At 46.7% G+C, this 57,671-nt stretch carries 52 protein-coding genes (1 of these 52 running past the window's edge); 41 read left to right on the plus strand and 11 right to left on the minus strand.

Annotated elements, in window-relative coordinates:
• Positions 1 to 697: 697 nt before the first annotated feature.
• Together Q6A92_RS03090 and Q6A92_RS03095 are read right to left on the minus strand one after the other, a co-directional pair.
• Positions 698 to 1,387 carry a VIT1/CCC1 transporter family protein gene (locus Q6A92_RS03090; RefSeq protein WP_274401914.1) on the minus strand — a complete coding sequence of 230 codons (690 nt, stop codon included), beginning with the start codon at positions 1,385 to 1,387 and terminating at the stop codon, positions 698 to 700.
• Between the two features lie 17 nt (positions 1,388 to 1,404).
• A complete protein-coding gene (locus Q6A92_RS03095) occupies positions 1,405 to 2,178 on the minus strand; it encodes a VIT1/CCC1 transporter family protein (protein ID WP_332236993.1) in 774 nt (257 codons plus the stop codon).
• 393 nt (positions 2,179 to 2,571) lie between these two features.
• Between Q6A92_RS03095 and Q6A92_RS03100 the strand changes: the two genes are divergently transcribed.
• The 11 genes from Q6A92_RS03100 to Q6A92_RS03150 all read left to right on the plus strand — a co-directional run bounded on the left by Q6A92_RS03100 (position 2,572) and on the right by Q6A92_RS03150 (position 12,986).
• On the plus strand, positions 2,572 to 3,225 hold the full coding sequence (locus Q6A92_RS03100) for a GNAT family N-acetyltransferase (RefSeq protein WP_332236994.1): 654 nt from the start codon (positions 2,572 to 2,574) through the stop codon (positions 3,223 to 3,225).
• Positions 3,226 to 3,325: 100 nt separating this feature from the next.
• Positions 3,326 to 3,784, plus strand: coding sequence for an HIT family protein (locus tag Q6A92_RS03105; RefSeq protein ID WP_332236995.1), 459 nt, complete (start codon positions 3,326 to 3,328; stop codon positions 3,782 to 3,784).
• A 536-nt stretch (positions 3,785 to 4,320) separates the two neighbouring features.
• Positions 4,321 to 5,382, plus strand: coding sequence for an alkene reductase (locus Q6A92_RS03110; protein ID WP_274401912.1), 1,062 nt, complete (start codon positions 4,321 to 4,323; stop codon positions 5,380 to 5,382).
• Positions 5,383 to 5,413: 31 nt separating this feature from the next.
• The gene (locus Q6A92_RS03115) at positions 5,414 to 5,971 is read left to right on the plus strand and encodes a MarR family winged helix-turn-helix transcriptional regulator (RefSeq protein ID WP_332236996.1); all 558 of its coding nucleotides are present in this window, start codon (positions 5,414 to 5,416) and stop codon (positions 5,969 to 5,971) included.
• Positions 5,934 to 6,080 carry a hypothetical protein gene (locus tag Q6A92_RS03120; protein WP_274401910.1) on the plus strand — a complete coding sequence of 49 codons (147 nt, stop codon included), beginning with the start codon at positions 5,934 to 5,936 and terminating at the stop codon, positions 6,078 to 6,080. The genes Q6A92_RS03115 and Q6A92_RS03120 overlap by 38 nt, the downstream gene beginning before the upstream one ends.
• A gap of 18 nt (positions 6,081 to 6,098) precedes the next feature.
• A complete protein-coding gene (locus Q6A92_RS03125; RefSeq protein WP_443029676.1) occupies positions 6,099 to 6,737 on the plus strand; it encodes an NADP-dependent oxidoreductase in 639 nt (212 codons plus the stop codon).
• A gap of 577 nt (positions 6,738 to 7,314) precedes the next feature.
• A complete protein-coding gene (locus Q6A92_RS03130) occupies positions 7,315 to 7,872 on the plus strand; it encodes a helix-turn-helix domain-containing protein (protein ID WP_332236998.1) in 558 nt (185 codons plus the stop codon).
• A gap of 77 nt (positions 7,873 to 7,949) precedes the next feature.
• A complete protein-coding gene (locus tag Q6A92_RS03135; RefSeq protein ID WP_274401907.1) occupies positions 7,950 to 8,462 on the plus strand; it encodes a GNAT family N-acetyltransferase in 513 nt (170 codons plus the stop codon).
• A gap of 1,109 nt (positions 8,463 to 9,571) precedes the next feature.
• Positions 9,572 to 10,279: an ABC transporter ATP-binding protein gene (locus Q6A92_RS03140; RefSeq protein WP_274401906.1), complete on the plus strand. Its 708-nt coding sequence runs from the start codon at positions 9,572 to 9,574 to the stop codon at positions 10,277 to 10,279.
• Positions 10,266 to 11,399 carry an ABC transporter permease gene (locus Q6A92_RS03145; protein WP_332236999.1) on the plus strand — a complete coding sequence of 378 codons (1,134 nt, stop codon included), beginning with the start codon at positions 10,266 to 10,268 and terminating at the stop codon, positions 11,397 to 11,399. The genes Q6A92_RS03140 and Q6A92_RS03145 overlap by 14 nt, the downstream gene beginning before the upstream one ends.
• A gap of 375 nt (positions 11,400 to 11,774) precedes the next feature.
• Positions 11,775 to 12,986, plus strand: a complete 1,212-nt coding sequence (locus Q6A92_RS03150) for a GNAT family N-acetyltransferase (RefSeq protein ID WP_274401904.1) — start codon at positions 11,775 to 11,777, stop codon at positions 12,984 to 12,986.
• Between the two features lie 447 nt (positions 12,987 to 13,433).
• Here the strand turns inward: Q6A92_RS03150 and Q6A92_RS03155 are convergent, their stop codons facing one another.
• Positions 13,434 to 14,039 (minus strand): hypothetical protein, encoded by a 606-nt coding sequence (locus Q6A92_RS03155; RefSeq protein ID WP_274401903.1) that lies wholly within the window; start codon positions 14,037 to 14,039, stop codon positions 13,434 to 13,436.
• Positions 14,040 to 14,551: 512 nt separating this feature from the next.
• Between Q6A92_RS03155 and Q6A92_RS03160 the strand changes: the two genes are divergently transcribed.
• Positions 14,552 to 14,992, plus strand: coding sequence for a LytTR family DNA-binding domain-containing protein (locus Q6A92_RS03160; RefSeq protein ID WP_274401902.1), 441 nt, complete (start codon positions 14,552 to 14,554; stop codon positions 14,990 to 14,992).
• Entirely contained in the window at positions 14,992 to 15,438 is a 447-nt protein-coding gene (locus tag Q6A92_RS03165) for a DUF3021 domain-containing protein (RefSeq protein WP_332237061.1), read from the plus strand. The genes Q6A92_RS03160 and Q6A92_RS03165 overlap by 1 nt, the downstream gene beginning before the upstream one ends.
• Before the next feature lie 419 nt (positions 15,439 to 15,857).
• Here Q6A92_RS03165 and Q6A92_RS03170 read toward each other — a convergent pair whose 3' ends face one another.
• Together Q6A92_RS03170 and Q6A92_RS03175 are read right to left on the minus strand one after the other, a co-directional pair.
• Positions 15,858 to 17,816: a hypothetical protein gene (locus tag Q6A92_RS03170; RefSeq protein WP_332237000.1), complete on the minus strand. Its 1,959-nt coding sequence runs from the start codon at positions 17,814 to 17,816 to the stop codon at positions 15,858 to 15,860.
• 9 nt (positions 17,817 to 17,825) lie between these two features.
• On the minus strand, positions 17,826 to 18,746 hold the full coding sequence (locus tag Q6A92_RS03175) for a DUF1672 family protein (RefSeq protein ID WP_332237001.1): 921 nt from the start codon (positions 18,744 to 18,746) through the stop codon (positions 17,826 to 17,828).
• 338 nt (positions 18,747 to 19,084) lie between these two features.
• On the opposite strand from Q6A92_RS03175, the gene Q6A92_RS03180 reads away from it, so the two are divergent.
• The 7 genes from Q6A92_RS03180 to Q6A92_RS03210 all read left to right on the plus strand — a co-directional run bounded on the left by Q6A92_RS03180 (position 19,085) and on the right by Q6A92_RS03210 (position 25,676).
• Positions 19,085 to 19,735 carry an HAD family hydrolase gene (locus Q6A92_RS03180; protein WP_274401899.1) on the plus strand — a complete coding sequence of 217 codons (651 nt, stop codon included), beginning with the start codon at positions 19,085 to 19,087 and terminating at the stop codon, positions 19,733 to 19,735.
• Positions 19,736 to 20,088: 353 nt separating this feature from the next.
• Positions 20,089 to 21,015: a helix-turn-helix transcriptional regulator gene (locus Q6A92_RS03185; protein ID WP_332237002.1), complete on the plus strand. Its 927-nt coding sequence runs from the start codon at positions 20,089 to 20,091 to the stop codon at positions 21,013 to 21,015.
• A gap of 56 nt (positions 21,016 to 21,071) precedes the next feature.
• Complete coding sequence (locus Q6A92_RS03190) at positions 21,072 to 21,608, plus strand: GNAT family N-acetyltransferase (RefSeq protein ID WP_274401897.1); 537 nt, start codon at positions 21,072 to 21,074, stop codon at positions 21,606 to 21,608.
• A gap of 54 nt (positions 21,609 to 21,662) precedes the next feature.
• Positions 21,663 to 21,869 carry a hypothetical protein gene (locus Q6A92_RS03195; protein WP_332237003.1) on the plus strand — a complete coding sequence of 69 codons (207 nt, stop codon included), beginning with the start codon at positions 21,663 to 21,665 and terminating at the stop codon, positions 21,867 to 21,869.
• A 131-nt stretch (positions 21,870 to 22,000) separates the two neighbouring features.
• Positions 22,001 to 23,281, plus strand: a complete 1,281-nt coding sequence (locus tag Q6A92_RS03200; protein WP_332237004.1) for an MFS transporter — start codon at positions 22,001 to 22,003, stop codon at positions 23,279 to 23,281.
• Complete coding sequence (locus Q6A92_RS03205) at positions 23,262 to 23,864, plus strand: TetR family transcriptional regulator (RefSeq protein ID WP_274401943.1); 603 nt, start codon at positions 23,262 to 23,264, stop codon at positions 23,862 to 23,864. Before Q6A92_RS03200 ends, Q6A92_RS03205 begins: the two co-directional genes overlap by 20 nt.
• A 327-nt stretch (positions 23,865 to 24,191) precedes the next feature.
• On the plus strand, positions 24,192 to 25,676 hold the full coding sequence (locus Q6A92_RS03210; RefSeq protein ID WP_332237062.1) for a malate:quinone oxidoreductase: 1,485 nt from the start codon (positions 24,192 to 24,194) through the stop codon (positions 25,674 to 25,676).
• 532 nt (positions 25,677 to 26,208) lie between these two features.
• Here Q6A92_RS03210 and Q6A92_RS03215 read toward each other — a convergent pair.
• Together Q6A92_RS03215 and Q6A92_RS03220 are read right to left on the minus strand one after the other, a co-directional pair.
• Positions 26,209 to 27,420, minus strand: coding sequence for an acetate/propionate family kinase (locus Q6A92_RS03215; protein WP_332237005.1), 1,212 nt, complete (start codon positions 27,418 to 27,420; stop codon positions 26,209 to 26,211).
• A 439-nt stretch (positions 27,421 to 27,859) separates the two neighbouring features.
• A complete protein-coding gene (locus tag Q6A92_RS03220; RefSeq protein ID WP_332237006.1) occupies positions 27,860 to 30,262 on the minus strand; it encodes a phosphoketolase family protein in 2,403 nt (800 codons plus the stop codon).
• Between the two features lie 430 nt (positions 30,263 to 30,692).
• On the opposite strand from Q6A92_RS03220, the gene adhE reads away from it, so the two are divergent.
• Positions 30,693 to 33,356 (plus strand): bifunctional acetaldehyde-CoA/alcohol dehydrogenase, encoded by a 2,664-nt coding sequence (gene adhE, locus Q6A92_RS03225; protein ID WP_332237007.1) that lies wholly within the window; start codon positions 30,693 to 30,695, stop codon positions 33,354 to 33,356.
• Positions 33,357 to 33,604: 248 nt separating this feature from the next.
• Here the strand turns inward: adhE and Q6A92_RS03230 are convergent, their stop codons facing one another.
• Complete coding sequence (locus Q6A92_RS03230) at positions 33,605 to 34,726, minus strand: ROK family protein (RefSeq protein ID WP_332237008.1); 1,122 nt, start codon at positions 34,724 to 34,726, stop codon at positions 33,605 to 33,607.
• Positions 34,727 to 35,084: 358 nt separating this feature from the next.
• On the minus strand, positions 35,085 to 35,735 hold the full coding sequence (rpe, locus tag Q6A92_RS03235; RefSeq protein WP_274402192.1) for a ribulose-phosphate 3-epimerase: 651 nt from the start codon (positions 35,733 to 35,735) through the stop codon (positions 35,085 to 35,087).
• Positions 35,736 to 36,282: 547 nt separating this feature from the next.
• Between rpe (Q6A92_RS03235) and Q6A92_RS03240 the strand changes: the two genes are divergently transcribed.
• The 14 genes from Q6A92_RS03240 to Q6A92_RS03305 all read left to right on the plus strand — a co-directional run bounded on the left by Q6A92_RS03240 (position 36,283) and on the right by Q6A92_RS03305 (position 50,122).
• Complete coding sequence (locus Q6A92_RS03240; protein ID WP_332237009.1) at positions 36,283 to 38,400, plus strand: BglG family transcription antiterminator; 2,118 nt, start codon at positions 36,283 to 36,285, stop codon at positions 38,398 to 38,400.
• 15 nt (positions 38,401 to 38,415) lie between these two features.
• Positions 38,416 to 38,886 (plus strand): PTS sugar transporter subunit IIA, encoded by a 471-nt coding sequence (locus Q6A92_RS03245; protein ID WP_274402194.1) that lies wholly within the window; start codon positions 38,416 to 38,418, stop codon positions 38,884 to 38,886.
• A gap of 26 nt (positions 38,887 to 38,912) precedes the next feature.
• Positions 38,913 to 39,194, plus strand: coding sequence for a PTS sugar transporter subunit IIB (locus tag Q6A92_RS03250; protein WP_274402195.1), 282 nt, complete (start codon positions 38,913 to 38,915; stop codon positions 39,192 to 39,194).
• A gap of 31 nt (positions 39,195 to 39,225) precedes the next feature.
• Positions 39,226 to 40,497 carry a PTS galactitol transporter subunit IIC gene (locus tag Q6A92_RS03255; RefSeq protein WP_274402196.1) on the plus strand — a complete coding sequence of 424 codons (1,272 nt, stop codon included), beginning with the start codon at positions 39,226 to 39,228 and terminating at the stop codon, positions 40,495 to 40,497.
• A gap of 27 nt (positions 40,498 to 40,524) precedes the next feature.
• Positions 40,525 to 41,580, plus strand: coding sequence for a galactitol-1-phosphate 5-dehydrogenase (locus Q6A92_RS03260; RefSeq protein WP_274402197.1), 1,056 nt, complete (start codon positions 40,525 to 40,527; stop codon positions 41,578 to 41,580).
• Positions 41,580 to 42,611 (plus strand): zinc-binding dehydrogenase, encoded by a 1,032-nt coding sequence (locus Q6A92_RS03265; RefSeq protein ID WP_274402203.1) that lies wholly within the window; start codon positions 41,580 to 41,582, stop codon positions 42,609 to 42,611. The genes Q6A92_RS03260 and Q6A92_RS03265 overlap by 1 nt, the downstream gene beginning before the upstream one ends.
• A 70-nt stretch (positions 42,612 to 42,681) precedes the next feature.
• Complete coding sequence (locus Q6A92_RS03270) at positions 42,682 to 43,392, plus strand: transaldolase (protein ID WP_332237012.1); 711 nt, start codon at positions 42,682 to 42,684, stop codon at positions 43,390 to 43,392.
• Positions 43,393 to 43,415: 23 nt separating this feature from the next.
• On the plus strand, positions 43,416 to 45,422 hold the full coding sequence (gene tkt / locus Q6A92_RS03275; protein WP_332237013.1) for a transketolase: 2,007 nt from the start codon (positions 43,416 to 43,418) through the stop codon (positions 45,420 to 45,422).
• Between the two features lie 93 nt (positions 45,423 to 45,515).
• Complete coding sequence (rpe, locus tag Q6A92_RS03280) at positions 45,516 to 46,184, plus strand: ribulose-phosphate 3-epimerase (protein ID WP_332237014.1); 669 nt, start codon at positions 45,516 to 45,518, stop codon at positions 46,182 to 46,184.
• 100 nt (positions 46,185 to 46,284) lie between these two features.
• A complete protein-coding gene (rpiB, locus tag Q6A92_RS03285; protein WP_274402201.1) occupies positions 46,285 to 46,737 on the plus strand; it encodes a ribose 5-phosphate isomerase B in 453 nt (150 codons plus the stop codon).
• Positions 46,718 to 46,957, plus strand: a complete 240-nt coding sequence (locus tag Q6A92_RS03290) for a hypothetical protein (RefSeq protein ID WP_332237015.1) — start codon at positions 46,718 to 46,720, stop codon at positions 46,955 to 46,957. Before rpiB ends, Q6A92_RS03290 begins: the two co-directional genes overlap by 20 nt.
• A 411-nt stretch (positions 46,958 to 47,368) precedes the next feature.
• Positions 47,369 to 48,238 (plus strand): DUF4405 domain-containing protein, encoded by an 870-nt coding sequence (locus Q6A92_RS03295; RefSeq protein ID WP_332237017.1) that lies wholly within the window; start codon positions 47,369 to 47,371, stop codon positions 48,236 to 48,238.
• Between the two features lie 360 nt (positions 48,239 to 48,598).
• Entirely contained in the window at positions 48,599 to 48,952 is a 354-nt protein-coding gene (locus tag Q6A92_RS03300; RefSeq protein ID WP_332237018.1) for a hypothetical protein, read from the plus strand.
• 150 nt (positions 48,953 to 49,102) lie between these two features.
• Positions 49,103 to 50,122: an NERD domain-containing protein gene (locus Q6A92_RS03305; protein ID WP_332237020.1), complete on the plus strand. Its 1,020-nt coding sequence runs from the start codon at positions 49,103 to 49,105 to the stop codon at positions 50,120 to 50,122.
• 601 nt (positions 50,123 to 50,723) lie between these two features.
• Here Q6A92_RS03305 and tlp read toward each other — a convergent pair.
• Positions 50,724 to 50,960, minus strand: a complete 237-nt coding sequence (gene tlp / locus Q6A92_RS03310; protein WP_332237063.1) for a small acid-soluble spore protein Tlp — start codon at positions 50,958 to 50,960, stop codon at positions 50,724 to 50,726.
• 763 nt (positions 50,961 to 51,723) lie between these two features.
• Here tlp and Q6A92_RS03315 point away from each other — a divergent pair.
• Genes Q6A92_RS03315 through Q6A92_RS03325 form a run of 3 tightly spaced genes read left to right on the plus strand, consistent with a single transcriptional unit; the run spans position 51,724 to position 54,044 of the window.
• Positions 51,724 to 52,623 (plus strand): ABC transporter ATP-binding protein, encoded by a 900-nt coding sequence (locus Q6A92_RS03315; RefSeq protein WP_274400965.1) that lies wholly within the window; start codon positions 51,724 to 51,726, stop codon positions 52,621 to 52,623.
• Positions 52,620 to 53,426 (plus strand): ABC transporter permease subunit, encoded by an 807-nt coding sequence (locus Q6A92_RS03320; RefSeq protein ID WP_274400966.1) that lies wholly within the window; start codon positions 52,620 to 52,622, stop codon positions 53,424 to 53,426. The genes Q6A92_RS03315 and Q6A92_RS03320 overlap by 4 nt, the downstream gene beginning before the upstream one ends.
• Positions 53,427 to 54,044, plus strand: coding sequence for a TetR/AcrR family transcriptional regulator (locus Q6A92_RS03325; protein WP_274400967.1), 618 nt, complete (start codon positions 53,427 to 53,429; stop codon positions 54,042 to 54,044). It begins immediately after the preceding gene.
• A 113-nt stretch (positions 54,045 to 54,157) separates the two neighbouring features.
• Here Q6A92_RS03325 and Q6A92_RS03330 read toward each other — a convergent pair whose 3' ends face one another.
• Positions 54,158 to 54,481 (minus strand): hypothetical protein, encoded by a 324-nt coding sequence (locus Q6A92_RS03330; protein ID WP_274400968.1) that lies wholly within the window; start codon positions 54,479 to 54,481, stop codon positions 54,158 to 54,160.
• Between the two features lie 524 nt (positions 54,482 to 55,005).
• Between Q6A92_RS03330 and Q6A92_RS03335 the strand changes: the two genes are divergently transcribed.
• The 3 genes in view from Q6A92_RS03335 to Q6A92_RS03345 are tightly spaced (at most 32 nt apart) and all read left to right on the plus strand, a layout consistent with a single transcriptional unit that may run on beyond the window.
• Positions 55,006 to 57,108, plus strand: a complete 2,103-nt coding sequence (locus Q6A92_RS03335) for a BglG family transcription antiterminator (RefSeq protein WP_332237022.1) — start codon at positions 55,006 to 55,008, stop codon at positions 57,106 to 57,108.
• A 32-nt stretch (positions 57,109 to 57,140) separates the two neighbouring features.
• Positions 57,141 to 57,443 (plus strand): PTS sugar transporter subunit IIB, encoded by a 303-nt coding sequence (locus tag Q6A92_RS03340; protein WP_274400972.1) that lies wholly within the window; start codon positions 57,141 to 57,143, stop codon positions 57,441 to 57,443.
• Positions 57,440 to 57,671: the beginning of a PTS ascorbate transporter subunit IIC gene (locus Q6A92_RS03345; protein WP_332237023.1), read on the plus strand. Its footprint extends 1,160 nt past the window's final position; 232 of the gene's 1,392 nt are visible here — the first part of the coding sequence; the start codon lies at positions 57,440 to 57,442; its stop codon lies off the right edge, out of view. The genes Q6A92_RS03340 and Q6A92_RS03345 overlap by 4 nt, the downstream gene beginning before the upstream one ends.

Consider the following 57,671-nt stretch of genomic DNA (forward strand, 5'->3'; position numbering starts at 1 on the left):
AGAAAGAATCGCCCTAAAACAGTGAACAATCGCCCGAAAATGGCCTCGAATCGCCCTGTTCCGGCGGAGTATCGCCCTGTCAAGGGTTTATCGCCCCGAAAAAAGGATGAATCGCCCTAAAACAGCGAACAATCGCCCGAAAATGGTTGCGAATCGCCCTGTTCCGGCGAAGTATCGCCCCGCCAAGAGTTTATCGCCCCGAAAAAAGGATGAATCGCCCTGAAACAGTGAACAATCGCCCTATTCCGGCGAAGTATCGCCCTGTTCCGGCGGAGTATCGCCCCGTCAAGAGTTTATCGCCCCAAAAAAGGATGAATCGTCGTTCGCATGAACATTCAGAGCCATAGACTGCCGCTCTTGCAAACCGGCCGTGTTTCAGAAAAATCGACAGCGTTTTCACGCTGCGGCCCGACTGGATACATGAGTTGGGGGGATAATCATTAATATTAAAAATACATGATCCCGCTTGCTTATAAGATTGTCACCGTCCAAACCTTATTTGCCCTGTTTCAGCGCCCTTAACTTGTTCGATATGCCGGCAATCAGCGGGCTATTACTTCTGATAAACTCAAATTTTTGTACCTACCAATTACCGGGCCGAATTAAAGTGTTAAAAAAGAAGCTGAGTCATTCAGCTTCCAAGGGTGTTGCTGCTCCATTTAGTTATCTGGCGAATAAGCCGGGAGAAACATTCGGATCAGATTAAAATTCCGACATAATAGTGAATAAACATCGTGATAATGCCTATGATGACATTGCGAATAATGGCTTTCTTTATAAAACCGCGTCCGAGCCTGGCACTCATATAACCTGTCAGCGCCACAGAGAGAACGACGGCTATTATCGTTCCCGGCCATTGCTCATTCGCCGGCAGAAAGGTGACGGCCAGCAGAGGCAGGCAGCCGCCTAGTCCCGCGGAAAACAGAGAAGCCAGGGCGGCAAACCACGGATTCACGTAATGTCCTAAATGAATATTGTGTTTTACGTTTACGACGGTTTGCAATGGGTTCTGTTTCATCAATTGCCGGGCGATGGCCGTCGCCGTCGCCGGAGTGACGCCTTTGTCCTGGTAATAATTGGTCACATGCTGCAATTGATATTCATAATTTGTACCGATCAAAGCCTGTTCATGGGTTACGACCGCTTTTTCCGTGTCTTTCTGTGTGCTGACCGATGCATACTCGCCGGCGGCCATGGAAAAGGCACAGGCGATCAGATCGGACAGGCCGGCAATAAAAAGCGTAAAGTGATTGGTCGTTGCTGCTCCCACGCTGAACAGCACGCCGACGACGGTCAGGATGCCGTCATTGGAGCCGAGTACTCCCGCTCTCAAGGTGTTCAGTTTTTCTTCCATTGTCTGTGTTTTTCCTGTTTTTTTAAATATCATTAACCGATCCTCCCGTCTTAAGCAAACAGACTTCCGATAAAATAGGTGGCCAGCATCGTCAATAATCCTGCAAAGGTGTTGCGGATGATACCCCGGGTTTTGTTTGCGTTCCCTAAAGCTGCGGCGCTGTAACCGGTCAGGATCAGGGCAAAAACAACGGTCAATACCGTTCCGGCAATTCTCCATTGGGCCGGAAACAGGGTGATCGCGGCCAGCGGCAGTAAGGCACCTGAGGTAAAAGAGAGCATGGAGGCCAGTGCGGCTGCGAAAGGACTTGTAAATTCATTCGGATCAAAGCCGTACTTTTCGCGAACAACGGTAACTAACGGATCTTTAGCCATCATCTCCTGAGCTGCTTTTTCGGATAGTTCGGAAGAGATGCCGGATGCCATTAATTTGTTTGAGATAAATTGATATTGTTGATCGTAATCTGTTTTCAATAATTGAGTTTCTTCAATCGTCGCCTTTTGCTGTGCATCTTTCTGCGAATGAACGGAAACGTATTCGCCCATGGCCATCGAAATATTTCCCGCAAGCAGCCCGCCGATACCGGAAATAAAAATAGCGAAATGATTGCTTGTCGCACCGGCAACTCCTAAGACGATTCCTGCTACTGAAATAATTCCATCGTTTGCTCCCATCACGCTTGCCCGGAGCACATTGATTTTCTGTGCCAGCGAAAACTTTTTAGTTATTTTGTTTATATGAAAGATGTTTTTTATTTTCTGTAACCAGTTTTTTTTAGGTTCAACAGTTGATTCATAAGGTTCATTAGCGGAAATAACAGTCATTTGCACTTTCTCCCTCCCAAAGATATATAGATACTTGGAATCTATCAATAAACAAGTTTCCACAGCATGCAGAAACCCGTAATTTGCGTCAGAATCAATAGTTGCATTAATCATGATTTGAATTGATTTTAAGCATCGAATTATTATAAATGATAATGATAATCAAATACATTTGGATGCTTATTGAATAGTAAAAACCAAAATTAGTGCTTTGATATAGCTTTATTACAACGAAATGATGATCCTTTGAATCTAAGATATTATGTGATAGTCATTGTTACAAATTATATTAATATCTATTTGATAAATATAATAATATAATATTAATTATAAAAAAGCAAGTCTGAATTCATCCTGAAATTAGTTATATAATGGGGAAAGAGTTCCGTTGCATTGCTGACGGACTATGAAAGAGACTCGGCGGGAAAAACATTATTAGGGTGGGTTGCCATGCTTAACTTTAAGGGAAAACAAATTGTCATTCGCGATTGGGAACTTAAAGATGCAGAAGATTACATTTTCTGGAGACAGCCGGGGCGGGCATGGCAAAAATTTGATGGGCCCTATTATTCTAGAATGTCTAAAGATAAGATCATTAAACTTGTCGACACGTTATGTACAAAAGTAAAAACAAATACGTTAGAGATTCCGCGAAACGATCTGGCGGTTGCTGATTTGGTAACGGATAAGCTCCTTGGCCGAGTGAGCTGGTACTGGGAAAGCAAGGAGACGAACTGGCTTTGTGCTGGTATTGCAATCTTCAGCCCTGAATATTGGGGAAATGGACGAGGCTTTGAAGCGCTAGGCTTATGGACCGACTATCTTTTCAAAGCGATGCCGCAGATTGAGCGAGTAGATTTAAGAACATGGTCTGGAAATTTCGGCATGATGAGATTGGCTGAAAAACTTAGATATACTAAAGAAGCTTGTTTTAGGAAGGCAAGAATTGTTGACGGCCAATACTATGATTCTATTGGCTATGGTGTTCTAAGAGAAGAATGGAATCAGTGGCATCCAAAAGGGTTTCAAAAAGATATTTTTAAATAATGGATCTTGTTGCCTAATTTAGGTTTCACTTTGCATCTGACGGATCATGAGAAATGAAATTTTATATGAGCAGTAAACGAAAGCAACGGGGGGTATACTTATGGACTGGAGAGAGAACAGGATTCAATCGGCTAAAAACGGCACAAATCCAATGGTTTTAGCAGAAATGAAAAGTGGATATGCGGTTATCGGAGATATTCAATTTTTGCCTGGGTACTGTGTTCTTCTCCCTAAAAGGGAAGTGTCTCGTCTGAATGATTTAACAATTTTCGAGCGTTCACTGTTTTTAACGGATATGAGCTTAATCGGTGATGCAATCATTCATGTCTGTCATCCGCTTCGTGTCAATTATGATATATTGGGCAATACCGATGATGCGTTTTTACATGCACATATTTTTCCCAGGTATGATTGGGAAAAGGAAGAAAGAAGAAAAATGCCGGTCTGGCAATATGATCCGTCAAACTGGTTTGATGAGCAAAAACTTTTTAGTCCTGAAAAACATGGGGAGCTTAAAGAGAACCTGTCCCACTATTTATCTAAGATCTATCAGAAATAATGGCTTCCGTTTTTTAATTGACAATGAAATGAAGCTCTGTTTTAAATTGGCTAAAAGGGAAACTCGGGAAATTATTCCGAACTGAACCGCCCATCAGGAAAATATTAAAGGATATTTAAACTAGCTTTCAGTCACTCAAACTTGGGAAGAGGGAACCGCGTCAGCCGAAATTGCTCTCTGCCAAGTAACTTTCCGAACAATCATCATCGAATTAAATCAATTTTTAAGGAACCGTTTCATACGGCTGAACCGACTGAAAAATGATCTGCGGCCACGCTTAGAACAGTACAAATCTGTGTCCTTCCGTTGAATTTGAAAAAATAATTTGTCTGCGGATATGGCAGCCCCTCCAGTCTAATATCTGAACACTCCGGAGGGCCGACCATAAAATTGTAAATAAGGTCATGAGAAAGGCATATCCTTGCTGCTCAAATTATTTTTATAAGCATTTCTGTTGCCGGCCACCTATAAACAGGGTAAACTCAATTACGCAGTCGACCGCAAACCACAATTATATTCCGAAGGAGATGTTAGGAGTGACTGAGTTATGGAGCCCGATAACTGTTGGGAAACTGAAATTATCCCATCGCTTGGCAATGGCACCGATGGCGCGGAGCCGGGCGTTTCCTGATGGTACACCGGGAGATCTGAGCGCTGAATATTACGGACAGCGCGCTTCACTGGGGTTGCTGATTAGTGAAGGGACCCAGCCCTCCGATGATGGTCAGGGCTATCCGAACACCCCGGGGATTTATACGGAAAAGCATGTGGACGGATGGCGCAGGGTCACCGATCGGGTACATGCTGATGGCGGACACTTGTTCATTCAGTTAATGCATGCGGGAAGAATGGCCCACAATACGCCGCATCATCGGCAGCCGGTTGCTCCGTCAGCTATTGCTCCCGGCGTTAAAATGTTTACATCTCATGGGATGGCCGATATCCCGGCCCCCAGGGCATTGGGTCGGGAAGAAATAGAAAAAACGGTCGGCGATTTTAGAATCGCGGCACGGGCGGCAATTAAAGCAGGTGCCGACGGCGTAGAGATACATGGAGCGAACGGATATCTCATTCATCAGTTCTTTGGTGTAAACTCTAATCTGCGCAGCGATGAGTATGGCGGTTCCTTTGAAAACCGTGCAAGGTTTGCGATTGAAGTCGCCGACGCAGTGGCGGATGAGATCGGAGCAGACCGTACGGGATTCCGTATTTCTCCGGGCGTGCCGCTCGGAGGAATTAATGACGGGCAGAGCGGGCCGAAACTGTATCGTTATCTTGCAGCAGAGTTAGGAAAGTTGAATCTGGCTTATATTCATATGGTGCACGCCGGAAACGATGAATTGCTCCGGGATATCCGCACCATCTGGCCGAATGCCCTTTTGGTAAACCGTCCAGGCCGTCCATTGAAAAATATTGCAGCGGACATTGACGCCGGACTTGCCGACGTAGCCCCTGTAGGTACGTGGGCTCTAGCCAATCCGGATCTGATCGATCGGCTGAAGCGCAATGCCCCGCTGAACGAACCGGACAAAACGACATTTTATGGCGGCGGCAGTCACGGTTATACAGATTATCCGACATTGAAAGGAAAAAGTTGAAAATAAAAAAATTGAAAAGTCGGGAATGATTATGAAAAAGGATCGAAAAACTTCGAATACGAATGATTATGAAGAACATTTAAGCGTTGCGGACAAATATCCTGTCAGTTTCGCAATTTTCGCGCTTTCCCGGTCGCATCGGGCCCTGGCTGCCCGGATGATCCGGAAAGCAGGCCTATTCCCCGGGCAGGAAATCATGCTCATGCAGTTGTGGGATCGGGATGGGCAGTCCCAGAACTGTCTGGGCCGGACTTTATGCCTCGACCACTCAACCGTTGCAAAATCCGTCTGCAGACTGGAAGCCGCCGGACTTGTTGTCCGTCATCGTTCGGAGAAAGACGGCCGGGTGACTCTTGTATCACTGACCCGGGCCGGACGCGATTTGAAAGAAAAGGTTCTGGGCTTTTGGAGCGATCTGGAAAGCATAACAACGGAAGGCCTGACTGAACGGGAAAAGACGGTGCTTGTCGATCTGTCACGGAAGATTGGGTCCAGGATAGAGCGTTCACTCGGGTGCAATCATGACGATAATAAGCAAAGGAGCGAATCAGATGCCGGAATTATCGATGCAGGCCGTTCAGGTACATGAATACGGCGGTGATGAAGTCCTGCAGCTGGAGAAAATCAAACGTCCGCAGCCGTCAGCCGAAGAGATTCTTGTCAAAATCCATTATGCATCGGTACTGCCTCTTGACTGAAAAATCCGCAATGGATGGTTGCATGATTTTTTTCCAAAGACGTTTCCTTATACACCCGGTTCCGCAATATCCGGCATTGTTGAGGCGGCAGGTGCCGATGCTGCCGATTTCCGTAAGGGAGACCGGGTATTGGGGAGCGTTGACGGCGCTTTTGCCGAATATGGTCTGACGAAAGCGAATGAATGGGTTCCAATTCCGGAAAATCTGAGCTTTGAAGCCGCCGCATCCGTTAAAGGAGGCGCCGATTCAGCCTGGAAGGCCTTGTTTTCGGAGGGCGAATTGAAATCCGGGCAGACCGTGCTCATTCATGCTGCGGCAGGCGGATCGGGCCAATATGCGGCCCGGTTAGCAAAATGGAAGGGCGCCGAAGTGATCGGTACGGCCTCTGCCGCTCATCTGGATTTCGTAAAGGAGTTAGGCGCCGATCAGGTCATCGATGATACAACGACGTCTTTCGAAACATCCGTTAAAGATGTTGATCTGGTCATTGATCTGGCTGGCGGAGACACGGAAAGCCGATCATGGCCTGTTCTGAAAAGAGGCGGGACGCTGGTTTCTTTGGTCCGGCCGCCGAAAGTGCTGAAAAATACGGAGTTACAGCAAAATTCAATACCGGCGTTCCGATTCGCAGCAATCTGGAAACCATCGTCCGCTTAATTGCCGACGGGGACGTTAAAGCCCGCCATCGATTCCGTGGTTTATCTCTTCAATAAAGTAAAAGAGGCTTTTGCTAAAAACGAGGAACGTCATAACCGCGGAAGAAGATTATTACGTATCGATTCCCTTTAAATATCTTCTGTAACTTCTCATTAGATAAAAACGCGATCCGATATATATTATATGTCGGGATCGTGTTTTTTTTTATGATCCGAGAATTGCAACCATGGCTTGAGCCGGGGTATGTTACTTGAATCGAGAAATGGTTAACCACAGAAATTGAATCAAAAGGCTTTACTCTGCAGGCACAACCTGTGTATCCAGAGCGATCACGGACAAGACTAAGCGAGTATTCCCTTAATGGCAGCTGGTTTTTTTGTCTTTTTCGTATAAAATATAATCTTCGCGGGATTGGCTAAGCGGATGAGCGAACGCCGAAAAATTTCAGACGGCGGGGGAAACGGAACAGCGGTTCCTCCGGCGCCGCAACCGGCAGTTGCGGGCCGGCGCTCCGGTAAGTGTCTTTACTTTCGGGCTTATGATCGGTCATACTGGCAAACGAAGGGGGGCGGACAATATGGAACTTTCAAAGCGGATAAAAAGTGAACGTGAAAAACAGAGGATCTCACAGGACCGATTAGCCGAGCAGCTGCACGTATCAAGACAAGCGGTTTCTAAGTGGGAGACGGGTCAAAGCTATCCGGATCTGGAAAAATTAGTTCAGCTGTCCGAAATTTTTAAAATCACACTGGATGAATTGGTAAAAGGAGACAAGAATCTTGAAAAAAAACTGATAAAGGATGGGAAAAATAAAATGTCCGGTTTAGCGATTCTCGGTTTTGTTCTAGTTGCTTCAGCGGTTCTTACTATTATTTGGGGCGGATCCTTGTACCCGGTCAATTTGCTGAACAGTGATTTTATGTCTTTTCTAGTAGGCGGGCTCGTTTTATTGTTTCTCGGCACGATATCGATTCACATCGCGCCGATCTGGCTGCCGCTGGGGACCCTGTGGCTGATGGCTGCCGCTATTATTATCTACCTGATTGGTTTCGCGATGCCGCCGGCCGTGACGCTGATCGGCATTATAGTCACGCTGGGATTCGGCTGGTGGCTGACCACATTGATCCTCAAATGAACAGTAACGAATAAGAAAGATTATAATAAAACTCAAAACTCAGTGTGAAGTTCCAATCTTATCGAGAAGGTGATCGAATGCTCAAACTAATCGAATTAACTCCCGATCTTGAAGCGGCTTATGAGGATTACGTGTCGGAATGGAAAGATTGCGATGAAGAAATCATCCCGAGAGGATCGGCGAAAGGAACGATCCCCTATAAACATTTTTTAAGAGAACTGAATGAAGCAAAAACGGATCATGTTCGTAAACAAGGCTGGGTTCCGGCAACTTTATATTTTTTAACGGACGAAAAAAATCGCTTATACGGTGCTCTGCAGCTGCGTCATGAATTGAATCCGTTTTTATCCGGCTTCGGAGGCCACATCGGTTACGGCATTCGTCCCTCGGAACGCCGCAAAGGATACGCCGCGAAGATGCTGGCTTTGGCACTTGATAAGGCACGTGCGCTCCATTTAAAGCGTGTGCTCCTTACTTGTGACAAGAACAATACAGGCTCCGCCAAGACAATTATCAATAATGGCGGCGTTCTTGAAAATGAGGTCGATCACTCGGAACGGACGACTCAGCGTTATTGGATTGATCTTTAATCCTTCAATCATGTAGGCCTGCTTTAATGCAGTATTCTTTATCCGCAATGATTCACTTTGGCTGCACAGGGCTTGTTTTACCGCGCCATCCTGAAATAACCGATAAAAGAAGACGGCCCGGATGTATGATTTCTGGACCGTCCCATCAATATTATTGGGAAGTATAAAAATTTAAAAGATCACTGTGTAAGCGGCGACTATGAATGCCGCGCCCTGCGGTTTGTTTGCCAGGAGCCTGCCCCGGTTGTCCTTCCGGCTTCGTCTAAAACTTTGCCGATTGGGCGGTGCTTTTTAATAAAATCAGGGCCAATGTGGCCGTGTTTAACTTAGCAGGACATGTTTTGAGATTCATTTCTGAGATGCCGGGCCGGTTTGTGACGATTTTCTTTCGCATCCCATTTTCCTCCGATCGCCGGAATTATATAGAGAAACCCATTCAGGTGCCCCGTAATGAGGTATAATGAGAGAAATCATTTGCGAAGCGACGACTGTTTCGCATAGACCCGGGCCCCGGGGGGCGCATTGATGATAAGAATACTTTTACTTAGAGACGACTGCTGGGAATCGTTGAACAATGGTCAGCCGGCCGGATGGCCTCTTCTAACGCCATAGATAGAGTCTCCGTTTATCAGGAGAACATGCTTTTTCTATTAATTACACCCTCGCCCTGAAGCTTCCTCATCGGCTTTGGCGAACAGCCGTCGCATGATCATCATCTTGTTCCGCTATTATTTTTAAAAAATATAATTCCGATGTATGCCGTTTGTGAAATAGAAACAGCACAGCAGAGGGTTGATCATGCCTTATGGGGAAAATTATGGAATGAAATTATTTTTAGAAATCCCGGCTTAAGAGGATCGAAAGGATGGCTCGAGCAGAGATTTGCCAAGTAAAATAATCAATGTTCAGTTGCTCACTGCAAAGCCGGCGGATACTTAACTCCTGAATCTCCTGATTTCCGCAGCCCTGTTTCAAAAGTTCTTTATCCAATTTCCTTGCTTGATATACATGAGGTCAGTGAAAATACATAGACAAGTGTCAGGCAGAATCAGCAGTCATGAATATTGGCCGGCTGATTTTAATGATTGATGATGAGAGAAGGGATCCCGGTGCTTCTATCGGTCGCAATTCATGAGGCGGGGTACGATGTCGGCAGTCCCATATTAAAAGATATCCATTTTTCGGTCAATGAAGGCGAGCTGGTCGGACTGATCGGTCCGAACGGCGCGGGCAAAAGCACAACCATCAAATCGATTCTCGGCACCGTCAAAAACATTAAGGGAAGCTGTCAGGCCGCTGATTACGCCTACATTCCGGAGCGCCCGCTGCTCTATGAACGGATGACGCTCTGGGAGTACATTGAATTTTTGCTGACGACGCTGGATACCGATGAGAAAACCTATATGGATCTCGCCCATAAGCTTCTGGAACGTTTCCAGCTGTCTCATGTCATTCATCAGTATCCGGAAAATTTTTCGAAAGGCATGCAGCAAAAGGTAATGCTGATTCTGGCATTTCTGCGGCAGGCCAGACTGTACATCGTGGATGAACCTTTTATGGGCCTTGATCCGAGGGCGGTGAAACGGCTGCTTCAGTCGCTCCGGCTGGCAAAAGACGGCGGGGCAGGCATCCTGATGTCGACTCATGTTCTCGATACGGCGGAAAGAATCTGCGACCGCTTCGTCCTCATTTCCCGGGGACAGGTGATTTTTCAAGGGACATTGGCAGAAATCAGAACACGCAGCGGTTTAAAGGACGGATCGCTGCTCGACTGTTTTGATGTGCTGACGGAGGAAGAATCCGATGTCGGGAAATAGGCTGTTTTGGCGCAGATTTATCAGCGAATGCCGGTATCAGCGGCAAGTGATCCACACGGTTCTGGACTGGTCGGTCATGCTTTATATCGCGATTCCGGCTGCGGCCATCATTCCGTTCGTATACGCCGATGTCTGGCGAAACATTCACATCTACTGGGATGCCCGCATCCCATTTTCGATCGTGCTGATTCTTCTCCTGGTTCTTTCGGGTTTCGGAAACATCAGAACCTATCTTCTGGATGCCGATCTGCTCTTCCTGATTCAGAGAAGGAAGGTGATCGCTCAGTTAAAACGCGACGGCTTTTTAAACTCGCTGTTCTTTCTTCTTCTGACTGAATCCATTTTGATGCTTGCTGCTCTGCCGGTGCTCGTCGGCATTGACCGGTTTACGATGCTGCAAATACTCGGCATGTTTTTAATGCTCAGTGCGTTTAAACTGACCGTCATGACCATCAAAAAATCAGTCGATCACGTTGTCATCCGCTGGCTGCTTCGCTTCATCAGTTTTAGTGCGGCAGGGCTGGTGCTGATTCATGTGTCTTTTTTATTATCGGCCGTTTTCGGCGCAATCGTCTGGGTGCTGATGCTCTGGCTGAATGTGCGCCGGTTTTCAAGAATAAATCTCTGGATACAGGATCTTGATACGGAGTATGACGCGCATACACGCCTGATCCGGCTGATCTTACGCTACAGCAATGAGGTCCCGAAACAGCGGCCGGAGAACAGCAGGAAGCCGGTATTGTTTTTTCGCAAGTCGGGAAGAATTTTTAAACAGCGCAGCGAAGAAAACGGTTTGCTCGAGTTTCTTCTTAAATCGGTGCTGCGCAGTAAAAACCGCCTTTCTCTGTACTATAAACTGATCGGTGCCACCTGCCTGGCGGTACTGCTTCTTCCGCTCTGGCTAAAATGGGCGGTCTATGTTCTGTTTATCTGGTTTATTAATAAATGGCTGGGTATCTTGTTCCGTGATATGGCGGTGAATGATTTTTTCGTTCTGGTGCCTTATCAGCCTGAAAGTGCGGAACAGGCCTGCCTCCGCTTTCAACGATGGCTGTCCATTCCGCCGGACATTTTGGTCGGTTTGATCACCGTCATTTTAACGATGGTTGCTCTCGGGTAGCTGAAATGCGGATCAGATGACGGGATCCGGCATGCTGCGTAAGCAGTCAAGACCATGCACCATGACCTCCTGATGCTCTATAATAAAGGAAAATGTTCTGTGCAGAGACAATGCCGCCGTTATTCATAGCTTCGTTCTCAATGGATTCCCGTTTTGTCTGGAAGCCCGCTTAAAGAGGCTGGAGCCTAACCAGATAGATTGAAAAATCGTGCAGGAAAACATAGGTTCAGAAAACAAGTTTATTAAGAATAGATACTGCCGAAGCGAATTTAATGATCAGGTCATGGGCTTTAATTGTTTGTGTCTCTGTTGCCTGTTTTGATCGCAGGTTAGAAACACTTGCAATTGCTGGAGCGCCCAGAAGGGGAGATTGGCATGCGCAGAAAAAAGCAATTGAAAATGCATAAAGTCGGGCCGGAATACCTTGAACAGTATAATCAACTGCTGAGGTATGTTTTTCAAGTCACTGACCAGGAGCTGCATCAGATTGGATGGGAGGAAAAAGAGATCATCCGGGCAAAGTCGCCGGTTTTGGAGCAGGCAGATGTCTTTGGATGGTTTGACGGCGACAAGCTGATCTCGCAGGCAGCGATTTATCCATTGCAAGTGCGTATCTTCAACCGGACCTACGATATGGGAGGCCTTACCGGCGTCGGCACTTATCCCGAGTATTCCAACCAGGGTTTAATGCACAAGTTGTTGTATCAAGCTCTGGAACACATGAGAAAACGGAATCAGTCAATATCTTATTTGTATCCGTATTCCATCCCTTACTATCGCAGAAAAGGCTGGGAAATCATTTCCGATAAAATTTCCTACGAAATTAATGATTATCAACTGCCGAAGAACAGGCAGGTGCCCGGCGAAGTCGAACGTGTCGATGCAGAAAGCGAGCAAGTGAAAAAAACTTATGAGCGGTTCGCCATGCAGACCCATGGTGCGATGCTGCGCAATGATCTAGCCTGGAATGAGTATTGGCTGTGGGACTCGGACGACCTGATGGCAGCTGTATATTACAATGATAACGGACTGCCGGACGGCTACGTCCTTTATTGGATTGCCGATGAGGTCTTTCATATTAAAGACATGATCTTCATCAATGAACAAGCCCGCAGCGGACTCTGGAATTTTATCAGCGCGCATTTTTCAATGATTTCAAAGGTCGTCGGCAATACCTATACGGATGAACCTTTGTCATTTTTATTGGAGGATGCGGACATTAAGGAAACGATCTCTCCTTATTACATGGCACGCATTGTCGATCTGAAGCAGTTTATTGCCCAATATCCCTTTAAACCGGATACGGCAGACCGGGAATGGACGTTCACGCTGGATGATCCGCTGCTTTCATGGAACCAGGGCGTTTTCACATTGCGTATCACCGCTGAAGGGAAGGGCGAAGTTGTTCGTTCGTCGGAGCACAATCAGGATAAAATCGATATTCAGACCTTGACGACGATGCTGCTGGGCTACAAACGGCCCGACTATCTGCATAAGATCGGCCGTATTTCGTGCCGCCCTGAGACCGTGGATATGCTGGAGGATGCGATTGAGCAACAGACATCCTATTTCTCAGATTATTTTTAAACAGCAGGAGAGTGAAAAGCCCTCCGTAAAAAGGAACGGAGGATAACCTTTTTATGGCCGCTAGGAAAAAACGGAGAAATTAAAAAGGCTATTGTGTTTCCGGTTAAAATTTTTCCATTATGGTGTTGAAATTTATTGATTCTCTTTTTTTGCTCGTTCGTTCTGTTTTTATTCCATACAAAAAGCAGCGGCGCTCAATTGCCGGAGATCGGGGCAAGCAAGGCATCCGCTGAATAATCATTGCTTTTTTGATCGGGCCGCAGACGGACATTCAGCGGGGAAAGCGGTCTTTCAATATCCTTTCATCATTAAATCCCCCAATATTTGTTCTTCAGCCAGTGAATGATTTTGAAACATAACTCTGAAATTAGAGAGGGCGTCTCAAAGTCGAAACGTCGACTTATGAAACGCCTTCTTCTCCGGTAAGCTTATTAAGAGATTGCGAATTTAGCGCATCCATGGATGTTTTTTTACGAAAGACAGATTCGACCACCAGCGACCGAGCGGACCGCCTGCCCAGGAAATACAGCTCATGATGACAATAAGTCCGAATAGTCCTAAGGTATGATCATCCAGCAGGGGGTTCGTGGAGCCCGTAGGCTGGCCGCCGCCCATGGTTGCCAGCGGCCAGGTTGCGAGCCACATTAAGAAGTATTGTGCTACTCCGCAGACGACGGCCGGCCGGATGGCGATGCCTAAGATCAGGGCGACTCCGATGCCCAACAGACCGAGCATAAACAACCAGTCGACCCATGTCTGGCCCGCTATAGCGTGATAGATTCCCTGCATCGGCCCGACATTTATTCCCGACAGATAGCCCTTCGTCGGAGAACCGCCCCTGATCCAGGCCTTGGCCGGGGCAGTGTGATATCCAAAGCCGAATACCTTATCAATGAATGCCCAAAAAAAGTAAAATCCAATATCAAGACGTAAAAGTAAAAATGCTATTCGCTGGAATCGGTGATCCTTTCTGGTCGCAAGAGGCGGCAGATCGTCGTTATCTACAGCAACGGGATCGTGAAGATTATTGTTTGATGTTCTTTCGGCTGACATTTACTTTACCCCCAGTTTCGTTTTTGTTTTCGTAATACAAAATCGAAATCAGCAAAAGAGTTCCACTCTGAACGCATTGCTCTGGTTAAATGAGTAAAAGTAAAATCATCGACAACATCATGATCAATTACATCGTCATTCTTTACCCCCTTTCTCATTGTTAATAGAGCGCTTACAAAAAGCGATTAACAAATAATTCCGACTACACTTACATAATACATCTTATTTGCTGAAAATAAGATAAAAAATACACCTATTCTCAGAATGTTCAGATATTGGTATGCAAGTATACTGGGAGCTGCTTCAAATAGTCTGTGGATGGATCGACCGTTGTCAGACGTCTATCGATCGCCGGTTTATCGATATTCGTGTCTTTAATTATTTGATCGCCCCGCCGATAAGCGGGATGTATTGATTACATAACCATCTATCTTTCAGGACGCGCCATTTATCGTGAATAGGGTACTTATTTAGAAAAGAATGTTAAATTGATACTGAAAGGAGGGGATCTTTTGCGAGTCGATGTCAGAATCGATCATCATGCCCGATTCCCATATGCAGTGATACACGCGCGGTCGGTCACCGACGAAGTGAACCAGGCAGTCAGAGCCTTGTCTGCCAATCATAATGAGTACATTATGGGGTATGCCGGCGATAGACTGAAACCATTGAATCCTGCTGAAATTATTCGCTTCTTTACGGAAAGTAAAGGCGTTCGGGCTCAGACGGCAGAACAGGTCTGTGAAGTGCGTGAACGATTGTATCAACTAGAAGAATTACTGGATCCGGGCCTATTTATTCGCATTTCCAACAGTGAAATAGTAAATCTGCATATGATCCGGGATCTGGAATTAACTTTTAACGGCACTTATAAAATCAACTTGCAGCATAGTGTCAGCACCTATACTTCACGGCGGTACGTGAACCATTTAAGAAGGAGGCTGGAGCTTTGATGAAGCGAGTGAGTAAGCTGGTTATCAGCGGAATCGTTATCGGCGACTTTATCGGATTTTGGAGCTCACTATTTTTTTCTTTAGTAAACGGAGGTACGCGTTATTATCCATCATCTCCGCACTTTGTCGCACAATTTTCTAATGTTTTGACAGCAACATGGGTATCTGCCTTGTACTGGGCTGCAATCGGTATTGTTTTTAGTGTTGCAAGTATTATTTTTATGAAAGATACGTGGAGCATTACCAGAATGACGGGAACACATTTTCTTGTTACCTTGATTTGTTTTACCCCTCTGGCTGTGCTGTGCGGCTGGTTTCCGTTGCAGTGGCAGTTTTTACTTGGATTCTTATTTATTTTTATCTGCATTTACATCGTCATGTGGATTATCTTTTTCACTGCTGCCAAAAGAACCGTTAAAGCTATTAACATAAAGCTGAAAAAATAAAAAACGGTCGTCTTAGGGTTGAATGGGCGGGGCGGGAGGATTATGAGAAAATCTCTGTTTAAAACTTCTGCGGTACGGCGGCAGGCCTTGGATTTATACGTCATCATAAATAGAACGTTCAAAAATAACATACAGATGGAGATGATTCAGGAGCATTCCGCTTTATTGCCCGTTATAAAGCCAAATTGGGATGATGGGTTAGTTATGAAACGATCGGCTAAGAGAGCTTGCTATTATTTTAGGCAGCATGGCCTTAAAATTTTCATCATTTAGCCCACTGTATACACGGAAAATGCCGGATTAACGGTGAATGATGACGATCCTCCGATTTAACGGTGTGTAAAAATTAGCGGCACCTATAAATGGGGACCCAATATCCGAGATTTTCCGATTGATTTTTAGGACTCTGCCGATCTGCTTCAGATGACCGTTTCCCGCCGGACCTGCTCGATCAGAAAGATGAGATTTTTCTGGATCGCTTTTGAACGATCTTCCAGCTGCAGGATAGCCGCCGATTCGTTTTCCGACAGCTGATAGGCGATCTCCGTGAACTGCAGCTGGATATCCTGAAGAATCCCCAGCGCCGCGTGGTGATAGGCGATCACCGCCTGGTACTGCGTTCCGTTGAATAAAGCGGCTTCGATGTAAGGCTTGAACGCGAGTATCAGGTCGGAGAAATGGCCCTGGACATGATGCAGCAGGCCAAGGACATGCTCCGCGGCGTCCGTCGATCGGCCGAGCGTTTGTTTCGTCCGCAAAAGAAATTCTCTCAGCTGATTGTCCCAGGACAGGAAGGGAATCCGGATCAGATCTGTTTCCCAGGAAAAAGCGGTTAGGCAGGCGTGCGCCGTCTGCAGCTGGTCCAGCACCTCACCGGCCAGCCCGGAGCAGCCGATCAGAATCGGCCGGATCTCTTCGTCTGCCCTTCGGGAAAAAACCTGAAAATTTTGCTCAAACTGCTGCCGGCGAAGGGCCATCCCGTTTCTCAAGTAATTGGACGGTTCCATGGCCCCCTGAAAAGAGGCGTCCGCGTTCGCCGCTGTCTGCGGGATACTGCTGCCGCTGTCAAGCGCCCGGGCAACCGACCGGTCCGCCTGGTCCATGATTTTTCGGACCTGATCCGTCTGATCGCGGAAATTGGGGAGTTGATGGATGAGCTGGGCCGTATTTTTCCCGACCACGCGGTCATGCGCCTTCAATTCATCGACAATCCCGTCAAGAAAGTGCGAGGTCAATCCACGAAAAAGCAGGGGAACGGCCCTTACGCGGAGATTAACCACACGCACCGTCAGATCCTCCGTTTTTAAGGCGAGATCGGCGATCAGGGCCGGAATCCCGATCAGCGGCACGGTGATTTTCTCCAGCCCGGCAGAGATCGTTTCGAGCATTTTCTCGGTCAGCGGAAGGTTGGCGATCCAGTCCATTTCTTCGAGAATCGCGGCCAGCCGCGGATTGATTTTTTTCGGTTCATCGGCGGCCCGAAAGACCGGTCCGATGCCCCGAACCGAGTAAAGCAGCTGGTTGAACTGATTCTGCAGCGAAACCTGCCGGTCATCCAGACTGCCCGTATCGATTTTGATCCGCTGCCTTTTGCCCGCCGTCTCCGCCGTCAGCGCTTTCCCCGTCCACAGGTCCGTGACCAGCTGATGATCGGCCGTGAACTCAATCTGTCCGAAAGACGGGGTGCCCCGGACGCCGACGGGAACATTTTCCTGCGGGGCGGATGGATCGATGACGCCCACGTAGCCTGTATGATTGTTTGTTAAAAAAGTCAGCCAGCTGATGCCGAAATCCACGTTGACCTTTGTCCCGGGAATCCGGCTGCCGTACCCGCCGGCCACCTCGCCGAGAGTCAGCGGATCGTAGCCTCCGTCATAATTGGTGATCCGTTTCGCTGCGGCCGAATCCGCCGCCGGCACGGCCACCTTTTCCGGAAGGATCGATGGATCGAGCGTGACCGAACGGACATTGTTTCGGACAGCGACATAATTGGCCAGCCCGCCGCCCAGAGAATTGCCGGCCACGAAATCCACATGGCCGTAGGTCGTTTTCATGCTTTTGTAATAGGCTTCGGCATCCTTGAATTGTTGCGGGGTCCCGCTGCTGAGCACGAGGCCGGCATCGGTGCCGATGTCGGCTGATTGTTGCGGATCGGTGCCCGCGTAGATGATGGAGATGTTGCCGGTCTGGAGATCTTTAACTGTCATGGCATCAAGGCCGGATGGAAGAGAACTGTAGTTTGTGGCCATTATTAGAAAGTGATGATTATTGATTTTAATTTTTCTCTTTTCTTCAGGGTGAAGATAAACGGCATATCCACTAAGCTGTACCAAATCCTGATCATTGGTTCTTATAAAATTGGAATTTACAGTTGTCATTTAGTCACCTTATTTCTCGGGCTCATGAATAATATCTGTCTTCCCCGTTATTGTTCCTTTATGACTTTTCGCAGTTCCTGTTCTTTTTAAAATTTCGTTACTTTGGATGAAAACTCCATAATTTCCGGGGACAATTCCTTTTAATGTCTTAAATTGTCTAATCGTTTCATCGGCAATTCTCTGATCGGGAGAAGCATATTTTTTCCCCATATAGAAAGTCAGTGCAATCTGTACTCCCTCACGATCAAATGGTTGTTGTTGTATTAGTTGCCGAAGTTTCTGTTTTGAGATCTTATGATCATTCATAAAGGCACTATAAGCTTTGGGAAAATCTGAGTCCAGTGTACTTATGTAATAAAAAGGGGTTACATATCCGGAATCCCATGTATTATCAATTGCCTTTTGATTATTTCCGATGACCGGATACTTTTTCACGACAGATTCCGCAAAACGATCCAGATTTTTAAACTCCTTTTCGTAGGCCATCTCATACAGACCGCTTGTAATAGCGCCTTCGACTGACCCCTCATAGGCCTCTACTTCTTCCGTCACCTTTTGACTGGCCAGATCCACACCGACAATCACTGACGTATGGAAATGCGGCTCTCCTTTTGATTCAACATAAGCAACAACTGCGTTGGTCGCACCGACTAAATTGTGCGTCGTGACTTCCAGATGATATTTCTCTTTGAAAAATTTATTAACTTGATCGACGATCTCTTTCTTATGGGTCTTCGCAAACGCTCCTGTCTTCTCGCCGTTCGGCAAAGAATAGCCCTGACCGGCGTAATCCTGAACGGGTGTGTATGGAGAAGTGTTTTCGTTTTGTGCCTGTTTCGGATCATTCGCTGTCAATCCGCAGCCCTCCAGCGTTAAACTGATGCCTAAAGCACAGGCCATGCATAACAGCCTGAATCGTTTCCGGTGCATGGGTCCACGCTCCTTGTCTATTTTCCAATATGAAAATTCGATTTTTCTTCACAAATTCCTTCCCATTTATGTTAAGTCAATGCGCGTGATCTTTAAATTGGAATAAAGGCCCAATTATTATGTATGACGGATTAATATTATGAACGTTTTAATCCTGCCAAAAGCGTCGGAATCATTTAATGTCTCTGTCGATTTATGGCATGTTTGACGAGTTGATAGAAGGATCAGTCCTCCGTCAAGGAAAATCATACGCACACGGCGCAAATAATTTATAATATATGAAACTGAGTTTTGCTGCGCAGCAAGCGCGACAGTAACCTGAATTGGAGAGAGATAAAATGGCCGATATATTAACCTTTGATTGTTATGGAACCTTAATTGATACATCTGCTTTTTGGAAAGAAATTAAGAAAATTGCTGCGGAATATGGAATTGATCAAACTTTAATGGTCACTACATATGGCAATTTTGAAGAGCGGCTGATGTATGGCGAGGGAATTTTTACCGTTTACAGTGATATTATTTATAAGACTCTGCAATATTGCGAAATGGAACTAGGTGTGGAAAAGTTAACCGGTCAATATGATCGATTAATGACGGTCCATAAAGAACTTTCTCCATTCCCTGAAGTCGCGGATACATTGAAAACTTTGAAATCCAGGGGTTATCAAACATCTATCATGTCAAACTCAGATTGGAATATTATGAGAGATAATTTAAAATCCCTCGATCACAGATTTGATGATGTCTATCTTGCCGAAGATTTACATGCATACAAGCCCCAATTAAATTTTTTTGAACAGGTCCAGAATAAACTATTGAATAATCACCACGTACATATAGCGGCCGGCTTTTGGTGGGATATGGTTCCCGCACAGAGAATGAATTGGAGAAGAATTTGGGTCAATCGTCAGTCTAAAAGGGGGCTTCAAAATTGCATGCCGTACAGGGAAGTCAAGAAGTTGAACGAAATATTAAATTATTTATGAGCATGCAGTCACTTCGCAGTAGGGTTACTGTAATACGTAAATAACCGATGCTCTAACGCTTTCATGACAACTTAAGAAAATTACAATTTAAGTTCTATCATCAGAATTGTCTTTTTGATCTTGTCCAACTAAAAGCGATTAGAAAAGGTTTTCGGCAATGAATTTAAGATGTGTATAAATGGACTAAATAATAGATCTGAGAAATTGTGATGTACTGATTAAGAAGATCAGCCCTCTGCCGGGTAAAATCATATGAACGACATACAAAAATTTTATAATAATATATGAAACAGAGTTTTGCTGTATGCTGGGAAAATTAACTATTCCCATGCTTTTGTCAGGTGGTTTTGTTTATGAAAACAGACAGACTGTTAGGCATGACCGTATATTTGCTGAATCATGGCAAGACAAATGCAAAAAGTCTTTCTCAAAAATTCAGCGTCTCCGTCAGGACAGTCCAGCGTGATATTGATTGTCTGTGTGCGGCGGGAATACCCATTTGCTCGACATATGGAGCAAACGGCGGATATGAGATTTTAGACAGTTTCCGAATGACGCGCCAGGTGGCCGGACAGCAGGACTATTCCTTCATTATGACTGCGCTGAAAGGATTGGCAACAGCCTTTGATGACCCGGGAATCCGTACCACGCTTGAAAAAATAACTGCGACGTCTCCATTTATCAATCTGGAGAGCGGCCTTCTGCTGGATTTTGGCACGCTAAGAGGGAATGAAGAGGTTGTCCGGCGTTTGAAAATATTGAATGAAGCGATTAGAAAGAAGCGCGTGGTCCGTTTTAATTATGCGAATGCCTCCGGCGGGGCATCAATCCCGGAAGTTGAACCGATAGCACTAGCCTATAAATGGTATTCATGGTATCTGCTCGGCTATTCTTCCGATCGAAAGGATTACAGACTTTATAAGGTGATCCGAATGGATCAGGTTCATCTGACGGAACTGCCGGTCGTCCATCGTCATCCATCGGCAAATCGTATTTTGAATCGTCATGATCAAAATGACGGAAGAAAATATATTGACATTCGTATTCGATGCAAGTCCGAGGTACGAACGCGTGCAATTGAATATCTCAACGGCATTGTCGAAAAGGAGCTTGAAAACGGGGATTTTATTATGAAGCTGCATCTGCCGGAAAACGAACAGCTATGGTTCGGCACCCTGCTTTCGCTTGGGAAACTTGTGCAAGTGATTGAGCCTGCATTTTTGAAAGAGCGGCTCTGCCGGTGTTGTAAAGAAATATTGAATCTCTATGAGCATCTATGACACTCTGGTGTCGTCATTGTTCTGTTATCCTGTTTTACGGGGGAGATGAACAAACAATGAAAAGCGTTTATGAGGTATGTCCTGTATATCGGACAGAGAGAATGACATTAAGACAAACCATGCCTGAAGATGCTGAAGAACTGCTCAAATGTTACTCTGATGAACAATCACTGCCTTTTTTCAACGCAGATAACTGTCCGGACAACTTTTACTATACGTCCATTGAGCAGATGAAAAGTGAAATTAAATTCTGGAGAGATGCCTACGCGAATAAAGGCTGGGTGCGCTGGACAGTCATTCTGAACGATACCTGTGATAAAGTCGGCACGGTAGAGATGTTTCATCGGCCTGTTCCTTCAAGAATCGGCTCACACGGTGTGCTGCGCATTGACTTAAGAAGTGACTGCGAAAACCGGGAAATCATCCGGAATGTATTAGCGATTGCGCAGGCCCATTTTTATCGGGATTTCGATGTCAATTCTATCGTTACAAAGGCTTTTCCAAACGCCGATGAACGGAATGATGTGTTAAAACAGTCGGGCTATAAGCCGCTTCCCTTTGAAATTGAAAATTATCTTGGGAGAAAGGAATAAACAAGTTCTGCCTGTGCGGATTCGATCCCGGCCGCTGATTTATCGATCGGGTAGATGCAGCTTATCGGTCACGTCGGTTTATCGACCGTTGCCGAGGGTTTATCGGTCATTATCGCAGCTTTATCGATCGTTAGACACGGTTTATCGGTCGTTACCGCTGATTTATCGGTCGCCAGACGCAGCTTATCGGTCGTCGCCAGGGCTTTATCGGTCTATCCTAGCGAATTTGGTAATGGCCGCCGGCCGCCGGCTGATTTTTAAACTGAACCTGAGCAAATCCTGCCAGAATGGCCCTTTTCATTATTATGTTATATCAAATAAAAGTGACACTCGTGTCACTTTTATTTATACTAAATATAACGCCTTTTATTTATGAAAGGGGAGTGAAAATATTGCCGAAAAATATCCTGCATCATTTTCCGTTCAATCATCGTCCCTATATTTTTTTGCTGTCCGCACAGGCGATATCCAATCTCGGGGATTTTTTATACCTCATCGCTTTGTATACGGTTATTGGTGAAAGATGGAGCCTAACGCCTGCGGTCGCGACGGTGACTCTGCTTTGTATGGTCGTTCCGAATATCATTTTCGGCTTTTTTGCCGGAAATGTATCCGACAAGTTGATCGAACGAAAAAAAGTGATGGTGGCCGCCGATATTGTCCGTTGTTTTATTGTTTTCAGTGTTATATTGACGAGCGAACTGTGGCAGTTATTTTCTCTGATCATCTTAGAGAACGTGGCTGCGTCTTTTTTCGAACCGGCAAAAAGCGGAAAGTTAAAAGAAATCGTCGATAATACATCGATACAGCAGGCTGTTTCCTACAGTGAAATGGTCAATAATGCGGCCAAAATAGTCGGGCCGATTCTTGGCGGGATATTGGTTTCGTGGATCGGTTCCGCGTGGATTTTTATATTGGATGCGCTGTCTTTTATTTTGTCCGCTCTTTTGCTGACAGGGCTTCCAAAGCAGGTCTCAAATGACGTCAGAACGTCCTTAAGAAAAACAGACAAAAAGGATATTGCTGCCGTTTTAAGAAACTTTTTTTCCGGATTATCGTTGATTAGACGATCCAAACATATTTTTATGGGGTTATTGATCGTGAGTGCCGTCATGCTCGTCCTGCAGATTTCCGATTCCCAGGCGATCATCTTACTGAGCCGTATACCGAGCTATTCAGCGAATCTATTTGGACTGTGTCTGGCCGGAAGCGGTTTTGGAATGCTTATTTCTTCATTTATTCTGGGCTGTAAAAAATCCGGCGAAAAATTCATCACATTGTTAGTAAGCCCGATCCTGTTGGGCGGCGGCTTGATCTTATCAGGCCTGCTGCTGCATCTGCCCGGCGTCCTCATTTATCTGCTCTATCCCGTTATTTTTTTTATTTGCGGTTTTTCATTTAGTATGGCGGTGATCCCATTTAATGTGTTGACGCAGAAAAATATAACCGTTGACCATACCGGCACTGTTTTTGGTACCATTAACAGTGTGGTGAATGCGGCGATCATTACAGGGATTGCGATCGGAGGGATCATGGCTCAATTTCTCGGGGTCGTTCCTACTTTTTTGACGTCCGGGATCGCCCTGATTGTCATGAGTATGGTGAACATTGCGTTAAAGAAATTGATATTTGGAGGCGTCGGCATTGCCCAAAGTGACAAGAGAACATTTTGATCGTCGAAAAGACGAGATTTTGCATGCCGCTTTAACGATTTTTAAAGAAAAAGGTTTTGAATTAACGACTATGACGGATATAATTAATGCAACACAATTAAGCAGGGGCGGAGTCTATCGTTATTTTTCGAGCACGGAGGAGATCATGCGCGAATATTTGAGGAGAGATATGGCCTCTGAAATCAATGATGTTAAAGATTTAGCGGCGAAGCATGACACGGCCTGGGATGCGGTGATGGAATACATAAAGGATATAGAACAAAATCTTGATGACAGGACAGGAATGGTCATCTATGAATATTTTTTATCAGGATGGAGAAATAGCAGAAGAAAAAAGTTTTTAATCGACCGCTATCAAAAAGGCAAAGCATCATTGCTCTATCTGTTTGAAGCAGGAACAAAAACCGGGGAGTTTACCCCGCTTCAACCATTGGATACGATCGTAAGTTTTTCAATCAATGTTTTTGACGGCCTGTTCCTCGAGGCACAGCTTTCCGGGAAAAGCAGTGTGGATGCGACGGGGCAGCTGAAGGCTTTAATTTTTTATTTTCAGCATGTTCTGAGGGTCAGGCCAAGAAACTAGCCGCAATACTTTTTGAAGTATCGGGTATTTTCGGAGAACGGATTTAGTACGCCCTGAAAGCTGAGATGGCAAAATGTAAAAGAATGTCCTTCTGCGGCTTACAAAAAGGTGATCTAAAGCCTTGCTTTCTTATAATCAATGGTATTCATACTCAGGCTTTTCACTTTTTTACAGGCTTTAAATGGTTTATAATTATTAGCTGATAGCAGTAAGATTGTGACAGGCTTATCATTGGGAAAGGTGTATCCACGGGTGGCGTCTTGTTTTTCGCGGCGTCTAAGGAGAAGCACCTGCTCTTTTTGGCAAATATTGGGGATAAGGAAGGTAATCATGAGCAGCGAACAGAAAAAAACAGACGTCATCTTAATCGGAGCCGGAATCATGAGCGCGACTTTGGGATCATTGCTGAAAGAGTTGGCTCCTGAGTGGAAAATCAAAGTGTTTGAAAAACTCGCAAACGCGGGAAAAGAAAGTTCTAACGAATGGAACAATGCGGGGACGGGCCATTCCGCGCTGTGCGAGCTTAACTATACACCCGAAAAATCGGACGGGTCTATTGATATCAGCAAAGCAATAAGCATTAATGAACGGTTTCAGCTTTCAAGACAGTTCTGGTCCTACCTTGTAAACAGCCATTTGATCGATCATCCGCAGGATTTTATTATGCCGATCCCCCATATGAGTCTGGTCGAAGGAGAAAAAAATGTATCTTTTTTGAAAAAACGTTTTAAAGCGCTATCAAAAAATCCGCTGTTCAAGGGAATGGAATTTTCCGACGATCCTGAAACATTGAAGCAATGGATCCCTCTTATTATGGAAGGCCGCACATCGAATGAACCGATGGCGGCAACAAGGATCGATTTAGGGACGGATGTCAACTTCGGCGCCTTAACACGCATGTTGTTTGAGCATTTAAAGAGTCAAAATGTCGAGATCAATTACGGGCATCGTGTGCAGGATATTCACCGAACCGGCGACGGCCAGTGGGAGGTGAAAGTGCTGGATCCTGCCGGCGGTAAGATCGAATATCATAAGGCAAAATTTGTCTTTATCGGCGGCGGGGGCGGAAGTCTGCCCTTACTGCAGAGGAGCGGCATTCCCGAGTCAAAGCATATTGGCGGATTTCCGGTAAGCGGCCTATTCATGGTGTGCAATAATCCGGAAGTCATCGCCCGGCATCAGGCGAAGGTATACGGCAAAGCGAAGATCGGCGCTCCGCCTATGTCTGTTCCGCATCTGGATACCCGCTATATCGACAATAAAAAAACATTGCTGTTTGGACCGTTTGCCGGCTTCTCGCCGAAGTTTTTAAAAACCGGTTCGCTGTTTGATCTGTTAAAATCCATAAAAACCCATAATCTGGTGACGATGCTGGCGGCCGGTTTAAAAAATGTTCCGTTGACCAGGTACCTGATCCAGCAGATTTTGTTATCGAAAGAACAGCGTATGGGAGCACTGCGCGAGTTCATTCCCAGCGCCAAAAACGAAGATTGGGATCTGGTGACGGCGGGCCAGCGTGTGCAGGTCATCAAAGATACGGATCGCGGCGGCCGGGGAACGCTTCAGTTCGGTACGGAAGTCGTCAGTGCCGCCGACGGCTCGATAGCCGCCCTGCTTGGTGCTTCTCCGGGCGCTTCGACCGCCGTTTATGTCATGCTTCAGGTTCTGGAAGAGTGCTTCCCGCAGCAAATGAAGGAATGGGAACCGAAAATAAAAGAGATGATTCCCTCCTATGGCGTGTCGCTCTCGGAAAATCCGGAGCTTTTCCAGAAAATTCATGACACAACGGCACAGACGCTTGGCATAGGCTAAGAAGATCCGATCCGTCGTCCTCTTTGTTTCCGCAGTGAAGCAATGAATCAGACGGTGGAAAAAGAGATCATATAAAAAAATGAGCAGAGCCCCCAATCCTTGAATGGGGCTCTTTTTGAAATGGGCGGTGCGAGGTTGCGGCGAGCCGTACTATAAAACCTGCATTTCCGTGTTTTTATACCAGAGCCATGAAAAGCCCTGATATTGGAATATTTTTTGACCCATCGTACTCATATCATTCGCTGATATGAACGACATTTTCAATAGCCTCCGCTCACATTTTTAGTACTATTCTTTTTTAGGGAAACGCAGCCGGAGGAGCGTTGTTCGCGTCTTATCGTTTTTCTTGTTCGATTGTGGAACAGGCTTCTCCTCATTTCTACGGTGGAATCTTGTGGGGAAATCCTATCATTGTTTTTACTCATTTTATCACTTTAAAAATGCTGTTAAACCGGCGTATCTATTTAATTTTGAGATTATTTCTGTAAGATGATAAATTAAAAATGAATGAAAACATCTCTTACATCGCTTATTATCCTGATTTTTTTTCCAACTGCATTTGCGATAATCTAACCGTATCGCGGGCAATCATTATTTCTTCGTTAGTGGGAATGACCAGCACCTTGACCGGAGAATCCGTTTTGTTGATAAATATTTTCTCTCCATTCACCCGATTTGCTTCATCATCGCAGAATACACCCATGAATTCAAGACCATGCAGGACTTCCCGGCGAATCATCGGGCTATGTTCGCCGATTCCCGCCGTAAAAATGATTGCATCCACCCCGGACATTTTTACTGCATAGGACCCAATGTATTTTTGAATGCGTTCAGCAAAAATTTGAATTGCCAGTTTTGCCCGATGATTGCCGTGCTTTGCTTCTTTTTCTATATCGCGCAGATCGCTCGAGACACCCGAAATGCCGAGCATCCCGCTTTTTTTATTCAGTACGTTCACGGCCTCGGTCGCATTCATACCGGTTTTATCCATAATATAGGGGATCAGGGCAGGGTCGATGTCCCCCGAACGCGTTCCCATGGTCAGCCCGGCAAGGGGGGTAAACCCCATCGATGTATCGATTGACTTTCCTCCCTTAACGGCCGTGATACTGGAACCATTGCCCAGATGGCAGGAAATCAGTTTAAGTTCTTCAATGGGCCGTCCGATCATCTCCGCCGCGCGAAGCGTCACGTACTGATGGCTCATGCCGTGAAATCCGTATTTTCGAATGCCGTAATCCTTGTAATATTCATAGGGCAGGCCGTAGAGATAGGTGCTGCTTTCCATCGTCTGGTGGAACACCGTATCGAACACCGCTACCTCAGGCACATCGGGAAGGACTTCCCGAAAGGCCTTGATTCCGACCAGGTTGGCCGGAATATGCAGCGGAGCGAGGTCGGAAAGGCTTTCGATTTTCTTAATGACTTCGTCCGTGATCAGGACGGAATCATTAAACGACTCCCCTCCGTGCAGCACGCGGTGCCCGACTCCCTCGATCTCCGACAGCGATTGAATAATCTTATAGGAAACCAGTCGCCTCAGCAACCGGCGAACCGCAGTTTCATGATTGGGAACCGATTTGACTTCCTGAACTCTTTTGCCTCTGACGTCGATGGTAGAAATCGAATCAGATAAACCAATGCGTTCAATAGATCCCTTCGTCACTAAGTTCTCTTCTGGCATATCCAAAAGCTGGAATTTGAGCGACGAACTGCCGGCATTGACCGCCAAAATCAAAGACATCTCATTCACCCCCTGTATTTCTGGAACGCTTACGATCGAAAGCCAGCGATCTATACGAGTAATGAAAGCACGCATCGCCGGTTCTTTAGAAAAGTCCGGCAGTCCGCCGAATGTACTTCATCATCCGTGTACCTCTCTAATTAGATTTTTGCCTCTTCTGCAGCAATTGTCGAGGCAGTCACTCCGCTTCCGCGGGCAATAATAATTTTAAACATGTCCGACGTTCCCTTTCCATTTGACTATCAGAGTCGCGGCATCAATCAAATTCACTGAGAACCTGTTCCGGGGATTTTTCTATGTTCCGGCTGTCAAAGCCGGGAAAAACAGATGATTTTAAAAAACGACGAAACGGGAGGAAAATTACCCTCCCGTTTCGCAGCAGGCCTTGCTGCTGCCTTCTCCGCTTGTTACCGGCCGATCGGGAATTCGTGAGCCCGTCTTACCTTAATCCTTCCCATTTCCAATTCATGACTTCGGGCAGATCGGTCCCTTCGTCCTGTATAAACGACCGGTGCCTGGCGATCATCCGATCCATTTTCTGAACGAAGACGCCGCATTTTTCCGCATACTTTGGCTGGCGCAATATCACAGCCTTGGCAAGATGGAAGCGGTCCAGATGATTGAGAACGCGCATGTCAAAGGGAGTCGTAATGTCTCCTTCTTCTCGATAGCCGTGAATGTAGAAATTTTTATTGTGACGGTTGAAGGTGAGATTCTGAATCAGATCCGCATAACCGTGGAAGGCAAAGAGGACGGGTCTGTCTTTTGTAAAGTAATAATCGAAGGCTTCATCGGAAAGGCCGGTGTAGTCGCTGGAATCGCTTTTATGGCTTTCCAGCCGCATGATGTCCACGACGTTCACAAAGCGGATTTTCATATCCGGGAATGATTGATGCAGAAGCTGAACGGCTGCCAGGCTTTCCATCGTCGGTTCCGTACCGGCGCAGGCAATGACCGCATCAGGTTCCGCTCCGTTATCCGTACTGGCCCAGTCGATTATGGCGAGACCGTTGCTGACCAGGAGCTCCGCTTCTTCGGCCGTGAACCACTGCGGACGCGGGTGCTTTGAAGCAATAACCAGGTTGATCTTATTGTGCGATTTTAGAATCTTATTGAAGACGGCGAGCAGCGTGTTCGCATCGGCCGGCAGATACTCGCCGATGTAATGATGCTTTTTTTCTGCCAGATGGGTCAGCAGTCCGGGATCCTGATGGGAGTAGCCGTTGTGGTCCTGCTGAAACACCGTTGACGAAGCGATGAGGTTCAACGAAGGATAAGGTCTTCGCCAGGAGAGTTCGCTCGCTTTGCGCAGCCATTTAAAATGCTGTGTCAGCATCGAATCAACGACCCTGAGGAAGGATTCATAGCTGGCAAAAAATCCGTGCCGGCCGGTTAGGGTATAGGCTTCAAGCCAGCCTTCAGCCTGATGTTCGGACAGCTGAGCATCGAGGACACGCCCGCTTGGGGCCTCGAATTCATCTCTCGGTTCAAATACCGGGCACATCCACTGGCGGCTGGTCACTTCAAATACCGATTTCAGGCGGTTGGACAGGGTTTCATCGGGGCCGAATACCCGGAAGTTGTCGGGATTCATCGAAATAATGTCACGGACGAATGCACTGAGGACCTGCATATCCTGGGCTTCTTTTTTCCCGGGCTGAACCACTTTAATCGCATATTTTCGGTAGTCGGGCAGGCATAGATCTTTGGGATGGATGCCGCCATTGGTGATCGGATTCATCGACATCCGCCGAGTGCCTTGAGGGATGGTTTCGGCAATGCCGGCAAATAATTTTCCGCTTTTGTCAAATAGTTCTTCCGGTTTATAGGATTTCATCCAGTGCACGAGCGGATCGGCATGTTCCATATGGCTGCGGTCGACGGGAATCGGAATCTGATGGGAACGGAAGGAATTCTCTACCGGTTTGCCTTCCCACATTTTGGGCCCCGTCCAGCCTTTCGGGCAGCGGAAAACGATCATCGGCCATTTTGCCAGCGTCGGCCGATTGTCGGCCCGGGCTTTTCTTTGAATCGTTTGAATATCTGTGATTGCCTGATCCATTGTTTCCGCCATGGCGGTGTGCATCGCCTTCGGTTCCTCGCCTTCAACGAAATAGGGTTTCCAGCCGATTCCCTCGAAGTACTCCGTCAGGTCTTCGTCGGAAGTGCGCGACAATAAAGTCGGATTGCTTAATTTATAGCCGTTCACATAGAGAATCGGCAGGACGGCGCCGTCATTTACAGGGTTGATAAATTTAATCGATTGCCAGGCGGTTGCGAGCGGACCGGTTTCCGCCTCGCCGTCACCGATCACAACGGCAGCGATCACCTCCGGATTATCGAAAATCGCACCGACGCCGTGTGAGAGCGAATAACCTAATTCGCCGCCTTCATGAATCGATCCGGGAGTTTCCGGGGCAGCGTGCGAGGCCACTCCGCCCGGCCAGGAAAACTGTTTGAACAGGAGCTTCATGCCCTCTTTGTCCTGGGACACGGCCGGATAAATCTCGCTGTAGCTTCCGTCAAGATAAGCATTAGAGACCATGACCTGGCCGCCGTGGCCCGGGCCTTCAATGTAAAACATGTTTAAGTCATATTTATTGATGATCCGGTTCAGGTGAGCGTAGATGAAGTTCTGTCCCGAAATAGTGCCCCAGTGCCCGATGGGATGGATCTTGACATCTTCAGGTTTGAGCGCGCGTTCAAGAAGCGGATTGTCTTTCAGGTAGAGCTGGCCGACGGAAAGATAATTGGCTGCACGCCAGTATTTATCCACTTTATTCAAGTATTCCGCTGAAGAATAGTCAATGATCCTGTCCGTCGTTTGAATCGATTGAGTCATTGCAACTGCTCCTTTCAGATATCCAAATTTTTAAAGTGTCAATAATTTGTGAAATATTTCACATGAATCTTTTAAAAAAATGAGTAAAATAAAGGCAACAGAGAGACAGCCATGAGGCCATGCAACTTTCATGTTATTCCGGCAGCCGAACACCTCTGCCTTCCAACGCCCTATTGCCAACGGTTTACGCGTTGAATATAACACACAATGCAGAATAAGTAAATGTGTATGGCAAAATAAATTGTTAAATTTTTTTAGTAAAACTATTTTATAAAAATATATTGACATTGGCTGTTCAAATTCATATGATGAAGGTGTCAAGAGAAGCGTTTCCAATAGTTCCTGTCGTCCATAGGCGGTCTGTTTTAACTAATGGCGCCCGACTGCAGACATTATTGTGAAATAATTCACAAGAAAAGGAGCGGGACTGATGTTAAAAACCGTGAATCAAAATGACAGGCAGACTCCGGTGCTGAAACCGGCTGCACCGTCTCAGAGCGGCAAAGAAGACAATCTTTCGTCAATTAAAGGGGTCATTGATGATTTAGTTAGAAAATCTCAGAAAGCTCTAGCTGTTCTGGCGGATTTTGACCAGGAGAAAGTGGATAAGATTTGCGAAGCGATGGCGATTGCCGCGCTGGATAATCATATGAAACTGGCAAAAATGGCCGTTGAAGAAACCGGCCGCGGCGTTGTCGAAGATAAAGCGGTTAAAAATATCTATGCCAGTGAGTACATCTGGAACAAGATACGGCATGATAAAACGGTCGGCATTATTGAGGACAATGATGAGGAGCAGATAATAAAGATTGCGGAGCCTGTCGGCGTCATTGCGGGCGTGACGCCGGTAACCAATCCGACGTCGACGGTTGTTTTCAAATCGCTGATTGCTTTGAAAACACGGAATACGATCATATTCGGCTTTCATCCGCAGGCACAGAAGTCGTGTGCTGAAGCGGCAAGAATTATTGCGCGGGCAGCCGTTAAGGCGGGAGCGCCGGAAGGCTGCATTCAATGGATTGAGAAACCAAGCATCGAAGCAACGGGAGCCTTAATGAATCACCCGGGCGTCGCAACGGTGCTCGCGACGGGCGGCCCGGGGATGGTCCAGGCTGCCTACTCGACCGGAAAGCCGGCCCTGGGCGTCGGCCCGGGGAACGGGCCGGCCTATATTGAAAAAACGGCGGATATTAAACAGGCGGTGAATGATATTACGCTCTCGAAAACGTTCGATAACGGCATGATCTGCGCCGCGGAAAACAGCGTGATCATTGACGAAGACATTTATGAAGCGGTAAAGGCCGAATTTAAACGATTAGGAAGCGTGATTATCGATAAAAAGGACAATGCGGCTTTAGGAGACGCGATGATGGATCCGAAGCGCGGCAGCGTCAGAGGGCCGATTGCCGGCAGATCGGCCTATCAGATCGCGCAGCTGGCCGGTATCGATGTCCCGAAAGAGACGAAAGTTCTGATTGCGGAGATTGACGGTGTCGGACCGGATTTTCCGCTGTCGCGTGAAAAACTTTCTCCGGTACTTTCCATGTATAAAGCGGGCGGCCATCAGGAAGCGTTTAAAATTGCCGGACAGCTGCTCGATTTCGGCGGTGCGGGCCACACGGCAGCCATTCATACAAAAGACGAGGCCCTGATCCAGCAATTCGGTTTGAAAATGAAAGCGTGCCGTATTTTGGTCAATACTCCCTCTGCACTGGGCGGACTCGGAAATATCTATAATAATATGATCCCGTCGCTGACGTTGGGCACCGGTTCCTACGGGAAAAACTCGATTTCGCATAATGTTTCGGATTTCGATCTTCTGAATATAAAAACCGTCGCCAAGCGGCGGAATAATATGCAGTGGGTGAAATTGCCCCCGAAGGTTTATTTTGAAAGAAATTCACTGCGCTATTTAAAACAGGTGCCCGGCCTCAAACGCGTCTTTCTGGTCTGTGATCCGGGGATGGTGCAATTCGGATATGCCGACCGGGTGGTCAATATGCTCAATCAACGGCGCGAAGAAGTGGACATTGAAATTTTCTCCCAGGTCGAGCCCGATCCTTCAACGGATACCGTATATCGCGGCGTTGAGATCATGAAGAAGTTTCAGCCGGATACGATTATTGCATTAGGCGGCGGTTCCGCTATGGATGCCGCAAAGGGCATGTGGCTCTTTTATGAACAGCCGGATGCCTCGTTTCTCGGCGCAAAACAGAAATTTATGGACATCCGGAAGCGGACTTACAAGGTGCCCGCGCTTAAAAAGGTAACCTATATAGGGATCCCGACCACGTCGGGAACCGGTTCGGAAGTCACACCGTACGCCGTTATTACGGATTCCAAAACACATGTCAAGTACCCGATTACCGATTATGCGCTTCAGCCGGATATCGCGATCGTGGATTCGCAGTTTGTCGAAACACTGCCAAAGCGGACGGTTGCCTGGACGGGGCTGGACGTCATGACCCACGCGGTCGAAGCCTATGTTTCCGTTTATGCTTCGGACTACACCCGCGGCTGGTCGCTGCAGGCCATTAAACTGGTCTTTGATAATCTGCGTGCTTCCTATGCCGGCGATCTGACGGCCCGTGAAAAGATGCATAATGCGTCCACCATTGCCGGGATGGCTTTTGCCAATGCCTTCTTGGGAATTAACCATTCGATTGCGCACAAACTGGGCGGCGAATTTGGACTCCCGCACGGTTTGGCCATTGCGATTACCTTCCCTCAGGTTGTTCGCTTTAACGCGAAGGTGCCGACAAAACTGGCCATCTGGCCGAGGTACAATCGTTATACGGCGGATGAGGACTATGCGGCGATCGCCAAATTCCTCGGCTTCAAAGGCCATTCAACAGAGGAGCTGAAGGAGAGCCTGGTCAATGAATTTATTAAACTGGCACACGACTGCGATGTGACACTCAGTCTGAAAGCAAACGGCGTCGACAAAGTACACTTTGAGGCATCCGTTAACAAATTGGCCGAATTGGCTTATGAAGATCAATGTACGTCCACCAATCCGAAAGAACCGCTGATCAGCGAATTGAAAAAGATTCTTGAAGATGAATACGAGGGTGTCGGCACAGAAAGCAAATAACGCAGAGGTATACGACTGCCGGGGACGGAAGAAAAATTCGGCCCTTCTGAAATGCAGCGGATGAAAATATCCATGCAATTTCAGAAGGGCCTTTTTGTAACTGGGGAGACAAGGCTTGAATGTGCTGCATTTCCGTATATATCAGGGTCTGAGGCCTGTCCCTCATATAACAATTACGGCAGCGAAAAAGGGGCAGGCTGGAAATCCCGATGCGATTTTCAGACGCCCTATTTTTCCGGGGATCCGGTTTAAATGCTGTCCAGAAATTCTTTAATCGCCGACAGGCCCGCACCGCGGGAGACCGGATTTGTTCTGACCCTGCCGAGCTCGATATAATTGTCTTTTTCAGGAAAGGCAGTATTTATGAGGATAAGCTGATTAAGCTCATCCAGATCTTCCTGAATCATATATTGAGTGATTTGACCGTCAATGATAATCTTGTCGTCAAGAAACATATGCAAATTATTTATTGCTATGGCCAGGTAATTCAAAAAACGGTGCCAGCGGATCTTTTTTTCCGCATCCTGACGGCGGAGCGCCCTGAAGAAATCATCGGCGGAATTATCGGCTCCAAGCAGAGAATTAAGCGAACAATACGTTTCAATGCACCCTTTTTTCCCGCAGTAGCACAGCCTTCCGTTGGGATTGATCGTCGAATGTTCAATCGTCCCGCTGCGCCCGTTTTTCCCCGTATATATTTTTTTATCGATCATGATTGCCGCACCGACGTGGCGGCTGATCGTGAGATAGATTGCATCGCGAATTTCCGGATGCATCCATTGTTCGGCGATCGCCACGCATGAAGCATTATGGAAAAAACGGCAGGGGACGTTCAGGTACTTCTGAAATATGTCCGTTGTCATTCCTGTATTATTCAATATTTTCCCATAAATGACTGACCGGCCGTCAAACGAAATAAGTCCCGGAAAAGCAATGCCGATTTCTAAAATATTTTTTTCGGAAACGGAGCTTCCATAAATAAAATTTTCAAGCATCGTACAAAGATCGCGGGCATATTGTTCGCCGTTATTGAAGGCCAAGTCCAGCCGCTGTTCCTTCATGGCTTCTCCGTATAGGTTAATCAGAGAAAAAATAGCATAATTTTGTGCTACTTCGATCCCAATGGTCACTTTGGCTTCCGGACAGATCGTATAGGCGGTTGCCTTTCGACCGACGGCGGAATCGATTTTCCCATCCATCCTGATCAGTTCCTGCTTTTGCAGGAGTGCCAGATTATGGGTAACCGTCGGCAGACTCATTTGTAAATCGGTTGCGATTTTCTGTTTTGAAATTTTTTTGTGACGATATATATGGTGAAAAATATCGCTTTTATTGGATTGTTTGATGTCATTTACTGTGACTCGTTCCATGATTTCTCCTCAAAAAGATGATGCGATTGTAACTGCTGTCTCTCCATTTACATTATATAAAATAATTTTATTAATGAGCTTAACCTAATATAACTGTAACATGAGCCGTTATATTTTTCAAATGTTTATTTGCAAGCAGGGCGGGCTCTGCCGCCTCTTTTTGCTGACTGCGGCACGGTTGCTCCGAGCGTCATGCGGCCGTTCAGGCGGAATCCTGTTTTTAGAAACCGCTTCTGCCGATTTTTCAACAACTGGACAGAGGGAGCAATGGATAAAAGCAGCCTATTAATAAATAGTCTAACATAGGGAGGAAAGAAGATTTTTAAGTCGATTTGCCGCTCGTAAGAAAACTAAAGAATCACAGTTCTGCGCTTTGAACCAATGCTTCAATGGCTTTGTGCCGATCCGGTTTCCCGAACACAGCCGAACCGGCGACAATCCACGCGGCTCCCGCTTTCACGCAAAGCGGGAGCGTCTCCGTATTGATTCCTCCGTCCACCTCGATCTGCACAGACAAATGATTTCTGTTGATCATTTCGCGGACTTCCCCTATTTTGCTGATCATCGATGCAATAAAACGCTGACCTCCGAAGCCCGGATCGACGGTCATAATCAGAACGTAGTCGACATCCTGAATAATGGATCGGATTGCTGAAGCGGGCGTGCCCGGATTAAGGACGACTCCGGCCTTGGCTCCCCCGCCCTTAATGAACTCAATGGCGCGGTGAAGGTGCGTGCAGGCTTCGGCATGAACGGACACCATATCGGCACCCGCCTCCAGAAAAGAAGACAGGAATGGCAGCGGCTCTTCAACCATCAGATGAACATCAAGAGAAGCGGCTGTTTCTTTTTTTAATGCCTGAACGACGTTTGCTCCCATTGTGATATTGGGAACGAAGTGGCCGTCCATGACGTCGACATGTATTGTGTCGACATCCTTTTCCACATCGTGGACCTCCTCGGCAAGATGGGCGAAATCAGCAGACAGAATCGAGGGTAAAATTTTCATATTTCATTTCCTCCCCATGTAAAACTCTTATTTTATTAAAATGCAAGCGTTTTCCAAGTGAAGTTTACAGCTTAAGAAATGAAAAGTCAAAATCCTTCAACCATGAATACGGTGTGTAAAACGGATTTTTAGATTCGCATTTATATACATGCTAAAATATTTTCTGTAATAGACTGGAAGAAAACGGGGAAAATAATCGGGACCATTTTGAAAACGTGCGGCCAATGACTGTCACTCGAATACCAGCGTCAATAGCGTCTGGAACATCTCAAGGACGAAATATCCGGGTGCTCTTCTGACGGGGACAAGCAGGAGAATCCGGCCGGATGTCCAAAAAAGCAGCCGCCTGCCATTCGGGTGATTGAGCGATTGTTTCTCTCAGGTTGTACAAGATTTCGGGCCTGATCAGGCGGCTTTCGACGGGTGAATGAGAACTTTCGGAAAAATCAGCACCATAGTGTGCAACGGGGTGACGATAAATGGAACTGAAAACGTATACAAAACGATAACTTTACGTAGTACAATAAATTCGTAGGAGGAAAGAGGGATGTATCTCAGCAAAAGAAGTGACATGTTGCTCAAGGATTTGCTGACGCATAGGATCAGAACGAGCAGAGAGCTGCAAACCAAATATAGCCTATCTAGGCGACAGGTGGATTACAGCATTTCCAAATTAAACGAGTGGTTGGATGAAAAGCATTATCCATGCATTGAGCACACCTCATCCGGTGCTTTCGTTGCATCCTCACAGTTACTTAAAATGATGGGAAATTCAGAGAAAGGAGAAGGTAGTCAAAAAAAGAACAACGACTGGTATGTTTCCTCCCGCAAAGAACGCTGCTATGTCATCATTTTAATGATCATTACGAGAAGCGAACAATTATCGGTGAATCACTTTGTAGTAGAACTGGGGGTGAGCCGAAACACGGTTTTGAGAGACCTGAAAGAAGTATCGGAGGTCTTGAACGGCTTTCAACTTGAGCTGATTTATTCTCGGAAAGACGGATATCGGATCATCGGGAAAGAAGGAGATAAACGCTTTGTTCTGATAAAAATTATGAACCATTTGATTAATATGTACGACGGTGAAGCCCTTCTTCAGCATTTCATGAATGTCTCGCAAACGGAAATTACGTCCTGGAGAAGAAAACTGGAACAAGTGGAAAACAGATTGAGCTGGAAGTTCGTCGACAGCAAAATGCAGCTCCTGCCCTATGTTCTTGAAAGTATTTTTAAACGGGTCGCTGCAGGACATATCATTGAAAACGTATTCTTTGCCGACCCCGGGGAGCTTTCGGATACGCGGGAATACGCAGCAGCTGATTTACTCATAAACGGCAGAAAAAATTTACCAAAAGAAGAGCGCATGTACATTACCTTACAAGTACTGACATCAAACATCATCCCTTCCAAAGATTTCATGTTTGATGACATACCAAGCTTAGAACATGCGACAGAGGACTTTCTCGATCTGTTTGAGAAAAACACATGCGTGACCTTAACGGAAAAAGAGACATTATTCAAAAAATTAATGGCTCATCTGAAGCCTGCCTACTATCGAGTCAAGTATCGGCTCAGCTACGATTATAGCGGTCTGCAACAAATTAGTCAAGAATACCGCGTGATTAACTATTTTGTGAAAATTTCATTGGCTCCCTTGCAGAAATTAATTGATTGCCCGATTCCCGATAAAGAAATATTATTTATTTCCCTGTTTATCGGAAGTCATCTCATTAATTTCGGCACTCAGTTCAGCTCGAAGCTAAAGGCATTAGTCGTCTGTACAAACGGGATTTCCATATCTCTGCTGATGGAAAAGACGTTAAAAGATATGTTTCCCGAGATGCTCTTTTATAAGGCTGTTTCTTTGCGCGAATTCAAAAAATTTCCATTTCCTTATGATATTGTCTTTTCGTCAATACCTGTTGAAACCAAACCGAAGTCCTTGCTGTTTATCGTCAATAACTTAATGAATGATAAGGAAAAGTTAAGACTTAAACACAATGTGATTAAAGAGATCTATCATCTGAACAATGAAGATTTGGATGGCGTTCAGAAAATAATTTCAATTATTGAGAAGTATGCCTGCATCAAGGAAAAAGAAAAAGGGAAATTACAATCGGCCCTGACGGATTTTTTTGTCGGAAAAAATACAGATTATTCCCATCCGTTTAATAGTAAGGAATTATCAAAACAAAGCGTGCATCTTCAGGAAATCATGCCTGTTTCAATGATCCAGCAAGTCGATCGGGTCGCAGGCTGGGCAGAGGCATTGGAGATTGCTGCGCTTCCGCTTTTGCAAGCAGAAGTGATTGAGCAGCGCTATCTGCAAACGCTTAAAATCCAGTATAGCAAACCGGCAACTCAGATCATGCTCGGGCAATCGATTGCTCTGCCGCATGCAGAACCCCAATATGGTGCCAATAAGCTGGGTATGAGCCTTTTGCACATTCGGAGTGGATTGGAAACGGATACTTCACGATTATTATATTTCATTGTTATTTTATCGGCGATTGATAAAAAGTCACATTTTAATGCCTTGTTGGAATTGACACGAATCGCCCAATCAAAATCGTGCATAGAACGAATGAAAAAGGCAGGAAGCTGCCGGGAGCTGTACCATCTGATGAAAGAATTCAGCAGCCATTGTGAGATTACCGTATAAGGGGCGATCAGCAAGATGAGCATAAAAGATTTTGTGCATAAGGAATTAATATTCGTGGGTTTAAATCCGTCATCTCAGAGAGAATTGCTTCAATTTTTATATGATCAGGCGAAGCGGAGCGGTCATGTCACAGATGATTTTCTTGAACGGCTGCTGCAAAGAGAAGAAAAATTTCCGACTGGTCTGGAACTTCCAGGCTATAATGTGTCGATACCGCATACGGATGCTGAATGTGTCAAAAAAGAGTTCATCGCGATTGCGACGCTGAATACGCCGATTCCCTTTTATCTGATGGAAGACAAGGGAAAGCAGGCGGATGTTTCTCTTGTTTTTATGCTTGGACTGAAGAATCCGCATGATCAATTGGAGGTCCTTAAGGAGCTCATCGGCTTAATACAGGATAAAGATAAAGTCGCCCAATTAGTTTCCGCGTCTTCCAAAGATGATGTTTTTCAGACGCTTCATACTGCATCGATACGTAAGTAAATGGGATGAAAAGAGGGAAAACGACTATGACCAAAAAAATATTGGTCGCCTGCGGTGCGGGAATCGCTACGTCGACTGTCGTTGCCAATCATGTTGAAAATTTAATTAAGGATCATAAGCTGGATGCACAAATTGAACAATGCAAAATTACCGAAGTCAAGTCGAAACAAAAGGGTGCGGATTTAATTGTCTCGACAACCATTCTGCCGACGAAATATGATATTCCGGCTGTTATTGCTACTGCATACATCAGCGGGATCGGGATGGGAGCACTGGATGAAAAAATTTTAAACTATCTAAAACAATAAAAACAATAAATAATCTATGGGGTGAGAAGAGATGACAGCGCTTTATAATGGGGTCCAGTATGTTCTAGGCTTAGGAGCCACTGTTATTTTGCCTTTAGCAATTTTTATTATTGCGCTTTGCTTCCGTGTCAATATCAGTAAAGCTTTTCGATCCGCGATTACGATCGGCATCGGCTTTGTCGGCATTAATCTAGTCATTGGCTTACTGACTGATAACCTCGGCCCGGCGGCCCATGCAATGGTCAAGAATTTCGGCCTCCACTTGACGATTCTGGACACAGGATGGCCGTCAGCCGCTGCCGCCGCCTGGGCGACTCCGGTAGCCGCCGTTTTGATTCCTCTCTGCTTAGTGCTGAATATTATTCTATTATTTTTAAAAGTGACGAAAACCTTTGATATTGATATATGGAATTACTGGCATTTTATGGCGGCCGCAGCCACCGGTTATATCGTAACGGGAGGGAACTGGTGGTTCGCCATACTCTGTGCGTTCATCTATGAAATCATTGTTCTGATCATCGCCGATCGCGCGGCACCTTATACCACTGGTTTCTATCAGCTTGAAGGCATCACCTGCCCGACCGGATCGACGACGGCATATGGATTAATCGGCGTTCCTATCGGCTGGGCTATTTCGAAGATCCCCGGGATCAACAAATTAAAGGCCGATCCGGAAACGATTCAAAAAAGATTCGGCATTTTTGGCGAACCGGCCATCATGGGCCTGATCATCGGCCTGATCATCGGTCTGCTCGGCGGTTACGATATCGGGAAAGCTTTTCAACTTGGGATTGCCCTCGGCGGTGTTATGTTCCTGATGCCGCGAATGGTCAAGATTCTGATGGAAGGACTGATTCCGATTTCCGAGTCGATCCGGGATACGATCAGTAAACGGTTCCACGGCCGTGAAGTTTATCTGGGGCTCGATGCCGCGCTGACGATCGGCCATCCGGCGAATATCGCGACCGGCCTGATTCTCGTACCGATTACTCTGTTGCTTGCAGTGATTCTTCCAGGCAACCGGGTCCTGCCGTTCGGAGATCTGGCAACAATTCCGTTCTATGTTTCCTTTATCGTTGCTTCCAGAAAAGGCAACATTATTCAGTCGCTGCTGGCAGGAATAGTTGTTATTTCCCTGGCTCTGCTGATGGCAACCAACTTCGGACCGGTTCACACGATCATGATGAAGGGCGTTTATAATTTCCCGAACGGCGTTACCGAAGTTTCTTCGCTTGACATGGGCGGCAACATACTGAACTGGATTATCCTGAAATTCGCACAAATCGTTCATGCGGTTCTCTGATTCTTATAAATAGTGGGTGGTAATGTTATGAAAGCAGCCGTATTGCATGAAAATAATGTTATTGAATATGAAGATGTACAGTTGCCGGAACTAAAGCCGGATGAAGTAAAAATTCAGGTCAAAGCATGCGGCATCTGCGGCTCGGATACGCATAAGATGCAGACGCGTTGGAAGTATCCTCTGCCGGCGATTATGGGTCATGAGTTTTCAGGTATCGTTGTCGAAAAAGGGGATGAAGTCGACAATGTTCAGGAAGGCGAGCGAGTCGTCGCGATTCCCTTCATTCCGTGCGGCCGCTGTGAATTTTGCGAACGGGGCGACTACTCTTTATGCAACAACTATAAAATGATCGGTTCCGTCCGCTACGGCGGTTTTGCCGAATATGCCAACGTTCCGGCGAAAAATGTTATTTCGATCGGCGGGCTGGATTTTGAAAGTGCCGCGATGATTGAGCCTTCCGCCGTCGCTCTTCATGCGGTCCTCAATCTGAAACCGAGGGTCGGCGACCAAGTAGCAGTCTTCGGTATCGGAACGATCGGTATGCTTGTCATCGAATGGCTGAGACTTTCCGGCGTTAAGGATATTATAGCGATCGATATAGTCCCTGAGAAACTAACTCAGGCTAAGGATATGGGCTGCCGGTATGTTATTAATTCCAAAGAAGAGAACATACAGCAGAGGGTCCTTGAGATAACGGATCAGGCCGGCGTCGATGTCGTGTTTGAATGTGCCGGGTCAAAATTTACCCAGGAGCAATCCCTATTAATACCAAAAAAGAAAGGAAAGGTCGGTTATGTCGGTATTGCTTATGCCGATGTCACATTGCATGAGAAAGCTTTTGAGAACATTTTCCGCAGAGAACTGACACTCAGGGGATGCTGGAATTCTTACACGGCGCCCTTCCCGGGAAGAGCATGGACGACCACCATTGCGATGCTTCAGCAAAAACGGCTGAATCTGGCAAAATACATTTCTCATCATTTTCCTTTAAGAGACACAAAAAAAGCATTCGACATGATGATCAATCGTGAGCAGCCTTTTAATAAAGTGATGATATTACCAACTCCGGAGGCGAACCGATGATGAAAGCAGTAGTCAAAGAAGAACCAGGCTATGATCATATGACCTTAAAAGATGTTCCCGAGCCTGAAGTCTACGGCGATCGCGTCAAAATAGAAGTGGCTTATACAGGCATCTGCGGCTCGGATATTCACACATTTAAAGGAGAGTATAAGAATCCGATCACACCTGTTACCTTGGGGCATGAATTTTCAGGCAGAGTAGTGGAAGTAGGCCCTGATGTCCGATCCATTAAGGTCGGTGACCGGGTCACGAGTGAAACAACCTTTGAAACTTGCGAAACATGTGATTACTGCAAGGAAAAAGATTACAATCTTTGCAGCCACCGCAAGGGCATAGGCACGCAGGTAAACGGCAGTTTTACAAAATATGTCCTGTCAAGAGAAGAAAGCTGCCATGTGCTTGACGATGGTCTGTCTTATCAGGCTGCCGCTCTAAGTGAACCGCTGTCCTGCTGCGTCCATGCCGCTCTTGAGAAAACGACGGTCACTGCCGATGATAAAGTGCTTATTTTTGGCCCCGGTCCCATTGGATTGCTGCTTCTTCAGGTTGTGAAGGCTCAGGGCGCTTTCGCAATCATGTCCGGTATTACAAAGGATCAGAACCGCCTGAAACTGGCCAAAGAGCTTGGTGCCGATGCCATTGTCGACACAATGAAAGAAGATCTGAATGAGATTGTTTTAAAAATAACGGACGGATACGGCGTAGATCGTGTCTTTGATTGCTCGGGCGCTGTACCGGCCGTTAATGCGGGGCTCCCCCTTATTAGAAAGAAAGGAACATTTGTTCAAGTGGGATTGTTCGCGGAGAAAGCCAATCCGCTTGATGAGGAATCGATTATTCAAAGAGAGATTACCTATATCGGAAGCCGATCGCAGAAACCAAGTTCCTGGCTGATTGCTCTTGATCTTCTGACGAAAAAGAAGATTAATGCAGGCAAAATGATTACGAAAGTCTTTCCGCTCGAAAAATGGCGGGAAGCTTTCGAAGCAGTCATGGGCGGTCAGGAAATTAAAGTGTTGATTAAATCCTGAAAATCATAGGGTATAAAATTTTGAGTAGAGAGATTTATCTCTCTGCTCTGATATATTTGGAGGAGAAACAATGAATGATTTAAACGTCAAAATTTATGCCGACGGCGCGGATCTTCAGGAGATGCTGGCCGCTTACAGGGCCGGATTCGTGAAGGGGTTTACGACCAACCCTAGCCTGATGAAAAAAGCGGGCGTCAAAGATTATCTGGCCTTTGCTCAAGAAGTCCTGCAGAAAATTCCCGATTTGCCGATTTCGTTTGAAGTCTTCGCCGACGATTTTGCCGCGATGGAAAAGGAGGCCCTGAAGATTCACTCGTTCGGCCGCAACGTCTTTGTCAAGATCCCGATCATGAACACTCAGGGGGCCTCGTCCATCCCGCTCATTAAAAAGCTTTCCCATCAGGGGCTGTCCCTGAATGTGACGGCCATTCTGACGACGGAACAGGTGGACGCGGCCGTGGATGCGCTGAACCCGGAGGTCGAAAGTATTGTCTCGGTGTTCGCGGGAAGGATTGCCGATACGGGACGCGATCCGATTCCGTATATGAAAAAATCGGTCAGCCTTTGCCGGCGGAACTCCTGCGCCCGGCTTCTCTGGGCCAGCTCCCGCGAATTGTTCAATGTCTATGAGGCGGACCGCCTGGGCGTCGATATCATTACCTGTACGCCGGCGATTATCGAAAAGCTGAAAAAAGTCGGAAAAACACTGGAACAGGTTTCCCTGGATACGGTGAAAGGATTCAACCGCGACATTCAGACGCTGGGCTATTCGATTCTTTAAAATTAAAAAAGAGGGACGAACATATGGCAACAGAACTGGATCAACTCTCCATCACAACCATCCGCACCTTATCGATCGATGCGATTAATCAGGCCCATTCCGGCCATCCCGGGCTGCCGATGGGCGCGGCGCCCATGGCTTACACCCTGTGGACCCGGGCGATGAAACACAACCCGCATCACCCGCAATGGTTCAATCGGGATCGCTTTGTTCTTTCGGCCGGGCACGGCTCCATGCTGCTCTACAGCCTGCTCTATCTCTTTGATTACGGGCTGACCCTGGATGATCTGAAAAATTTCCGCCAGTGGGGGAGCCGGACGCCCGGCCACCCGGAATTCGGGCGCACGGCCGGGGTGGAGGCGACGACCGGGCCGCTCGGACAGGGCCTCGCGATGGCGGTCGGCATGGCGATGGCGGAAGCCCACCTGGGTGCCGTCTATAATCGTCCCGGATACAGCCTGGTGGATCATCAGACGTATGTGCTGTGCGGCGACGGCGATTTAATGGAAGGCGTAGCCGCCGAAGCGGCCTCGCTCGCCGGCCATCTGAAGCTGGGGAAGCTCATTGTCCTCTATGATTCCAACAAGGTTTCTCTGGACGGCCGGCTGGATCAGTCCTTTTCCGAGAATGTCTGCCGGCGTTTTGCGGCTTACGGCTGGCAGACCCTGTATGTGGCGGACGGCAACCGTGTCGATGCGATCGAAAAAGCATTGGATGAAGCCCGCCGGGACCGGAGCCGTCCTTCATTGATCGAAGTGAGGACGGTGATCGGCTACGGCGCGCCGCATGTTCAGGGGACGAACCAGTGTCACGGCAGTCCGCTGGGCGAGGCAGAGACCCTCGAGACAAAAAAAGCGTACGGCTGGGACCATGCCCCCTTCTTCGTTCCCGCCGAGGTCCTCAGCCATTTTAAGCGGCTGGCCGAGCAGGGCGAGAGGGCCGAAGAAGAATGGTTCGATGTCTTTTCAGCGTATGAGAAACAGTTCCCGGAACCGGCCGCTGCCCTGAAAAATGCCGTCGCGGGCTTCCTGCCTGAGCACTTCGCTGAACGGCTGCCGGTCTATGAGGAAGGAACAAAGAAAGCGACCCGGGCCGCTTCGGGAGAAGTCCTCAACGGGCTGGCCGGGCAGGTCCGCGAACTGTTCGGCGGCTCGGCGGATCTGGCCTCTTCGACGAAGACGACGATCAAAGACAGTCCGGCTTTCTTACCGGGCAGCTATGAGGGGCGCAATATTTGGTTCGGCGTCCGCGAGTTTGCCATGTCCGCAGCGGTGAACGGAATGACCCTGCACGGAGGGGTCCGGGCTTTCGGTGCCACCTTCTTTACCTTCTCAGACTACGCCAAGCCGGCGATTCGGCTGGCTGCGCTGATGAAGATTCCGTCCATCTTTGTTTTTACCCATGACAGCCTTGCGGTCGGCGAAGACGGGCCGACGCATGAGCCGATTGAACAGCTGGCCGGCCTGCGTGCGATCCCCAATCTGAATGTGATCCGGCCGGCGGACGGCAATGAAACGCGGGAAGCCTGGAAGATCGCGCTGGAAAGCCGGACCACCCCGACCGCCCTCGTCCTCACGCGCCAGGGGGTTGAAACGTTTGCCGGCGAAAGAGAGGGAGCGGCGGAAGGCGTCAGAAGAGGCGGCTATATCGTTTCCAGAGAGAAAAAACGGGCCGAGGCCGTCCTGATTGCGACGGGTTCCGAGGTGGAGCTGGCGATCCGGGCGCAGGCCCTGCTGGCCCGGGAAGCCATGGACACAAGGGTGGTCAGCCTGCCTTCCTGGCGGTTGTTTGACCGCCAGCCCCAGGCGTACCGGGACTCGGTTTTACCGCCGGAACTGGAAAACCGGGTCGGCATTGAAATGGCGGCGTCGCTCGGCTGGGAACGGTATGTCGGCGACAAGGGGGTCTTATGGACGATTGACCGCTTTGGCGCCTCGGCGCCGGGACCGCGGGTTCTGAAGGAGTTCGCTTTTACACCGGAACAGGTAGCGGATGGGGTCCGGATGCTCGTTAAAGGCAGAAGAAAATGAGGAACCGGCGGCCGATCACGGCGAAAATCGTGGCGGACGGGATCCTTCAAACGGGGGGAAAATTCAATGGCCTGCACAGCGGGGGATGAGAGGATGAACCCCATCATTGCGGCGTCAATTATGTGTGCCGATCCGCTGCATCTGGGCGATGAACTGCGGAAACTGCAGGATGCGGGAGTGGATCTGCTGCATTGCGACGTGATGGACGGCCGTTTCGTCCCCAATCTAGCGATGGGCCCTTATGTATTGGCAGCCGTTAAGGAGGCGACGGATCTTCCGCTGGACATCCATCTGGCGACTGAGCACCCAAGCCAGTTTGTGCCCCTGTTTGCTCCGCTGCATCCGGAATATATCTCCTTTCACGTGGAGGCGGCGGAAAATCCGGAACGGGTGATGGATCAGATCCGCCGGGCGGGCATTAAACCGGCGATCGCAGTCAGTCCGCTGACCGATGTGGCGTCGGTTTATCCCTATCTGGATTCCGCGGCGATGGTGCTGATGATGACGGTCTATCCCGGCTTTGCCGGACAGCCCTTCCAGGAGCCCGTGATCGATAAGATCGCCCGGCTGTCGGAACGGATGAGCCAAACGGGGTGTGAGCCGCTGATTGAGGTGGATGGAAATATCTATGAAGAAACCGCCCGGAAAACCCGCGAGGCGGGAGCCGATGTCTTCGTCGTCGGAACGGCGGCGCTTTTTAACCGGAATCCCCTTCTCTATCCGGAAAAAATTGCCCGGATCCGGGAAGCGGCCGGCGGATGAACGGCCGGGGAATCCGCCGGTCAGGAGGGATCGGAACGAAGCGGGCCCTGCTGCCGGAGCCGCCGGTTGAAAATCAAAGAGTCAATGAGGGGTGTGGATCATGAAAATTGCGGTCGGATGCGATCATGCCGGTTTTGATCTGAAGCCGACGATCGTCGATTACCTGAAAGAAAAACAGATCGAAGTCCTGGACGAGGGCACTTTTTCCCGTGAAAGTACGGATTATCCCCTTTATGCCCAAAAGGTGGCGCAGGATGTGGTGGAGAAAAAAGCGGATTTAGGGATCCTGATCTGCGGGACCGGGATCGGCATCTCCATTGCCGCCAATAAAGTGCCCGGCATTCGGGCGGCTGCCTGCAGCGACCCGTATTCCGCCCAGATGTCCCGTGCGCACAATCATACCAATATTTTAGCCTTTGGTTCCCGGGTCGTCGGCCCGGAGCTGGCCAAGATGATCGTCGATGCCTGGCTGCGTGCGAAGCCGCAGGGCGGAAGGCATGAACGGCGCCTCGCCCTGGTTGCCAGGATCGAGCATGGAGAAACGCTCGGCTGACCGGTTCCATTCCGGCATCGGCCCCGCAAGGAACGGCGCCTTCCCCCGCTGTATCCGGGAAGGCGGAAACAGAGACGCAAACGAGAGAACGGCGGGACGGATCCCTTGGATCGGCTTCATTTCGGGGATCCGGCTGGCCGGTTCTCCCGTTTTTTTTGCCCTTGCGTCAGAGGTGGCCGACAATCAAAGAGCCGGCGAATTGCTGATTCATTTGAATTGATTGATCAGTTGAATTTTGAATGGTCCACAGCTGATTTTTCGCTGCGTTTAGGTGACCATATTTCTGAAAATGGATCGACTTTTGACTCAGTTACCTTAGAATCCGGCTGCCGGGCGCGGGAATCCTTCTTATAGAAAGATAATCATTCAAACAATTGCCTGCCGAAAGTCGGAAATAGCTCGTCAGACCGACTGCCTGAACCACAAAATGCTGCATTGCGTTCTGAAATCAAATTGAGTGCGTTCCGATTGACTGAACGACGATTATTGAAAGGAAAAATCTTTTAATTTATAAGAAACACTTTCTATCATGCGAAACTAAAATAATTTTTACATAGGTCCTTAAGAGAAAATTAAGAAGATACGATTATATTTTTTGTATCAAGAAAGAAGTTTGGAGTGAATAAGGACTATGAAAAAGAATTATATTCAGTTCGCTATTGATATCGTTATGGCAATTATGTTTCTTCTGTTTTTCAATACCCGTGTTCTGGGAGGGCTGGCCTATCATGAAATCGCGGGGCTTATTTTTGCGGTAATATTCTTTACACATGTTTCGCTGAATTTAAACTGGGTAAAAAATGTAACAATGAAAATATTCAACAAAAATCTGCCGTGGAAAACGCGCGGAAATTATGCGCTGAATCTTTTGCTGCTAATCTCCATGTGTTTTGTTATTTTTAGCGGAATCGTTATCTCCAGAGTCGTTTTTCCGAACATCAATCTTGGAAATGAAATTTGGTTCAGGACTGCTCATACCGCTTTCTCATTTCTGACGATAATTTTAGTCGGCGTTCATATCGGCATCCATTGGCAATGGATTGTGAACGTGTTCAAAAAAATGATCCAATATAAATCAAAAAAGAAATGGATCGGATATGCGGCTAAAATAGCAGCGGCGCTCATTTTTATATTTGGCGTCTATGAGATCCAGCAAACAGGATTTGTCAATCGGGTGGCAAGTGTGACTTCCGTTTTTAGCGGAGGCAGCAGCGGAATGACGGCGGGACAACGGAATTTTAACTTTGATAGTGGACAAAGGCCATCTTTCACCGGCGGACAGGAACCGAAATTTGCAGATGGGCAAACACCGGGATTTACAAACGGACAAAGGCCGGATTTAAATAATGGAAACCGGATTCAGGGAACTGAACATAACGGCGGAAGCGCGGATGCGTTTGACGTTATCATTACCTATTCAGCCGTTACGGCCGTATTTGTCGTGATCACTTACTATATCAGAAAACTGACTTTAAAAAAGAGAAAAAGAAAATTGGCCTAAGACAAATAAGGATCCTCCCACATGCATTCAGAATTTTAGGGGCTATTTTAGAAAATTGAACGGATTTTAAAATTGCTTACGCCATAGGTAAAGATCAAAAAAGATTTAAGAGGCAAAACAGAATAATTTTTTATACACATGATCGGCGGCTGAGATTCGATAACCAATCGGATTTCACCTGCCGGTTTTTTCTTTGATGCCGGATTTTGCTTCTCATAGGGCCATGTTTCGGAAACAGCTTATATTGCCGGCTCCATGATTATTTTTGAATATTTGGGTCCGTGTTCGCGAACCGACAATACAGGAGCTGTTTTGATGCCGTAATTGCTAAAAAACTGCCTCAGACAGCGGTTCCACGCTATGAAGCAGGATTATCATTTGTCGCTTCAATGGTTAATTAACGGAGGCAGTGATGAACGAGAAGCGCCCTGGGATGAAAATCAAGGACCAAAACAGGCCGGCGGCCGAAAACCGTGCGGCCGGGACCGAAAAAGCTTGTGCGGACCGAAAGAAGTGCGTTCACGACCGAAAAAGCCTGCGCAGACCGAAAACCGTCTGATTATGACCGATACCCTACGCATGCCGACCGAAAAAAGCGCGACCACGACCGAAAAAACTCGCTTACTGACCGAAAAGCATGCGTTCACGACCGAAAAGGTCTGCGTCGACCGAAAACCGTCTGATCGCGACCAATACCCTACGCGCCCTGATTGATAAATCATTCATGGCGGCCAGTAGGAATGGTTGCAGACTAAATGCTGAGCAAAACGTCACAAAATATCTTCTTTTATATAACTTTTTTGGAAGGATGTGGCGATTGCCGGACCGAAAATAATTAAGATTAAAGGAAAGTGAGGTGCTTAAATGTATCTAAAAAAAATTAAAATTCCATATCATGTCCAGCAATATGAGGCCCTTTCCAGAAGACTGACTCCTGTTGTTCCAAGGACTGATGCTGAATCCCGCTTTAAAAAAGGAATGGCCGGATATCGTGGCGAACGGTCCCTTGATTACCTGCTCAGTGCTCTCCCCGATAAGAAATTCTTCATTATTCACAATCTGCGTTTGTCCAACGGCTCGCATTATTTTCAAATTGACTTTCTTATTCTGTGTCCCCGATTTTTTCTAATTTTAGAGGTAAAAAACATTATGGGGACGCTGATTTTTGATACTGAATTATCCCAGCTGATACGGGAACTGGATCAGACAACAGATGTCTTTGACGATCCAATTTCGCAGGCGGAGAATTTAAATGTGCAATTGATTGAGTGGCTGGATGTGCATGGTGGCAGTCCGGCGCTGCCAGTTGCCGATCGTGTGGTCATTGCTTCTCCTGCCAGACTGCAAGTGACTGATTTAAAAGATCTTCGAATCAAAAAAATTGTGCGTAAATCAAATCTTACGAGAGAATTAATGAATTTGAACCGGCAATGTTTCAAAAAAAGTTTAGATATCGGGTCTGTAGAAAAAATGGCAAGAACACTGCTCTTGCAGCATCAACCTCGGATTATCGATCTGTTCTCGTTCTCTTCTGTCCGCCGCAGCGACATCATCAGAGGCGTTCAGTGCCCTGATTGTGGATTTTTTCCGATGAAAAGAGAAAATGGGATCTGGCATTGCACTTCATGTGGGCATGTTTCGAAAACAGCTCATATTGCTGCATTTCGTGATTATTTTTTAATATTCGGACCTGTGATTACGAACCGACAATGCAGAGATTTTCTGATGCTGGAATCTGCCGTAATCGCTAAAAAGCTGCTTCAGACAGTGTCCTTACACTATAGAGGTGAAAAAAGGACACGGATCTATTACTTGTCATTTCAATTATTGATTGACGAAAGTAGTGATGAACGAGAAGCGCCCTGGGATGAAAATCCGGTATAACAACAGGTTACCGACCGAAAGCTGCGCGGACCGAAAAACGTCTGATTACGACCGATATCCTACGCCTGCCGACCGAAAAACGTACGTTCACAACCGATAAAACGCGCTTGCCGACCGAAAGCCGCGCGGTCATGACCGAAAAAGCCTGCGCGGGCCGAAAAACGTCTGATCATGACCGAAAACTCTCGCCTGCCGACCGAAAAACGTACGTTCACGACCGATAAAACGCGCTTGCCGACCGAAAACCGCGCGGTCATAACCGAAAAAGCCTGCGCCGACCGAAAAACACCCGATCACGATCGATAACTCTCGCCTGCCGACCGAAAGACGTCTGGCCGCGACCGATAACCTACGCTTAACGACCGAAAAACGCGTGACCCCGACCGAAAAAGCCTGCGCTGACCGAAAAACACCCGATCACGACCGATAACTCTTGCCTAATGACCGAAAAACGCTCATCCACGCCTGATCCTCCCGCCCCAATTAACCGCCAGCCGGTAAGTTCGGATCAATAGCAGTCGACACGGTTCTGCGCTTGGCACCATTTATGAAAAAAGCACCCGGGTCCGCGTTGAAAACAGACCGGGCGCCGGGCGATGGCTTATTTGTTTGTTTTGCTGTAGGCTGCTTCGTCTTTGATTTCTTCGCGAAGCCCGTGGATGCTTTCTTCACGCCGCTGATTTTTTTCATGAATCTGACGTTTCTCGTTTTCGCTCATTTCATTACCGTGCGCTTTGACATAATCACGGGCTTCGTTCATGTTCTCAAGTGTATCACCGATATTTTTTGCAATTTTTTCCGCATTGTCCGAACGATCGTCCGGTTTCGCCATGGTAATCCCTCCTCGTAAAGTGCTCCTTAGTATGCCACCGGGAAAATGGAATATGTACCTGGTTGCATTTCAAAAAGTCAATTTCCGAATGCGATTGCAAAGCGGTCGAACCTTTGTGTGCCTTAACCGGACCACGCCATCCGAAAATTTTATATCTCAGGAAAGCAATCGCGGCATGATGATCCTCATCCCGGTTCAGTTATAAAGCCGATGACGCTCATGGCATGGTTGCAGGTTTTCCATAAATCAATGGCACCGGTACACGGAAACAATGTCGGCAAATGCTAAACGGTTGAACCGGCCGGCGACATTGGAAAATTTGCACCACGGAAGGAAGTCGTTTATCTGCTGTTTTATCGGGATCGGACAGTGGGCAATCGTTTCTGTCTGCGTCCGCTGACAGTGTACTGCACCATAGTCTCTGCGGCTGCCGATGTTTGTGAAAACGGGCCCTTTTTTCGGCTGCCCTGCTGCGTTTTTCCGTAAAAATTTTATGCAGTTGACGGCACGCCGGCGAAGACATGGAGGGATCATCTGTTTAACTTGTACCGTTTGATTTTTGTAAGATGGTTCGATTTATTTTTTATGCGCTCTCTAAATCCATCAAAAAAGGAAACATTAAAAGTGATGATGAGGGATGTTTTGCACGTGATGAGGACTTTCTCAGTTATAAAAATGCAGTAAAAATATTATATTGACCAATGGGTCAATGTGTGATAAATTGATGTCGATCGCATGGTCAATATGGGCTGAAAAGGAGTGATGGGCAGTGCCGGTTATTGAATTGAGACACATCAGTAAATATTTTGGAAAATTCGCTGCAGTGAAAGACTTGTCGTTAACCGTTGAGCCGGGCGAATTATTCGGCTTTATCGGTCCGAACGGGGCGGGGAAATCAACGACGATGAACATGACTTTGAATTTCATCAAACACAACGGCGGGAATATTAAGCTGTTCGGGAAGGACATGCCGGGAGCCGATGTGGCCGTGAAGAAGCGGATTGGCTACGTCCCGAGCGATGTTCGTTTTTATCCGCAGCTTCGGGTGCATGATTTGATCCGCTACACGCTCGATTTTCATCATCTGGACGAAGACAAAGAGGAGCTGAAAAAATATTGCAAGCTTTTTGACATCGACCTGAAGAAAAAGTTCGGCGAGCTCTCACTCGGAAATAAGAAAAAAGTAGCGATAGTCTGCGCAATGATCCATAATCCTGAGCTGCTGATTCTGGATGAGCCGACCAACGGACTGGATCCGCTGATGCATGCACGGCTTTTCAGACTCCTGAAGGAAAAACAGAAGCAGGGTGTGACAGTTTTTCTTTCCAGTCACAACCTCAAAGAAGTTGAAGATTATTGTTCTAAAGTCGCGTTTATCAAAGCTGGGCATCTGGTCGGTGTCGAAGATCTGACGACGATCAACAAAAAAGTGAAGATTATTACTTTGCAGGGGGCAAGCCTTCCGATTGAACGGATGGAGGCAATCGGGGCGCAATGCATCAGGCATGGCGAACGCGAGGCACGTTTTGTTTATGAAAAAGAGCTTGCTCCGCTTTTTGCTCTCTTATCGGAACTTTCGCACGATCTCGACGATGTGACGGTCGACAACCGCGATCTCGAGGAGCAGTTCATGTCGATGTATGAAAATCAGGAGGCGGAGAGAGTATGACACTTTTCAGACTGGAATGTAAAACTCATGTCAAAACGCTGCTGATCTGGATCATTGTTGTCGGCCTGCTGACATTGGGTCTTGTTTCTCTGTTCCCATCGATGAAAGATATGGGACTTCAACAGATCGATTTAAAGTCGATGCCTAAAGAGATGCTGAAGGCATTTAATATATCGGACATGTCGGCTCTGGCATCGATTGAAGGTTATTTTGGCTATGAGTTTCAATATGTAATGATTGCGACCGGAATATTTGCGGCAACACTGGGCCTGAATGCACTCGCCCGGGAAGAGTCGGAAGGAACCATCAGCTATCTGTACGCTCAACCGATTTCACGCGTTTCCATTGTTTCATTAAAAATGCTGGCTAATGCACTTTTTTATACTTTATACTGGCTTGTCACCATGATCATCGCTTTTCTTGTTTGTCTGATTTTTAAAGAATCCACCGCTTCAGTCTCGAATTTGTTTAAAGATTTTTCTCTGCTGACTTTTGCCGGATGGGTGATGGGGCTGACATTCTTCAGCGTTGGCTTTTTCCTGTCATCGCTGCTGTCCTCGAATAAATCGGCCACTTCGTTATCGCTCGCCCTGGTTTTCCTGACTTTTATCCTTGGCGTTGTCGGCAAACTGCAGGATAAATTTCAGGCTCTTGTCTATTTTTCGCCGGTGGATACGGCACTTCCGAGCAGTGTGTTCAAGAACGGCCTGCAGTGGAAATATATTGTGACCGATCTGATTGTGCTGGTTGTTTCTCTGCTGCTGGCATTCTGGATTTACAGGAGGAAGGATTTGAAAGCATAAATGGAGGCATCGAAAGAAAAAGCGATTTTAGAGGCTGCGATTCATGAATTTGCCGAAAAAGGCTTTGAACGAACGTCGACGAATCAGATAGCAAAGTCGGCGGGAACATCAAAAGGGCTGATCTTCCATTACTATAAGTCTAAGGAAAAGCTCTATGAAGCAAGTGTTCGCTTTGCCATCGATTTTTCAATTAAAGAACTGGATTTCAGTAAAGTGAAAATAACGAACAATGTAATTGAAGAATTAAAGAGATTTGTTGAACAGGAATTTTTGTTCTGCAAGCATTATCCGGATATTTATAGGCTGGTCGTTATCGCCCTTACGCGTCCGCCGGGGAAATTAACCGATAAAATGGCGGATCTGTTCAGAGAGCTTGAATCGATGGCTTCGCAGGTTTTTAAAAAAGTGATTGACGGAATTGATCTGAAAGACGATGTCAATATCGAGACGCTGCAGGATGTTCTTCAATCCCATTATTACTACTATTCGACTCGGTCCATGGGCTACTTTAAGCTTCACCCCGATGCGGGAATCGAAGATATGAGGCCTTTTGTCGATCAGTTCCTGGCGATGCTCTCAATGAGCCTGCGGGGACTGCTGAAAGATAAGCAGGAATAAGGATAGAAGAACGCTAAAAATATTCGGGAAAAATCAGAAAAAACGATTTGAAAACAAAAGCTGAATAATTGTTAATTGAAGCGGAAATCGAGGCTGATTCAGAAGCGAACCTTTTAATTCAGTCCGACCTTCCGCTTCATTCTTTTGACTTCCTGTTCCGTGTGGAATGCCTGTTCACGCATAATATCGATTTTATCCAGAATATCGAAGTGTTTGTCTTCCATGTCCTGCCTGAGCCCGGCCATTTCCGACTTCGCGCTTTGCTCCAGCGTGTCCATTCTTTGATCGAGTCCGCCCATCCGTCCGGCCAAGCCATCCATTTTTTGATCAAGCCTGTCCATCCGTTTGGTTAAGCCATCCATTTTTTGATTAAGCGATTTCATATCATGATCCAGTTCTTTGAGCGCCTGCATCACCATCTGAAGTTCACTTGACATAAATCGTCATCTCCCGCCATATGTTCTCATTATATCAGCAGAAGCGTCAAGCGCCAATGAGAAGGATGCCGATTTTCAGAACACTGTCGGCCATGCAATCGTCCTAAGCTGGAGAGGATATTAATTTAAATAAGAAGAAAAATGTCTGATCAGAGTATAGGAAATTTGAATGAAATCAGGCAGGGGCGGTGTCGAAGCGAGTGCCGGCAGAATGATTGATAGACATTTCTCATATCCCTGAATCTACCTCCTATTAAGTTAAAGCTCAACTTCTGGAGAATGAAGAGGGCGGCCCTTTGTTCGACTAAACTGAAGAAAGGAGCCACTCGGCCGGTAAAATGTCCGCTGCTCTCTTATCTGAGACATCCGTTTCCGATCGGCTGCCGTTTTTTGCTTCTTTAATACCCTGGACCAGAATGAAAACGTTTCCATATAGTTAAAAATTGCACCTTTGGGATTGAATGATATTGGTCTTTTCCGGCAGCAGATCCGGTCATATACTTGAAATGAAGGGAGGAAGAGCATTGGACAGCAGGTGCGCACAAATACTTGTTCAATTAAGGAATTCCGGAGTTCCTATCACTGTTAAACAATTATCTGCCGATCTTCATGTTAGTCAGAGAACAGTCAGTTATGATTTGAAGAAAATTGATCAATTTTTAATAAGCGAAAAATTGCCGAAACTTATTCGCACGAAAGCGGGAATCAGTACCAATTTTACTGCCCGACATTTGCCGATTCTTAATTATACGTTGTTGAGAATGGATAATTATCAATATGTACTGGCGCCTGAAGAAAGAAAACAGTATATCCTGGCCGATTTGATCGCCAATCGAAATTATACGACGATCCAGCAGCTGGCCGCCGAGCTATGTGTATCCAGAAACACGATTATGTCGGATTTGAAAGAGATAAGAGAATATTTGGGCCCTTTTAACATTTTTATCGATTCGAAGAAACATGAGGGTGTTCGAATTGTCGGGGAAGAGAAAAAAATACGCCGGATTCTCTTTTCGATCATCTCAGAACATTTTCAGCAGGAGACAATGGTTCAGGATATCCAGAATCAGGTGGTCAATCACAAAGAATTGGGGCTTGAAAAGAAGTTTTTAAATATTTTTACCGATATAGATATTCATTTTATCGAAAAATGCATTCAGGCAGCGGAGCATGAATTGAACCTTCTTTTTTCAGATACGGCTTATTCCGGAATTGTTCTGCATATCGCTATGGCGATTAAAAGAATCCAAGGCGGCAAAGACATTACTATTTCAGCTAATGAATTGGAAACGCTTTCGAAAACGAGAGAGTTTTCAGTTGCATCGAGCATTGCCGGAATGTTGGGAAAACAGTTTCATCTGGAAATTCCCATGGATGAAATCGGTTACATTACAGTGCATCTGCTTGGGGCGAGCAGCATCCAGAATGGCAACGGTCCCTCAAATCCTAAATACGAAATTTTGACACAATCGATCATTGGGTCGATGAGCCGCCTGCTTGGCAACGATTTGTCCGGAGACAGGATTTTATACCAGGGATTAATTGACCATATAGGTCCGGTGCTTTATCGATTGCAGCATGATACACAATTGCGGAATCCGCTCATGAAAGAAATACGGGAAAACTATCAGGAACTTCTCACTAAAATGCAGGCTGCGCTGGCACCTGTTGAGAAGTTCACCGGCGGTAAAGTGACGCACGATGAGGCGGGTTATTTTGTGCTTCATATTGCTGCGGCCCTGGAACGGAAAAAACAGGCAATCATTCAGAAGACTGCCAATGTCCTGGTTATTTGCAGTACAGGGATCGGATCCTCACAGATTCTCTCGACGCGGCTTCAAATGATTTTTAATGTCCATATCGTTGCCTGTATCGGCATACATCGGGCCAATGATTTTCTGAACCGGCATCCCGTTGATCTTGTCGTCTCGACCATTCCCGCGTCGCACCTAGGTGTGGAAACGATTATTGTCAACCCGCTTCTTAAAGAGAAGGATATTCATAAGCTTCGGCCTTTTCTGAAGCCGAAAAGAATACGGGAAGATAAGCAAATATATTTGAAAATTATGGATGTGGTTACACAGAACTGCAGAATTATCGATGAGAATAAATTGCGGCGGGAACTGAAAGAAGTTCTTGATCAACCTCATGAAAAGGAGGGAAAGGTCCTCATGTTGAAAGAAATTCTGACAAAGGATGTTATTCAAACACAGGTCCGCGTATCGGACTGGGAGGATGCTATTCGGCAATGCGGGCGATTGCTGGTTCGTTCGGATATTGCAGATGAAAGTTACGTCGATGCCATGGTTCAATCGGTGAAAACAATCGGGCCCTATATCGTTGTCGCCCCCGGTATCGCCATGCCGCATGCAAGACCTGAAGCGGGGGCCAAAAAAACAGGATTTAGTTTAATGACCCTTTCCCATCCGGTTCCTTTTGGGAATAAAGAAAACGATCCTGTTGTCATTGTTGTGTGTATCTGTTCGGCGGATCATACAAGCCATATTAAAGCTTTATCGGAGCTGGTCAATTTATTCGGAGACGAACAAAACGTACAAAAAATCAAAAGTGCTGCTACTCCGGAAGAGGTTGTCAATATTATTCAAAATAGTTCAAACATTATTTAGCTTTTTATTTATCTCAAGGGAGGTTGATTGTGATGCTGAAAATCTATACGGTTTGCCCGCAGGGACTCGGAAGCAGCATGATCGCTAAAATTCACGTACAAAATATTCTGGATACTTTAGGCGTTGATTATGATGTGGAAACGGCCGGAGTAGCTTCCATTGTCGGCGAAAATTTTGATTTCATCATCACTGTCGATGAATTACGGGAATCGCTGTCTCACGTGGATCCGTCGAAAATAATCATTATTAAGAATTTTTTCAAAAAGGATGAGATAGAAGAAAAGCTGAAAAAGAAACTATTTGAAATGAAAATAATAGGGAGTGATCAGCTATGATCGTCTTAAAATTCATTGTTTTCCAAATTCTTTCCGTTCCGGCAATTCTCCTGGGCGTTGTCGCAATGACTGGGCTGATCCTGTTAAAAAAGCATCCGACCAAAATAATAACAGGTACACTGAAAACCATTATCGGTGTGCTGATCATTTCAGGAGGGGCGGGCATTCTCTCCGGTTCATTGACGCCGTTTGGCACGATTATTAATCACGGGCTGAACGTTCAGGGAA

Origin of the sequence: Sporolactobacillus sp. KGMB 08714 (assembly GCF_036598985.1) — a bacterium.
Classification (GTDB): domain Bacteria; phylum Bacillota; class Bacilli; order Bacillales; family Sporolactobacillaceae; genus Sporolactobacillus.

What these genes read in the sequence shown, in the direction of transcription:
- Q6A92_RS03090 (WP_274401914.1), bottom strand. Translation starts at nt 1,387, where the DNA reads ATGATATTTAAAAAAACAGGAAAAACACAGACAATGGAAGAAAAACTG.
- Q6A92_RS03095 (WP_332236993.1), bottom strand. Translation starts at nt 2,178, where the DNA reads ATGACTGTTATTTCCGCTAATGAACCTTATGAATCAACTGTTGAACCT.
- Q6A92_RS03105 (WP_332236995.1), top strand. Translation starts at nt 3,326, where the DNA reads ATGGACTGGAGAGAGAACAGGATTCAATCGGCTAAAAACGGCACAAAT.
- Q6A92_RS03115 (WP_332236996.1), top strand. Translation starts at nt 5,414, where the DNA reads ATGAAAAAGGATCGAAAAACTTCGAATACGAATGATTATGAAGAACAT.
- Q6A92_RS03120 (WP_274401910.1), top strand. Translation starts at nt 5,934, where the DNA reads ATGCCGGAATTATCGATGCAGGCCGTTCAGGTACATGAATACGGCGGT.
- Q6A92_RS03130 (WP_332236998.1), top strand. Translation starts at nt 7,315, where the DNA reads ATGGAACTTTCAAAGCGGATAAAAAGTGAACGTGAAAAACAGAGGATC.
- Q6A92_RS03135 (WP_274401907.1), top strand. Translation starts at nt 7,950, where the DNA reads ATGCTCAAACTAATCGAATTAACTCCCGATCTTGAAGCGGCTTATGAG.
- Q6A92_RS03145 (WP_332236999.1), top strand. Translation starts at nt 10,266, where the DNA reads ATGTCGGGAAATAGGCTGTTTTGGCGCAGATTTATCAGCGAATGCCGG.
- Q6A92_RS03150 (WP_274401904.1), top strand. Translation starts at nt 11,775, where the DNA reads ATGCGCAGAAAAAAGCAATTGAAAATGCATAAAGTCGGGCCGGAATAC.
- Q6A92_RS03155 (WP_274401903.1), bottom strand. Translation starts at nt 14,039, where the DNA reads ATGTCAGCCGAAAGAACATCAAACAATAATCTTCACGATCCCGTTGCT.
- Q6A92_RS03165 (WP_332237061.1), top strand. Translation starts at nt 14,992, where the DNA reads ATGAAGCGAGTGAGTAAGCTGGTTATCAGCGGAATCGTTATCGGCGAC.
- Q6A92_RS03170 (WP_332237000.1), bottom strand. Translation starts at nt 17,816, where the DNA reads ATGACAACTGTAAATTCCAATTTTATAAGAACCAATGATCAGGATTTG.
- Q6A92_RS03175 (WP_332237001.1), bottom strand. Translation starts at nt 18,746, where the DNA reads ATGCACCGGAAACGATTCAGGCTGTTATGCATGGCCTGTGCTTTAGGC.
- Q6A92_RS03180 (WP_274401899.1), top strand. Translation starts at nt 19,085, where the DNA reads ATGGCCGATATATTAACCTTTGATTGTTATGGAACCTTAATTGATACA.
- Q6A92_RS03185 (WP_332237002.1), top strand. Translation starts at nt 20,089, where the DNA reads ATGAAAACAGACAGACTGTTAGGCATGACCGTATATTTGCTGAATCAT.
- Q6A92_RS03190 (WP_274401897.1), top strand. Translation starts at nt 21,072, where the DNA reads ATGAAAAGCGTTTATGAGGTATGTCCTGTATATCGGACAGAGAGAATG.
- Q6A92_RS03195 (WP_332237003.1), top strand. Translation starts at nt 21,663, where the DNA reads ATGCAGCTTATCGGTCACGTCGGTTTATCGACCGTTGCCGAGGGTTTA.
- Q6A92_RS03215 (WP_332237005.1), bottom strand. Translation starts at nt 27,420, where the DNA reads ATGTCTTTGATTTTGGCGGTCAATGCCGGCAGTTCGTCGCTCAAATTC.
- Q6A92_RS03220 (WP_332237006.1), bottom strand. Translation starts at nt 30,262, where the DNA reads ATGACTCAATCGATTCAAACGACGGACAGGATCATTGACTATTCTTCA.
- adhE (WP_332237007.1), top strand. Translation starts at nt 30,693, where the DNA reads ATGTTAAAAACCGTGAATCAAAATGACAGGCAGACTCCGGTGCTGAAA.
- Q6A92_RS03230 (WP_332237008.1), bottom strand. Translation starts at nt 34,726, where the DNA reads ATGGAACGAGTCACAGTAAATGACATCAAACAATCCAATAAAAGCGAT.
- rpe (WP_274402192.1), bottom strand. Translation starts at nt 35,735, where the DNA reads ATGAAAATTTTACCCTCGATTCTGTCTGCTGATTTCGCCCATCTTGCC.
- Q6A92_RS03240 (WP_332237009.1), top strand. Translation starts at nt 36,283, where the DNA reads ATGTATCTCAGCAAAAGAAGTGACATGTTGCTCAAGGATTTGCTGACG.
- Q6A92_RS03245 (WP_274402194.1), top strand. Translation starts at nt 38,416, where the DNA reads ATGAGCATAAAAGATTTTGTGCATAAGGAATTAATATTCGTGGGTTTA.
- Q6A92_RS03250 (WP_274402195.1), top strand. Translation starts at nt 38,913, where the DNA reads ATGACCAAAAAAATATTGGTCGCCTGCGGTGCGGGAATCGCTACGTCG.
- Q6A92_RS03255 (WP_274402196.1), top strand. Translation starts at nt 39,226, where the DNA reads ATGACAGCGCTTTATAATGGGGTCCAGTATGTTCTAGGCTTAGGAGCC.
- Q6A92_RS03260 (WP_274402197.1), top strand. Translation starts at nt 40,525, where the DNA reads ATGAAAGCAGCCGTATTGCATGAAAATAATGTTATTGAATATGAAGAT.
- Q6A92_RS03265 (WP_274402203.1), top strand. Translation starts at nt 41,580, where the DNA reads ATGAAAGCAGTAGTCAAAGAAGAACCAGGCTATGATCATATGACCTTA.
- Q6A92_RS03270 (WP_332237012.1), top strand. Translation starts at nt 42,682, where the DNA reads ATGAATGATTTAAACGTCAAAATTTATGCCGACGGCGCGGATCTTCAG.
- tkt (WP_332237013.1), top strand. Translation starts at nt 43,416, where the DNA reads ATGGCAACAGAACTGGATCAACTCTCCATCACAACCATCCGCACCTTA.
- rpe (WP_332237014.1), top strand. Translation starts at nt 45,516, where the DNA reads ATGAACCCCATCATTGCGGCGTCAATTATGTGTGCCGATCCGCTGCAT.
- rpiB (WP_274402201.1), top strand. Translation starts at nt 46,285, where the DNA reads ATGAAAATTGCGGTCGGATGCGATCATGCCGGTTTTGATCTGAAGCCG.
- Q6A92_RS03290 (WP_332237015.1), top strand. Translation starts at nt 46,718, where the DNA reads ATGGAGAAACGCTCGGCTGACCGGTTCCATTCCGGCATCGGCCCCGCA.
- Q6A92_RS03295 (WP_332237017.1), top strand. Translation starts at nt 47,369, where the DNA reads ATGAAAAAGAATTATATTCAGTTCGCTATTGATATCGTTATGGCAATT.
- Q6A92_RS03300 (WP_332237018.1), top strand. Translation starts at nt 48,599, where the DNA reads ATGAAGCAGGATTATCATTTGTCGCTTCAATGGTTAATTAACGGAGGC.
- Q6A92_RS03305 (WP_332237020.1), top strand. Translation starts at nt 49,103, where the DNA reads ATGTATCTAAAAAAAATTAAAATTCCATATCATGTCCAGCAATATGAG.
- Q6A92_RS03320 (WP_274400966.1), top strand. Translation starts at nt 52,620, where the DNA reads ATGACACTTTTCAGACTGGAATGTAAAACTCATGTCAAAACGCTGCTG.
- Q6A92_RS03325 (WP_274400967.1), top strand. Translation starts at nt 53,427, where the DNA reads ATGGAGGCATCGAAAGAAAAAGCGATTTTAGAGGCTGCGATTCATGAA.
- Q6A92_RS03330 (WP_274400968.1), bottom strand. Translation starts at nt 54,481, where the DNA reads ATGTCAAGTGAACTTCAGATGGTGATGCAGGCGCTCAAAGAACTGGAT.
- Q6A92_RS03340 (WP_274400972.1), top strand. Translation starts at nt 57,141, where the DNA reads ATGCTGAAAATCTATACGGTTTGCCCGCAGGGACTCGGAAGCAGCATG.